56 protein-coding genes and 3 tRNA genes (1 of these 59 cut by a window edge) are annotated in these 55569 nt (G+C 66.8%); 31 read left to right on the forward strand and 28 right to left on the reverse strand.

Annotation, left to right across the window (positions count from 1 at the left end; translation table 11 throughout):
• Nucleotides 1-124 precede the first annotated feature (124 nt).
• The gene (locus ASE16_RS15470) at nucleotides 125-721 is read left to right on the forward strand and encodes a signal peptidase I (protein WP_157480420.1); all 597 of its coding nucleotides are present in this window, start codon (nucleotides 125-127) and stop codon (nucleotides 719-721) included.
• A gap of 402 nt (nucleotides 722-1123) precedes the next feature.
• On the opposite strand, the gene ASE16_RS15475 is transcribed toward ASE16_RS15470, so the two are convergent.
• Nucleotides 1124-1546: a hypothetical protein gene (locus ASE16_RS15475; RefSeq protein WP_055897035.1), complete on the reverse strand. Its 423-nt coding sequence runs from the start codon at nucleotides 1544-1546 to the stop codon at nucleotides 1124-1126.
• A 183-nt stretch (nucleotides 1547-1729) separates the two neighbouring features.
• Between ASE16_RS15475 and ASE16_RS19875 the strand changes: the two genes are divergently transcribed.
• Both ASE16_RS19875 and ASE16_RS15480 read left to right on the forward strand, forming a co-directional pair.
• A complete protein-coding gene (locus tag ASE16_RS19875) occupies nucleotides 1730-1966 on the forward strand; it encodes a ParB family protein (RefSeq protein ID WP_082581508.1) in 237 nt (78 codons plus the stop codon).
• Between the two features lie 273 nt (nucleotides 1967-2239).
• Nucleotides 2240-3688 carry a phytoene desaturase family protein gene (locus ASE16_RS15480; RefSeq protein WP_055897038.1) on the forward strand — a complete coding sequence of 483 codons (1449 nt, stop codon included), beginning with the start codon at nucleotides 2240-2242 and terminating at the stop codon, nucleotides 3686-3688.
• A 33-nt stretch (nucleotides 3689-3721) separates the two neighbouring features.
• Here ASE16_RS15480 and ASE16_RS19490 read toward each other — a convergent pair whose 3' ends face one another.
• Nucleotides 3722-4726, reverse strand: coding sequence for an Ig-like domain-containing protein (locus tag ASE16_RS19490; RefSeq protein ID WP_162255983.1), 1005 nt, complete (start codon nucleotides 4724-4726; stop codon nucleotides 3722-3724).
• A gap of 7 nt (nucleotides 4727-4733) precedes the next feature.
• Nucleotides 4734-6500 carry a sigma-70 family RNA polymerase sigma factor gene (locus tag ASE16_RS19495; protein WP_082581510.1) on the reverse strand — a complete coding sequence of 589 codons (1767 nt, stop codon included), beginning with the start codon at nucleotides 6498-6500 and terminating at the stop codon, nucleotides 4734-4736.
• Nucleotides 6501-6762: 262 nt separating this feature from the next.
• Here ASE16_RS19495 and ASE16_RS15500 point away from each other — a divergent pair, with 262 nt between their 5' ends.
• Entirely contained in the window at nucleotides 6763-8745 is a 1983-nt protein-coding gene (locus ASE16_RS15500; protein WP_055897046.1) for a collagen binding domain-containing protein, read from the forward strand.
• Nucleotides 8746-8754: 9 nt separating this feature from the next.
• Entirely contained in the window at nucleotides 8755-9192 is a 438-nt protein-coding gene (locus ASE16_RS15505; RefSeq protein WP_055897048.1) for a MarR family winged helix-turn-helix transcriptional regulator, read from the forward strand.
• A 36-nt stretch (nucleotides 9193-9228) separates the two neighbouring features.
• On the opposite strand, the gene ASE16_RS15510 is transcribed toward ASE16_RS15505, so the two are convergent.
• Nucleotides 9229-9438, reverse strand: coding sequence for a hypothetical protein (locus ASE16_RS15510; protein ID WP_055897053.1), 210 nt, complete (start codon nucleotides 9436-9438; stop codon nucleotides 9229-9231).
• A 90-nt stretch (nucleotides 9439-9528) separates the two neighbouring features.
• Between ASE16_RS15510 and ASE16_RS15515 the strand changes: the two genes are divergently transcribed.
• The gene (locus ASE16_RS15515; RefSeq protein ID WP_055897056.1) at nucleotides 9529-9900 is read left to right on the forward strand and encodes a MerR family transcriptional regulator; all 372 of its coding nucleotides are present in this window, start codon (nucleotides 9529-9531) and stop codon (nucleotides 9898-9900) included.
• 42 nt (nucleotides 9901-9942) lie between these two features.
• Here the strand turns inward: ASE16_RS15515 and ASE16_RS15520 are convergent, their stop codons facing one another.
• Together ASE16_RS15520 and ASE16_RS15525 are read right to left on the reverse strand one after the other, a co-directional pair.
• Nucleotides 9943-11763 carry a glycoside hydrolase family 2 protein gene (locus ASE16_RS15520; RefSeq protein ID WP_055897061.1) on the reverse strand — a complete coding sequence of 607 codons (1821 nt, stop codon included), beginning with the start codon at nucleotides 11761-11763 and terminating at the stop codon, nucleotides 9943-9945.
• Nucleotides 11764-11858: 95 nt separating this feature from the next.
• Nucleotides 11859-12869, reverse strand: coding sequence for a LacI family DNA-binding transcriptional regulator (locus ASE16_RS15525; protein WP_157480421.1), 1011 nt, complete (start codon nucleotides 12867-12869; stop codon nucleotides 11859-11861).
• Between the two features lie 157 nt (nucleotides 12870-13026).
• Between ASE16_RS15525 and ASE16_RS15530 the strand changes: the two genes are divergently transcribed.
• The 4 genes from ASE16_RS15530 to ASE16_RS15545 are packed head-to-tail and all read left to right on the forward strand — an operon-like array spanning nucleotide 13027 to nucleotide 17183.
• The gene (locus ASE16_RS15530; protein ID WP_055897066.1) at nucleotides 13027-14337 is read left to right on the forward strand and encodes an ABC transporter substrate-binding protein; all 1311 of its coding nucleotides are present in this window, start codon (nucleotides 13027-13029) and stop codon (nucleotides 14335-14337) included.
• On the forward strand, nucleotides 14327-15307 hold the full coding sequence (locus ASE16_RS15535) for a carbohydrate ABC transporter permease (RefSeq protein WP_055897071.1): 981 nt from the start codon (nucleotides 14327-14329) through the stop codon (nucleotides 15305-15307). The genes ASE16_RS15530 and ASE16_RS15535 overlap by 11 nt, the downstream gene beginning before the upstream one ends.
• On the forward strand, nucleotides 15304-16206 hold the full coding sequence (locus ASE16_RS15540) for a carbohydrate ABC transporter permease (RefSeq protein WP_055897074.1): 903 nt from the start codon (nucleotides 15304-15306) through the stop codon (nucleotides 16204-16206). The genes ASE16_RS15535 and ASE16_RS15540 overlap by 4 nt, the downstream gene beginning before the upstream one ends.
• Entirely contained in the window at nucleotides 16203-17183 is a 981-nt protein-coding gene (locus ASE16_RS15545; protein ID WP_055897078.1) for a glycoside hydrolase family 43 protein, read from the forward strand. Before ASE16_RS15540 ends, ASE16_RS15545 begins: the two co-directional genes overlap by 4 nt.
• A 10-nt stretch (nucleotides 17184-17193) precedes the next feature.
• Here the strand turns inward: ASE16_RS15545 and ASE16_RS15550 are convergent, their stop codons facing one another.
• Entirely contained in the window at nucleotides 17194-18294 is a 1101-nt protein-coding gene (locus tag ASE16_RS15550) for a hypothetical protein (protein ID WP_055897082.1), read from the reverse strand.
• A gap of 147 nt (nucleotides 18295-18441) precedes the next feature.
• Here ASE16_RS15550 and ASE16_RS15555 point away from each other — a divergent pair, with 147 nt between their 5' ends.
• Both ASE16_RS15555 and ASE16_RS15560 read left to right on the forward strand, forming a co-directional pair.
• A complete protein-coding gene (locus ASE16_RS15555; RefSeq protein WP_055897087.1) occupies nucleotides 18442-18684 on the forward strand; it encodes a hypothetical protein in 243 nt (80 codons plus the stop codon).
• Nucleotides 18685-18746: 62 nt separating this feature from the next.
• Nucleotides 18747-19310: a dihydrofolate reductase family protein gene (locus ASE16_RS15560; RefSeq protein ID WP_055897091.1), complete on the forward strand. Its 564-nt coding sequence runs from the start codon at nucleotides 18747-18749 to the stop codon at nucleotides 19308-19310.
• Nucleotides 19311-19325: 15 nt separating this feature from the next.
• On the opposite strand, the gene ASE16_RS20285 is transcribed toward ASE16_RS15560, so the two are convergent.
• Nucleotides 19326-19454 (reverse strand): hypothetical protein, encoded by a 129-nt coding sequence (locus tag ASE16_RS20285; protein ID WP_268765821.1) that lies wholly within the window; start codon nucleotides 19452-19454, stop codon nucleotides 19326-19328.
• Nucleotides 19455-19717: 263 nt separating this feature from the next.
• On the opposite strand from ASE16_RS20285, the gene ASE16_RS15565 reads away from it, so the two are divergent.
• Nucleotides 19718-21652, forward strand: a complete 1935-nt coding sequence (locus ASE16_RS15565) for a PKD domain-containing protein (RefSeq protein WP_055897094.1) — start codon at nucleotides 19718-19720, stop codon at nucleotides 21650-21652.
• Here ASE16_RS15565 and ASE16_RS15570 read toward each other — a convergent pair.
• Nucleotides 21580-22470, reverse strand: coding sequence for a CPBP family intramembrane glutamic endopeptidase (locus ASE16_RS15570; RefSeq protein ID WP_055897097.1), 891 nt, complete (start codon nucleotides 22468-22470; stop codon nucleotides 21580-21582). The genes ASE16_RS15565 and ASE16_RS15570 overlap by 73 nt on opposite strands.
• A gap of 239 nt (nucleotides 22471-22709) precedes the next feature.
• On the opposite strand from ASE16_RS15570, the gene ASE16_RS15575 reads away from it, so the two are divergent.
• The gene (locus ASE16_RS15575) at nucleotides 22710-23009 is read left to right on the forward strand and encodes an ATP-binding protein (RefSeq protein WP_157480422.1); all 300 of its coding nucleotides are present in this window, start codon (nucleotides 22710-22712) and stop codon (nucleotides 23007-23009) included.
• Nucleotides 23006-25276, forward strand: a complete 2271-nt coding sequence (locus tag ASE16_RS15580; RefSeq protein ID WP_055897104.1) for an FUSC family protein — start codon at nucleotides 23006-23008, stop codon at nucleotides 25274-25276. The genes ASE16_RS15575 and ASE16_RS15580 overlap by 4 nt, the downstream gene beginning before the upstream one ends.
• Here the strand turns inward: ASE16_RS15580 and ASE16_RS15585 are convergent.
• Nucleotides 25248-26651, reverse strand: a complete 1404-nt coding sequence (locus ASE16_RS15585; protein WP_055897107.1) for a DUF1254 domain-containing protein — start codon at nucleotides 26649-26651, stop codon at nucleotides 25248-25250. The genes ASE16_RS15580 and ASE16_RS15585 overlap by 29 nt on opposite strands.
• A 216-nt stretch (nucleotides 26652-26867) precedes the next feature.
• Nucleotides 26868-26951: transfer RNA gene (locus tag ASE16_RS15590), tRNA-Leu, on the reverse strand.
• A 115-nt stretch (nucleotides 26952-27066) separates the two neighbouring features.
• Here ASE16_RS15590 and ASE16_RS15595 point away from each other — a divergent pair.
• From ASE16_RS15595 to pknB, 7 genes are all read left to right on the forward strand, one after another.
• Complete coding sequence (locus ASE16_RS15595) at nucleotides 27067-27813, forward strand: FhaA domain-containing protein (RefSeq protein ID WP_055897110.1); 747 nt, start codon at nucleotides 27067-27069, stop codon at nucleotides 27811-27813.
• On the forward strand, nucleotides 27810-28397 hold the full coding sequence (locus tag ASE16_RS15600) for an FHA domain-containing protein (RefSeq protein ID WP_055897113.1): 588 nt from the start codon (nucleotides 27810-27812) through the stop codon (nucleotides 28395-28397). The genes ASE16_RS15595 and ASE16_RS15600 overlap by 4 nt, the downstream gene beginning before the upstream one ends.
• 2 nt (nucleotides 28398-28399) lie before the next feature.
• Entirely contained in the window at nucleotides 28400-29650 is a 1251-nt protein-coding gene (locus ASE16_RS15605) for a PP2C family protein-serine/threonine phosphatase (protein WP_055897116.1), read from the forward strand.
• Entirely contained in the window at nucleotides 29634-31031 is a 1398-nt protein-coding gene (locus ASE16_RS15610) for an FtsW/RodA/SpoVE family cell cycle protein (RefSeq protein WP_055897119.1), read from the forward strand. The genes ASE16_RS15605 and ASE16_RS15610 overlap by 17 nt, the downstream gene beginning before the upstream one ends.
• Nucleotides 31032-32486, forward strand: coding sequence for a peptidoglycan D,D-transpeptidase FtsI family protein (locus ASE16_RS15615; protein WP_055897122.1), 1455 nt, complete (start codon nucleotides 31032-31034; stop codon nucleotides 32484-32486).
• Nucleotides 32483-34225, forward strand: coding sequence for a serine/threonine-protein kinase (locus ASE16_RS15620; RefSeq protein WP_055897125.1), 1743 nt, complete (start codon nucleotides 32483-32485; stop codon nucleotides 34223-34225). The genes ASE16_RS15615 and ASE16_RS15620 overlap by 4 nt, the downstream gene beginning before the upstream one ends.
• Nucleotides 34226-34307: 82 nt before the next feature.
• Nucleotides 34308-35999: a Stk1 family PASTA domain-containing Ser/Thr kinase gene (gene pknB, locus ASE16_RS15625; protein WP_268765822.1), complete on the forward strand. Its 1692-nt coding sequence runs from the start codon at nucleotides 34308-34310 to the stop codon at nucleotides 35997-35999.
• A gap of 14 nt (nucleotides 36000-36013) precedes the next feature.
• On the opposite strand, the gene ASE16_RS15630 is transcribed toward pknB, so the two are convergent.
• The 3 genes from ASE16_RS15630 to ASE16_RS15635 are packed head-to-tail and all read right to left on the reverse strand — an operon-like array spanning nucleotide 36014 to nucleotide 37607.
• Nucleotides 36014-36652, reverse strand: coding sequence for an anthranilate synthase component II (locus ASE16_RS15630; RefSeq protein ID WP_055897131.1), 639 nt, complete (start codon nucleotides 36650-36652; stop codon nucleotides 36014-36016).
• Nucleotides 36649-36807, reverse strand: a complete 159-nt coding sequence (locus tag ASE16_RS20000) for a hypothetical protein (protein ID WP_200949673.1) — start codon at nucleotides 36805-36807, stop codon at nucleotides 36649-36651. The genes ASE16_RS15630 and ASE16_RS20000 overlap by 4 nt, the downstream gene beginning before the upstream one ends.
• A gap of 2 nt (nucleotides 36808-36809) precedes the next feature.
• The gene (locus ASE16_RS15635; protein WP_082581512.1) at nucleotides 36810-37607 is read right to left on the reverse strand and encodes a class E sortase; all 798 of its coding nucleotides are present in this window, start codon (nucleotides 37605-37607) and stop codon (nucleotides 36810-36812) included.
• An 86-nt stretch (nucleotides 37608-37693) separates the two neighbouring features.
• On the opposite strand from ASE16_RS15635, the gene ASE16_RS15640 reads away from it, so the two are divergent.
• A complete protein-coding gene (locus ASE16_RS15640; protein ID WP_055897136.1) occupies nucleotides 37694-37936 on the forward strand; it encodes a cell division protein CrgA in 243 nt (80 codons plus the stop codon).
• A 224-nt stretch (nucleotides 37937-38160) separates the two neighbouring features.
• Here ASE16_RS15640 and ASE16_RS15645 read toward each other — a convergent pair whose 3' ends face one another.
• Nucleotides 38161-38997, reverse strand: coding sequence for a rhomboid family intramembrane serine protease (locus ASE16_RS15645; protein ID WP_055897139.1), 837 nt, complete (start codon nucleotides 38995-38997; stop codon nucleotides 38161-38163).
• Nucleotides 38998-39020: 23 nt separating this feature from the next.
• Nucleotides 39021-39560: a peptidylprolyl isomerase gene (locus ASE16_RS15650; RefSeq protein ID WP_055897143.1), complete on the reverse strand. Its 540-nt coding sequence runs from the start codon at nucleotides 39558-39560 to the stop codon at nucleotides 39021-39023.
• Nucleotides 39561-39661: 101 nt separating this feature from the next.
• Here ASE16_RS15650 and ASE16_RS15655 point away from each other — a divergent pair, with 101 nt between their 5' ends.
• Nucleotides 39662-40204, forward strand: coding sequence for a hypothetical protein (locus ASE16_RS15655; protein WP_055898858.1), 543 nt, complete (start codon nucleotides 39662-39664; stop codon nucleotides 40202-40204).
• Nucleotides 40205-40353: 149 nt separating this feature from the next.
• Nucleotides 40354-40548, forward strand: a complete 195-nt coding sequence (locus ASE16_RS15660; protein WP_055897147.1) for a PspC domain-containing protein — start codon at nucleotides 40354-40356, stop codon at nucleotides 40546-40548.
• On the opposite strand, the gene ASE16_RS15665 is transcribed toward ASE16_RS15660, so the two are convergent.
• The gene (locus tag ASE16_RS15665; RefSeq protein ID WP_055897151.1) at nucleotides 40549-40965 is read right to left on the reverse strand and encodes an NUDIX hydrolase; all 417 of its coding nucleotides are present in this window, start codon (nucleotides 40963-40965) and stop codon (nucleotides 40549-40551) included.
• 47 nt (nucleotides 40966-41012) lie between these two features.
• On the opposite strand from ASE16_RS15665, the gene ASE16_RS15670 reads away from it, so the two are divergent.
• On the forward strand, nucleotides 41013-41876 hold the full coding sequence (locus ASE16_RS15670; RefSeq protein WP_055897155.1) for an Fpg/Nei family DNA glycosylase: 864 nt from the start codon (nucleotides 41013-41015) through the stop codon (nucleotides 41874-41876).
• A 9-nt stretch (nucleotides 41877-41885) separates the two neighbouring features.
• Here ASE16_RS15670 and ASE16_RS15675 read toward each other — a convergent pair whose 3' ends face one another.
• A complete protein-coding gene (locus ASE16_RS15675; RefSeq protein WP_055897158.1) occupies nucleotides 41886-42326 on the reverse strand; it encodes a rhodanese-like domain-containing protein in 441 nt (146 codons plus the stop codon).
• Nucleotides 42327-42418: 92 nt separating this feature from the next.
• Here ASE16_RS15675 and ASE16_RS15680 point away from each other — a divergent pair, with 92 nt between their 5' ends.
• The gene (locus ASE16_RS15680; protein ID WP_055897161.1) at nucleotides 42419-42883 is read left to right on the forward strand and encodes an Lrp/AsnC family transcriptional regulator; all 465 of its coding nucleotides are present in this window, start codon (nucleotides 42419-42421) and stop codon (nucleotides 42881-42883) included.
• Nucleotides 42884-42930: 47 nt separating this feature from the next.
• Here the strand turns inward: ASE16_RS15680 and ASE16_RS15685 are convergent.
• The 10 genes from ASE16_RS15685 to dnaA all read right to left on the reverse strand — a co-directional run bounded on the left by ASE16_RS15685 (nucleotide 42931) and on the right by dnaA (nucleotide 53974).
• Nucleotides 42931-43003: transfer RNA gene (locus ASE16_RS15685), tRNA-Ala, on the reverse strand.
• A 44-nt stretch (nucleotides 43004-43047) separates the two neighbouring features.
• Nucleotides 43048-43124, reverse strand: a tRNA-Ile gene (locus tag ASE16_RS15690).
• Nucleotides 43125-43204: 80 nt separating this feature from the next.
• Nucleotides 43205-43618, reverse strand: coding sequence for a DUF3566 domain-containing protein (locus ASE16_RS15695; protein ID WP_055897164.1), 414 nt, complete (start codon nucleotides 43616-43618; stop codon nucleotides 43205-43207).
• Nucleotides 43608-46145, reverse strand: a complete 2538-nt coding sequence (gene gyrA / locus ASE16_RS15700; protein WP_402853620.1) for a DNA gyrase subunit A — start codon at nucleotides 46143-46145, stop codon at nucleotides 43608-43610. Before gyrA ends, ASE16_RS15695 begins: the two co-directional genes overlap by 11 nt.
• 31 nt (nucleotides 46146-46176) lie before the next feature.
• Nucleotides 46177-48150 carry a DNA topoisomerase (ATP-hydrolyzing) subunit B gene (gene gyrB / locus ASE16_RS15705; protein ID WP_055897169.1) on the reverse strand — a complete coding sequence of 658 codons (1974 nt, stop codon included), beginning with the start codon at nucleotides 48148-48150 and terminating at the stop codon, nucleotides 46177-46179.
• A 124-nt stretch (nucleotides 48151-48274) separates the two neighbouring features.
• A complete protein-coding gene (locus tag ASE16_RS15710) occupies nucleotides 48275-48790 on the reverse strand; it encodes a DUF721 domain-containing protein (RefSeq protein ID WP_055897172.1) in 516 nt (171 codons plus the stop codon).
• Entirely contained in the window at nucleotides 48783-49982 is a 1200-nt protein-coding gene (recF, locus tag ASE16_RS15715; protein WP_055897175.1) for a DNA replication/repair protein RecF, read from the reverse strand. Before recF ends, ASE16_RS15710 begins: the two co-directional genes overlap by 8 nt.
• A 6-nt stretch (nucleotides 49983-49988) precedes the next feature.
• Nucleotides 49989-50876 (reverse strand): phosphogluconate dehydrogenase (NAD(+)-dependent, decarboxylating), encoded by an 888-nt coding sequence (gnd, locus tag ASE16_RS15720; protein WP_055897178.1) that lies wholly within the window; start codon nucleotides 50874-50876, stop codon nucleotides 49989-49991.
• A 35-nt stretch (nucleotides 50877-50911) separates the two neighbouring features.
• Nucleotides 50912-52057: a DNA polymerase III subunit beta gene (gene dnaN / locus ASE16_RS15725; protein ID WP_055897181.1), complete on the reverse strand. Its 1146-nt coding sequence runs from the start codon at nucleotides 52055-52057 to the stop codon at nucleotides 50912-50914.
• Nucleotides 52058-52549: 492 nt separating this feature from the next.
• Nucleotides 52550-53974 carry a chromosomal replication initiator protein DnaA gene (dnaA, locus tag ASE16_RS15730; RefSeq protein WP_055897186.1) on the reverse strand — a complete coding sequence of 475 codons (1425 nt, stop codon included), beginning with the start codon at nucleotides 53972-53974 and terminating at the stop codon, nucleotides 52550-52552.
• Nucleotides 53975-54418: 444 nt separating this feature from the next.
• On the opposite strand from dnaA, the gene rpmH reads away from it, so the two are divergent.
• The 4 genes in view from rpmH to yidC are tightly spaced (at most 9 nt apart) and all read left to right on the forward strand, a layout consistent with a single transcriptional unit that may run on beyond the window.
• On the forward strand, nucleotides 54419-54556 hold the full coding sequence (rpmH, locus tag ASE16_RS15735) for a 50S ribosomal protein L34 (RefSeq protein ID WP_055897189.1): 138 nt from the start codon (nucleotides 54419-54421) through the stop codon (nucleotides 54554-54556).
• A 9-nt stretch (nucleotides 54557-54565) separates the two neighbouring features.
• Entirely contained in the window at nucleotides 54566-54919 is a 354-nt protein-coding gene (gene rnpA / locus ASE16_RS15740) for a ribonuclease P protein component (RefSeq protein WP_055897192.1), read from the forward strand.
• Entirely contained in the window at nucleotides 54916-55227 is a 312-nt protein-coding gene (yidD, locus tag ASE16_RS19500) for a membrane protein insertion efficiency factor YidD (protein WP_082581513.1), read from the forward strand. Before rnpA ends, yidD begins: the two co-directional genes overlap by 4 nt.
• 7 nt (nucleotides 55228-55234) lie before the next feature.
• Nucleotides 55235-55569, forward strand: partial view of a membrane protein insertase YidC gene (gene yidC, locus ASE16_RS15745; RefSeq protein WP_055897196.1) — the 5' portion only. Its footprint extends 628 nt past the window's final position; the window shows 335 of its 963 coding nt (coding positions 1-335); the start codon lies at nucleotides 55235-55237; its stop codon lies off the right edge, out of view.

Below are 55569 nucleotides of genomic sequence, written 5' to 3' on the forward strand. Positions count from 1 at the left end.
GCGACAGGGCTCGCACACGCTGGGACCGTGACCATGGTCGCTGCAGCAGCGCTCGCTCTCGGCAGTGCTCTTGCCCTGTGGAGGCGCCGGCGCCACTCGACGTCCCCGTCTGGTCGTGGTCCGCATGCCTGAGCTCGCCGTCTCCCCCCGGCATCAGGCGACAAAGGCGCGTCTGCGGCCCCGGAAGATCTTCGCGTCGATCGGCGCTTCTGCGGTGTCCGGCCTGCTCGTCGTCGTTCTGGTCATCGGATTCTTCGCCCTGTGCGTTCCGGCGTTCACTGGATCGCTTTCCTACGCCATCCTCACTTCGTCGATGGAGCCCAGCCTTCCCCCCGGAACGTTCGTGGTCGTGCAACCGACACCGGCAGACGCCCTCCGCGTGGGAGACATCGTCACGTACCAGCTCGTCTCCGGCAAGCCTGCGGTCGTGACGCATCGGATCACCGCGGTGTCCGTCGACTCAGCAGGTTCGCGGGCCTTCACCACCCGGGGCGACAACAACGCCGTCGCCGACGCAAAACCTGTGCGAGCGGAGCAGATCAAGGGGAGGGTCTGGTACGCGATCCCCTATCTCGGTTGGGTATCCACCTTCCGGAGCACGATCGTCGGGGGTGCGATCATCTCGATGATCGGATGGCTCTTGCTGGTGTACGGCCTCGTTCACGTTTCGTTCGTCGCCGTTACCAAGCACCGAAGGCGCACGCTGCAGCGCAGTGACTGAGCCTCATTCACCCGTTCGCGCCTACGGACCCAATGCATAGAAAGCGCACCCATCCGGCTGGTCGTCCCCGACGGGCCGGTCGGATGACCACGGCTCCTAGCCGAACGGCATGGTTCCTTTGGCTTCTCCACGCCATCCGGTCAAGCTAGGAGTTCGCGTCAATAAGGTGTTGACTGCGGCCTCAGCACGATGGCAGCGATGAGCGTTCCATCGGCTACACGGCCACGTTGTCAGCCGAACCGGCGCCAAACAAAGGAAGGCCGCCGGCCCGCGGTCGCGAGCGGGCCGGCGGCAGCGCGCCGAGTAAACCCATCGGCACGCTACTGGGCGGGAAACCCGAATAACCCGCCACTCCTTAGACTCCCGACTTCGCACTTTCTAACGCGCACGGAAGGGTCGCTCCTATCTCGGAGTAAAGACGTAGGTAACCTTGCCCGCCGCAACCGAGACGGACACGAAATACTTCTTGCTCGTGGCGCCGAGCGCATCATCAGAGGCTGGAAAGACCTTGAAGCCAGCAGATTCCAATTTCTTCGCGGCCCGTTCGAGCAGTCCGGAAGAATCCGACTTCACGATCACACGGCGCCCTTTCGAGTCGCCCGTCGTGCCCTCGTCCGTCACGCTGCCGTCGATGATGGGAAGACCCAGCGCGCTGGCGCTGGCGGCCGTCGTAGACGGCGACTTCTCAGGAGCAGGGGTGCACCCCGCGAGCAGCAGCAGCGCGACCGCGCCCGCTACGATCTGCCCGGCAATCCGCCGCTGCCGTTTCGTCGCCTGGGCGCCTTCGCGGTGAAGCTCAATTCTTCCTCCATCGTTCAATTCCATACATGGAGAGACCCGCTCTTCGCCGTTTGATCACGCGGTGGATCAGGGCTGGTTGCGACGAGGTCCAGGGGAAACAGCGGTCACCCCGTTATGAGCGGCACTCGATGCGCTCTGAAACAGGTGAGATGCCACACGATTCGAGCGTGCGCGGACCTATCCGTCGGCGCGGAGTAGCGGGAGCACATGGAGAGCAGCACGAAGCGCATCACTCTGGCCTTCTACGTGTCCGCGGAGTTGAGAGCACGCGCTCGCGCCGCGTACCGAGCCACAGGTGGTCTGGAAGGCGACCCCAGCTGGTCCGGGATGTTGCAGAAGGCACTCCTGGCGGAGGTGGAGCGACGTGAGGGAGCCCACAACCGCGGTGACCCGTATGACCCGGTAGACGATGCACCACTCCCGCCTGGCCGACCGAAAAGATAGCGCGAGATCACACGCGCGGGATGTCGGAAGTCTGCTCGCCTCGACTCGCCTCTGTCGCGTTATCTGCCGCCCGCCCGCGTGTCTGATTACCTGAGCTCGCATGGTCGTGCGGGCCTCGATCCGGGCCGACTGCAGCTCGGGAGCCGGAAGGAAGTACAGGGTGACGGCTCGTCTCCAATCTCCAGCGAAGCGCCACGCCAAGCCACGCTGCGAGTCCGGTCAGAGTGCATCGTCCCGGCAGAACGCAGTTCGGTCGACCAGTCAGGCGGGCTCATGAGTGCGGCTCCCGACGTCGTGATCGTGGGGAGCGGACCGAACGGACTCGCCGCCGCAGTGACGATGGCCAGAGCGGGACTGAGCGTCACGGTATACGAACGGGCCTCTGAAGCTGGTGGTGGCGCTCGCACGGAGGAGCTCACGATCCCCGGCTACCTGCACGACGTGTGCTCCGCTGTGCACCCGATGGCCTTGGCTTCACCGTTCTTCGAACGATTCGAGCTCGCGAAGCGGGTCGAGTTCCTCACGCCCGACCTTTCCTATGCACATCTTGCTCCCACGTTCGTGGGACTGTCCTACCGGGATCTCGATCGCACGGCCGACGGTCTCGGCGCAGACGGTCGAGCATGGAAGTCCGTGATGGGTCCCCTCACCAGGCAGATCAGCGGCCTGGTGGACCTGTCCTCTGGCGCACCCCTTCGGTTTCCTTCCTCGCTTTCCGCAGCCGTGCGACTCGTCGCATCCGTCGTCGAACACGGTTCACCGCTGGGAACATTGCGGTTCCGTGAGGACATCGCCCCGGCACTTCTCGCTGGACTCGGCGCACACACGGTGCAGCCGATGCCGACATTCGGAGCTGCAGCCGTCGGGCTCGTCCTCGGCGCACACGCGCACGCGAGGGGCTGGCCCATCCCGGTGGGTGGGAGCAAGTCGATCGTCAACGCCCTCATCGACGACCTTATGCGCCACGGCGGGGAACTTGTGCTCGACCATCAGGTGGACACCCTTGAAGCCCTGCCACCCGCACGATGCGTCATGCTGGATGTGAGCGCCCGCGGCTTCCTGAACATGGCACACAACCGCTTGCCATCCGGCTATCAACGCCGACTATCGAACTTTCACTACGGTCCAGGCGTCGCAAAGGTCGACTTCGCGCTTGCCGGTCCTGTTCCCTGGTCCAACGCGGAACTGTCGGATGCAGGAACGATACACGTCGGCGGCACGGCGACTCACGTGGGACGTACGGAGCGGGAGATCGCGCGCGGGCGTCACGCCGACGATCCGTACCTCCTCCTTTCGCAGCCGACGCGCTTCGACCCTTCCCGAGCCCCCAGCGGAGGGCACGTGCTGTATGCGTACGCGCACGTGCCAGCAGGATCGACGCGTGACCAGCTGGACACCGTCACCCGCTCGGTCGAGCGCTACGCCCCCGGTTTTCGCGATCTCATCATTGGAACGAACAGCGCCACGGCTGCAGACCTTGCCGCTCACAATCCGAACTATGTCGGTGGTGACATCGGCGCCGGTGCCGTCACCATGTGGCAGATCGCCGGCCGGCCGAGGCTCGTGGGCTCGCCGTGGACCACGCCGATCGACGGCGTCTACTTGTGCTCCTCCTCCACATCGCCCGGCCCGGGGGTCCACGGCTTGTGTGGGTGGAACGCGGCTAAAGTTGCGCTGAGGAAGACATTCGGGTTGCGGGAGCCTGACTTACGATTCGAATGAGATTTCGTGACGCACGTGATTTTCTGGAGTGACTTACATGTCATGAGGGTCGACGACCTCAATGGTCACGGACCCGATCGTCGATTCGTCGACAACTGCAGACACGTCATGCGTATGTGACAGTGCGGCAACCGCTGTGGTGGTCGCGCTTCCGTCCGCGTCCGTGATTGCCTGACCAGTCGTCAGGAGGAACCTGGGGCTGGGTGTGAAGTGAACGTGCGCTCCGGCGACCGGATTGCCGTTCGCGTCAGTGACCTTCGCCTGTACCAGATAGAAACCCTGCTCTTCATATCGAAGCACGTCCGGAGAGATTGTGAGCGTGGAACGCGAACCGTCTGGCACGCCCGGGCGAAAGCGAGCCACGTCTTCCCAGAGCTCGATGCCCTTCCACGTGACGTGGATGCGGTGCGCACCGGCCTGCACGGACGTGAAGCCCGCGCGGAGGACACCATCGTCTCCCGTCGTTTGTGAGCCGACGAGCCTCACTGCCGGATCTGCTGAGATGTGCACCGTGATCCCTGAAACGGGATTGTCGAAGCGATCGAGCAATTGCATCCGTAACCAGTGCGTATCTGTTCCGTCTGCCACGCGAGCGTCAGATGAGCACTCCACGATCGACCGCTCGAGGCTTGGCACGCCAGCGACGAAGAGGGCCTCGCTTCGCTGCCTGACGTCTGACCCCGATACGGCCGCGACGATGCCGACGATTCCTGCCTTTGTCGTTCGGAGTGGTGCGCTCGCCACTCCCCTGTCGTTCGTCCGTGTGCTCAGCACATCCTGTCGGGCGTTCTCGAACGCGAAGGTGATCGCAACACCCGACAACGGCTCCCCTCGCGCGTTTCTCACTGTGGCCGTTGCCGTGTGAGTGTCGGATCCGTTTGCGATTCTTGCGCCGGTTGTCAGTTCGAGGGCGATCGTGGCGGGGGTTTGTCCCCACGGTGGCACCGTCGGGTGTGCGGCTCCGAAAGTCGTGACTATTGCGAGGAGGCCTCCCCCCATTTTGGCTAATGCGGATCGGCCGATTCTGATGGTCGTCACTGGTTCCTCACTGTGTTCGTAGTCGGGTGCTGACGGAGATCCACGGACCGGATCGGTCGCCTGCGGCATATCGGCCGCTCAGACGGAAGTCGAGAACGTGTGGCGGATAGGTCCCGCTCCACGCGCCGTCGGCGTCAAGCCGTGCTGCAACGAGCGCTGAACCGGCATCTGTCTGAAGTTCGAAGTGGGCTCCTGCTCTGCCATGGACCGCCAGCCTCCAGCCTTGTTCTGAGCGGTCGGCCGTGAGTTGTGGCGACTCGGTCGAGATCTCGACCGCAAGAGAAGTGTCGGGATCGTCTTCGAGCTGAAGGATCAGGTGGTCTGAGAGAACCTCGATCTGCTCAGTTCGCCACGTGCCCTCGGCGCTGGCACGTGCCCTGCCGACTTCCACAGCGTCGTGGTAGATCACGACCTCTCTGTGTGCCGGAGCGATTCCACGCATCACGGGGAAATACACATCATTCGGGCCCCGATCCACAGCGACCGCAAGCTCGCCGAGCGAGGTTCGGATCGCACGGGGGTTGGACAGCGGGTGTGTTCCGGCTCCCGGAGTCTCTGTCGGTCTCGGAGTGCTGCGCTCCGCACGTGGGGGGTCCTCCGGCGGGAGCGTCGGATCTGAAGTGCTTGGGGTGACTGGCGCACCCGACGCAGCCGACGCGCCTGACGCGCCCGCGGACGGGGGGCGGGCCTCACCCATTGGCTGAGTGTTAGGAGGATTGATGATGGAGAGACTCGCGAGGGTCGCGGTGAGTATCGTGCCGGCGGCAGCGCTCGCCAGGAGTGCAAGTGGAGGTCGGACCGGCGGCAGATGAAGTTGAGGCGGCTGGGCTCGGGTGCCGCCGAGTACGGCATCATGTTCCCCAGCCGGACCCTGAACGGAGGCCTGGTGCGAAGAGGGGCCGACATCGGCCACGGTCGGTTCGAATCCCTGAGCCGCCAACCGCGTGGCGCCCTCGTCGACTGCGGCGCGATAGCCGATACTGGCCGCCACTCCCACGGCTAGCGGAATCAGTACGAACGTCAGCCTCGAGCTCGCATTCGATGCCTCTCCGGCGAGTGTTGCGCACTTCGGGCAACCGCGAAGGTGGCCCTCGATCCGACCTCGATCGCGTGCGCGAAGCGCGTTCCTGCTGTAGGCGCCGAGCCGCTCGATCACCCATGCGTGAGTGTCGTCCTCCCCCTCCGATGTGATGTGTGCTTGGATCCAAGCCTGCCTCAGGCCCTCCCGCGCTCGGAACGAGAGCATGGATGCGGCCGCTGGGCTGATCCCGAGAAACTTGCCCACCTCGGCTGGGCTGTGACCTTCGACTTCCGAATACCAGAGCGCCTCCTGCCATCGTGGAGGAAGTGTCGCGAACGCCTCCGCCGTCATGCCGCGATCCAGAGCCCGCAGCGTTTCCTGGTCTGTGCTGGATTCGTCCACAATGTCGTCGGCCCAGTCGATCGGCACCTCCCTGTTGCGAGAGCCGATCCGAGCGGCCAGATTGCGGATGGTGACCAGTAAGTACATCCTGAACCCGCTCGTGGGGCCGCCGCCGCGTTTGATCGTGTGCAAGATCCTCGTGAACGCTTCACTGACGAGCTCGTCTGGATCGATTGACGACGTGATCGCGCGCGCTGCCGCTCTGCCCGCGTTGGCGTGGCGAACCCAGAGTTCGCCGTAGGCGGATGCATCGCCGGCACGCGATCGCGCGACGAGCTCACTGTCGGAAGCGTCAGCGTTCTCGAGAGGTTCTTCGGGTGTCGGATCCGTAGGTTCCGGGTGGTTGGGCATGGTTCCTCGTGAATCGATGGGCGAGACGGGTAGTGACACCAGGAGCGGCCTGCCGCACGGACCTTCCTCGGGAGAAGTGTTCCAATCCGTCCGCAGCGGATGCCGTCTTCGATAAAGCACTCAATGTAATAGGTGCAATCTTTCAACAAATATAACGGATTCTTCACCGGGTTGCATGTGGCGGTGTGGGTCGACGAGGGCTTCTGGCGCCGTCGGGAACCGACCATTCACTTTGAGGCGGTGCGGGGTTAGCCTGGCGGACATGCGCCTCAAGCTCCGCGTTGCCGCCCCGGTCCTCCTCGCAGCGCTTGTCGCGCCGCTCTTCCTCGCCTCATCGGCATCGGCCGCGACCACCTCGCAGTGGGCCGGGTGGGCGCCACTGACCGGCACGAGCAACAACTACACGACCACCGTGACTGTGGCGAACGACCCGCCGCTGATCGCGGACGTGACCAGCGACTCGCGCTCGGGCTCCGTCGGCGTCATCTCCGGCGCATCCACCTGGCTCGCCGCCGCCACACCGGTCGGGGCGAAGTACGGGTCGAGCCAGGGCAAGCCATACCTCAACCTGCGTCCGCGAGCGGACAACGCGACATCGCCGTCGACGACGACGTACACCTTCCGCACGCCGACGCCGACCTCCGGCTGGACGTTCGTGCTCGGCGACATCGACGCGGACAAGGTGCAGATCCGCGCGGTCGGCCCGGACGGCGTGCCGCTGACGACGGCGCAGCTCGGCTACCGCAGCAGCTTCAACTATTGCGTTCCCGGCGTCTGCACGCCGACGCAGACCCCGGCCGACCTACCCGCCTGGGACCCGGCCACCAGGACCCTGAGCGGCGACCCTGTCGTCAACCCGAAGTCCCTCGACACGGCAGGCGCATCGGCGTGGTTCGAGCCGAACGCGCCCATCGCATCCCTGACGTTCGTGTACACCAGAGTCACCGGCTTCCCGGTGTTCCAGACCTGGTTCGCCTCGCTCGCCCGTGACATCTCCGGAACGGTCACCGACGCCAACACCGGCGCCCTCGACGGCGTGCCCGTGACGCTCACGGATGCGAACGGCACCGTGGTGGGGACCGCGACGACCAGCGGAGGCGGCCACTACGCGTTCCCCGGCTTCCTCGCGACCAGTGGATACACGGTGTCGATCACGCCGCCGCTCGGCAAGATCGCGGTGACCGCGTCCACCGCACCCGCCGACCTGACGACAGCGGATGCTGTGGTCGACTTCGCGGTGCGCGACATCATCCCTGTCGCGGTCAGCGGGACGGTGAAGGACACGAACGGCCACCCCATCGCCGGCGCGACGGTCTCCATCGGCGGCGTCTCCGTGACCACGAACCCGGACGGCAGCTACCTCTTCGACACGGTGCCGGTCGGAACGCACCAGGCGCTGCTGACGCAGCCGGACGGCTACACGCAGACCAGCGGACCAGCGCCGTTCACCATCGTGTCCGGCTCGACGACGCCGATCACCGGCCAGGACTTCGTCGTGGCGGCCAACCCGACCATCAGCGGAACGGTGACGGCCTCCGGCAACGGGGTCGGCGGGGTGACGGTGAGCGCCACAGGCCCTGGCGGAACGGTCAGCACGGTCACCGCCGCGGACGGCAGCTACAGCTTCCCGCGCGTTCCGGCGGGGCCGTACACGGTGACCGTCACGCCGCCTGACGGCCTGGTGGTCGACGGTGCGGCGAGCCTCCCCGTCACGGTCGCGGCGGTCGACGTCACAGGCGTGGACTTCGCCCTCGCGAAGACCGGAGACATCGCAGGAACGGTGCTCGACACGACAGGGGCGGGCGTCGCAGGCGCGACGGTCACGATCGACGGGCCGGCGGGCACCGCCACCGTGACCACGGACCAGAGCGGCGCATACGGGGCGACAGGCCTTGTGCCGGGGACATACACGATCGACCTCACGCTGCCGGACGGATACACGACGACGGACCCACTTACGAAGACCGTGACGATCACGGCCGCCGGGGAGACGTTCGGGGCGGAGAACTACACTGTGGTCGCGCCCGTGGTGGTGCCGCCGACCACACCGCCCGTGACGCCACCGGCGACCCCCGACCCTGGGACGGGGCCGGCTGGGTCTGGAGGGTCAGGGTCGGGAACAGGCGGACTGGCAGCGACCGGGTCCGTCGTGGATGCGACGCCAGCGCTGATCGTGGGGGCCGCGCTGCTCGTCGCTGGCGCTGCGATCAGTGTCGGCAGGCTTGCCCGTCGGCGTCGGACGTAGAATCGGGGGGTGCCCGATGACCTGCTCGCCCTGGAGAACCAGGTCTGCTTCGGCCTCGCCGTCGCCGCTCGCAGCGTGATCGCGCTGTATCGCCCCGTGCTGGAGCCGCTGTCGCTGACGCATCCGCAGTATCTGGTGATGCTCGCGCTGTGGGAGCGCGACCCGCGGTCGGTGAAGGAGCTCAGCGAAGCTCTGCAGTTGGAGCCCGCGACGCTGTCCCCCCTGCTGAAGCGCCTCGAAGCGACCGGGTACGTCGAGCGGAAGCGGAGCACGAGTGACGAGCGCACGCTCGAGGTCACGCTCACACAGAGCGGCAGGGAGCTGCGGAGCGAGGCGGAGAAGATCCCCGGCCAGATCGTCGCCAGGCTCGGGCTGCCGGTCAGCGAGCTTGAGCACCTGCGCGAGGGATTGCACGCGATCATCGCGGCCGCGTCGCGAACCCCCTGAGCCGGTTACAGCTCCGTCGAGCCGGTCACAGCTCCGTCACGGGCACACGAGACGGGTGGCGTCGCGCTGGCCTTCCGGCCGGAGCACGGTGTGTTCCGTCATCGGCCGTCCACAGATCGGGCACGGGGATGCGGCGGAGCGGTGGTCCGGGCCTTCCGGGTGGCCTGCGCCGAGCTGGGCGGGACCGGCGACGCTGATCAGCTTCTCGTTCATCCGGGTGTACCAGCGCATGAAGCTTCCGGACATGATCTCCTCAATTCGTTAGTGCACTAACTAGTGTACGCCCGATTGACCTTGACCCGCGGGTCAGGGTTTACGCTGTGGGCGGAGGAAGCCATGCAGATCAGCGAACTCGCCCAACGGGCAGGCGTCACGGTGAAGGCCGTGCGCTACTACGAGAGTCTCGGCCTCGTGCTGCCGGACCGGCTCCCCAACGGCTACCGCGACTACACCGACGAGCAGGTGCGCGCCGTCACCGAGATCCGCGAGCTGGCGAATTCGGGCATCTCCCCCAGCAAGGCCACGCCGTTCATCGAATGCCTCGGCACCGGTCACCGGTTCAGCGACGAGTGCTCCGCATCCCTCGCCGCATACCGCGACAGCATCGCCGACCTCGACCAGACCATCGCCGTGCTCACCCGCCGCCGTGAGACCCTCGCCCGCCGCCTCGACACCGGCGCCTCCCGCGCGACCTCACCGGAGGACTGAGCCGCCGGCTCAACGCTGCAGCGCCCCGCCCCGCCCCGCCCGTCAGGCGTGCGGACCCTGCACCATCTCGCGGATGCGCTCGATCGCGACCTTCGGGCGGCGATCGTCGGTCACCAGGCCGTTGGTCTCCTGCCCCGTGTCCGCGAGCTGGGTGTAGCAGAACCCGGCGAGCACCGGGCTCGCCAGCGTCGCCGCCAGCAGCGCGCCGACGCGGTCGGCGAAGTCCTCCTGGCTCGACGCGGCCGAGTACCCCCATGCGCCGTCGACCTCGTGCGCGCGGTCGACGAACGAGACGCCGCCGAACTCGGTCAGCATCACGGGCGCGTTCCTGTCCCGCTCGCCGCGGACGAGCATCCGGCGACCGGCAGGCCCGAGACCGTCGAAGAGCTGCTCGACCGAGGAAGCCGAGCCGTAGCGCGCGGCGACGACCTCGCCGGACGCCTCGTAGTCGTGGATGGACAGGATGTCCGAGTCGACGTGCTCCCAGCCGTCGTTCGAGATGACGGGACGGGTGGGGTCGAGCGCCTTGGTCAGCGAGACGAGCGCGGCGGCGTAGTCGCGCATCCGGCGGTCGTGGGCGAGGTGCTGCACGCCCCAACTCTCGTTGGTCGGCACCCAGGTGACGATCGAGGGATGCGAGTAGTCGCGGTCGACGATGTCCACCCACTCGCGCGTGGTGCGGGTGACAGCTGTGGGCGTGAACTCGTACGCGGCGGGCGACTCGCCCCAGATCAGCAGGCCGAGGGTGTCTGCGAAGAACAGGAAGCGCGGGTCCTCGTACTTCTGGTGCAGTCGCGCCGCATTGAACCCGAGGTCCTTGATGAGTTGCGCCTCAGCGCGCAGGCCGTCCACCGACGGGGCCGCGAGGTGCGACTGCGGCCAGTAGCCCTGGTTGAGCACGGACCGCACGTAGTACGGGCGGTCGTTGAGCAGGAACCGCCCGCCGGCCACCGCCGCAGAGCGCAGCCCGAGGTAGGAGCGCACACTGTCGGCGCCGACGGACACCACCGCATCGACCAGCCGTGGATGCTCCGGCGACCAGAGCAGCTCCTCGTACGCCTGGCCGTTGCGCTGCTGCGGCAGGGGGACCGTCGCCTCGATCGTCCGTCCGACCGCCGGCACGGTCACCGCCCCGAGCGGACGGCCGTCGAAGGTCAGCGCGATGGTGAGCTGTGCGGCGTCGCCGGCAGGGCGGTTCAACCGGATGCGCGCATCCACTGTGCCCGCCACGAGGTCGGGGGTCCAGTGGATGCGCTCGATCGCCACCTCGGCGACGGCCTCGAGCCACACCGGCTGCCAGATGCCGGTGGTGCGGTGGTACCAGATCGAGTGCGGCTCGCGGTGCCAGTCCTGCTTGCCCCGCGGCTGGGAGAGGTCGGCCGGGTCATCCTCGGCGCGGACCACGACGGAGACGTCTTCCTGGCGGTCGCCTTCCGCGGCGAGCATCGCCGTCACGTCGAAGGAGAACGGCGATCCGCCGCCCTCGTGCTCGCCGACGAACCGGCCGCCGACCCAGACGCTGGCGCGGTAGTCGACCGCGCCGAAGTGCAGGATCACGCGCGGTGCGCCGTCACCGGTCCCGATCGTCCCGAGCTCGGCCGCGCCGATCGTGCGCCGGTACCAGACAACGGGATGGAACCCGGTGTCGCCGATCCCGGACATCGGAGACTCGGGAGGGAAGGGGACCACGATCGTGCGGTCGAAGCGGTCTGCGGCACCGTCGGCGAACCAGGACTGCGCGACACCGTCGTCCGCGTCGTCGTATGCGAACGCCCACTCGCCGCCCAGGTCGCACCACTGCTCACGCACGAGTTGCGGGCGTGGGTATGTTCCGTCGAGTGCGCTTGCAGCGGGGAAAGTCATGGACACTATCGTGCACTAGAAATGCAGCGCTGTAAAACAGCGGATGCTGTCGCGCCGGAATTGCGCAGGGCGGCCGGGCACCCGTGCGAATCCACTCAGACCAGCGGGGCGCTCTCCCGCGTCACCAGCTCGTAGCCGACCAGCTCGTGCCTGCCCATCGTGGCCAGGCCGTCGATCCGCTCGCAGAGCATCGCGACCGCCCTGGTCGCGAGCGCCGTGAGGTCGGGTGCGATGGTCGTGATGCTGGGGAAGGTCACCGAGGTCATGAGCGTGTTGTCCCATCCCGTGATCGCCACATCTTCCGGAACGCGGAGGCCGCGCTCCTGGAGCGCACGCAGCGCGCCGATGGCGGCCAGGTCGTCTCGGCACATGATCGCGTCGAGCTGCAGGCCGCCGTCCAGGGCCGCCCCGATCGCCACGGCTCCCTCCACAGGAGAGATGGCGTTGCTCGGGATGAGCATGGCCGGGTCGGGGATGATGCCCGCGTCTTCGAGCGCCGCCTGATATCCGGCGATGCGGAGCTCCGACGTGCGCGAGAGGCGGTCCGGCTCGTGGCCGGCGAAGGCGATCCTGCGGCGGCCGAGGCGAAGGAGGTGCGTTGTCGCCTCCCGCGCGGCAGCGACGTTGTCGATCATGACGCGGTCGATGCTGAGCGGGGCGGCCCCCTCGCCCAGGATGACCATGGGCAGAGAGCTCCTGGTCTGCGCGAGCTCGGCGGAGCTCATCACGCTCGGCTGGAAGACGATGCCGTCGACCATGCCGGCCTCGATGCCGGAGACCGCAGCGCGCTCCCCGTCCAGGGTGGCGTCCGTCTGCTCGAGCAGCACACGATATCCCTGCGCCTCCGCCACGTCGGACACCCGGCGGGCCAACTCGGCGAAGTACGGGAGGGTCACGTCGGCGAACGCCAGCGCCAACAGCCCCGTGCGTCCGGTCGCCAGCCTGCGGCCGAGGAGATTGGGCCGGTAGCCGAGCTCGTCGATCGCCTTCTGGACCCGTTCGCGCATCCTGTCGCTGACGTGCGGGTATTCGTGGACGACGTTCGAGACGGTCTTCATCGACACCCCGGCGAGCTCCGCCACGTCCTGCAAGCGCACACCCGCCACGCGCGTCTCCTCTCGTCATGAGAACTCTACTTTGCGGGCCGATTACCCCGAGTCACCAATTGTCCACCGCTTGACAGCAAATTTCTAGCGCTGTAATTTCGAGAGCAGCGCGGCTCCGCCCGCGACTCGTGCCTGTCACTCAAGGGAGAGAAATCACATGAAGAAGCGATCTGCCGTGCGGGTCCTGGCCGCCGCGGTGGCCGTGGGCCTCGGCCTCGCACTCACAGCCTGCGGCAGCTCAGGCGGCTCTGGTGGAGAGGTGGCGTCCGGCGACTACTCCGGACCCAAGGTCACCGTCACCTTCTGGAACGGCTGGACGGGCGGCGCAGCACCCGTGCTGGTTCCGAAGCTCGTCGACAAGTTCAACTCGGAGCACAAGAACATCGTCGTCAAGAACGTCCCGATGGAATGGGCGGACCTGGCGAAGAAGATGCCGCTCGCCGTCAAGGCCGGAAAGGGTCCGGACGTCGCGGTCGCGCACGGCGACGATGTCGCCACATACGCCGCGCAGGGCCTGCTGCTCAAGAGCGATTCCATCGTCAAGTCCCTCGGTTACAGCGCCGACGACTTCCCGGAAGGTCTCATGAAGGCGGGCGAGTACAAAGGCGCCCAGTACGGCATCCCGTGGAGCGTCACGCCGCTCGGTCTCTACGTGAACAAGGACGTCCTCAAGCAGGCGGGCATCGACCCGACCACGATCCCCGCCGACAAGGCCTCGTACATGGATGCACTGGCGAAGCTCAAGACGGCGGGCGTCCAGGGCGAATGGGTCGACGGCTACGTGTTCACCGGAACGTTCGAGTTCCAGTCGCTGCTCTGGCAGTTCGGCGGCGACCTGTTCAACGACGACGTCACGAAGGCCACCTTCAACTCGGACGCAGGCGTGCAGGCGCTGACCCACATGGTCGACCTCATCAAGCAGGGATACAGCCCGGCCAACGTCGCTCAGGACGGCAACATCAACGCCCTGATCGCAGGCAAGACGGCATTCAACTGGAACGGCGTGTGGCAGACCACCAACACCGCGTTCGACAAGCTCGACTGGACGGCGGTCGCCGTGCCCCAGATCGGCACCGAGAAGGCGGTCTGGTCCTCATCCACCCACTGGATGTTCATGAACAACAAGGGCCAGGACAAGAACAAGACGGCCGCCGCCGCCACGTTCGTCAAGTGGATGAACGACAACTCGGCGAGCTGGCCCGACACCGGCGAGCTGCCCGCGAGCAACAGCGTGCGCAACGACCCGGCCCTGGTGAAGAAGTACCCGAACCTGAAGCCGTTCCTCGACGAACTCCCGTACGCCCACTACGAGACGTCGGCTCCCGGCATCACCAGCGTCACCGCCACGGTCACCACGGCCGTCAACGAGGCTGTCACCGGCAAGAAGTCGCCGAAGCAGGCCCTCGACGACGCCGTCGAGAAGGCGAACACCCTGCTCACCCAGAACAAGCAGACCTATGGCGAATGAGCTCGCTGTAGAGGCGGCATCCCGGCCTGGCGCCGGGGTGCCGCCTCGGCGCGCCCGGCGCAGCAGCACGCTGGCTGCGCCGCGTCGTACGAAGACGGCCTACCTCTTCCTGGCGCCGTTCCTCGTCCTGTTCCTCGTCTTCGTGGCCGGTCCGGCCGTGTTCGGCCTGTGGATCAGCCTCACCAACTGGAGCCCGTTCCGCGACACCCAGCAGTTCATCGGGCTGAAGAACTACCTCGACCTCTTCACGCCGAACTCGGCCACCTCCGGCGACTTCTGGCAGTCGATGGGCGCCACCGGCATCTTCACCGTCGCCAGCGTGCCGTTCCTTCTCGTCATCCCGCTGCTGATCGCGCAGCTCCTCAACCGCAAGATCCGCGGCGGCACGGTCTTCCGGGCCGTGTTCTTCGCGCCCTACGTCCTCGGCGTCGCGGTGATCGGCGTGATCTGGAAGTACCTGCTCGACACCCAGTCCGGCATCGTCAACCACGTGCTCGGGATGTTCGGCCTCCCCTCCGACATCCCCTGGACCGTCAACGTGCCATGGGTCTGGGTCTCCCTGGTCGGCATCACGGTGTGGTGGACCCTCGGGTTCAACACCGTCATCATCCTCGCCGGCCTCAAAGGCATCAATAACGACCTGTACGAGGCGGCAGCGCTGGACGGCGCAGGTCCCTTCCGGAAGTTCTTCAGCGTCACGCTCCCCGGCCTGCGCCAGGTCATGACGTTCGTCGTGACGGTGACCATCCTCGCCTCCGCCAACATGTTCGGTCAGTCGTACATCGTGACCAAGGGCGGCCCTGGCAACCAGACCAGGACCGCGATCATGTACATCTCCGACCAGGGGCTCTCGCAGAACAACATGGCAGCAGCGTCGGCCATGAGCTACGTGCTGTTCGTGTTCCTCGCGATCATCAGCATCGTCAACTTCCGCCTGCAGCGGGAGCGCACGGAAAGGGCACCCAGATGACGGCCGTCACCTCCCAGCAGCCTGTCGCGAGCGGAGAGGAGCAGCGCCCCGTCCGGCAGGAGCGGCGCAGGTCACCGCGCCGTACGGCCGGTCAGATCGTCCTCTACGTCGTGCTCTGCCTGGTCACCCTGCTGATCGTGCTGCCGCTGCTGTGGATCGTGCTCACGTCGTTCAAGACGGACAGCGACACCATCCAGAACCCGTTCTCGGTCTTCCCGACTCCGTGGTCGGTCGACGCGTACATCACGCTGTCGAGCGGGCAGCAGCCGATCTTCCGCTGGTTCCTCAACAGCCTGCTCGCCGCCACACTGCAGACGGCGATCATCCTGGTGACGGCCTCCGCTGCGGCATACGCCCTCGCCAGGCTGGAGTTCTGGGGCAAGAAGATCGTGTTCGGCGCCATCATCGCCACGCTGCTCGTCCCTCCGGTCATCTTCCTCATCCCGAACTACCTGATCGTGCAGAACCTGGGCTGGCTCGACACCATCTGGGCCATCTCCATCCCCGGCGCCGCGAGCGCGTTCGGCGTGTTCTTCCTCCGCCAGTTCTTCATCGGCCTGCCGGTGGAGATCGAGGAGGCGGCCAGGATCGACGGCGCAGGCGACATCAGGATCTTCTTGCAGATCGTCGTGCCGCTCGCCCGCCCCGCCCTCGCGACGCTCGCCGTGCTGAGCTTCCTCGCCAACTGGAACGACTTCCTCTGGCCGGTGTACGTGCTGCTCAGTCCGGAGAACCTCACGCTGCAGCCCGGTCTCGCCCAGCTCCAGGGCGCGTACTCGACGCACTTCGCGATCGTGATGGCCGGGGCGGTGATCGCCTCGATTCCCGTGCTGATCCTGTTCTCGATCGCTCAGCGCCACATCGTGGACAGCGTCGCCAGCTCCGGCGTGAAAGGATGAGGTCGGCGGCGGCCGGCGTCGCGGCAGCGGCGGCCGTCGCGCTGGCCGCGCTGACCGGCTGCTCGGGCAGCGCACCCGCGCCCACGTCGGGCTCCGCGTCCTCCCCCGCTGCCGGTCCGACGTTCGCGATCGATCAGGACTTCGCCGACCCCGACGTCATCGTCCACGACGAAACGGCGTACGCGTTCGCCACGAACACCCCCGGTTTCCTGGTGCGCTCGGCGACCTCGACCGACCTGCGCCACTGGACGGTGTCGGAGACGGACGCGCTCACCGCGCTGCCCGGCTGGGCGCAGCCCGGCCGCACCTGGGCGCCAGACGTGGCCGAGGTGTCCCCAGGCTCCTTCGTCATGTACCTGACCGCTCAGGATGCCGCTTCCGGCCACCAGTGCATCGGCACGGCGACGTCGACCACGCCAGGCGGCCCGTTCCTCCCCGCCTCTGAGACAGCGCTCGTCTGCCCGGTGGATGCGGGCGGTGCGATCGACGCCGCCACCTTCCGCGACGACGACGGCAGTCTGCACCTGCTCTGGAAGACGGACGGGAACTGCTGCGGCCTCGACACCTGGATCGAGACCGCCCCGCTGGCGCCAGACGGTCTCCGTCTCACGGGTGCGCCCGTCAAGCTCCTCAAGCAGGACAGGGCGTGGGAGGGTGCTCTGGTCGAGGCGCCCGACCTGGTGAAGCGCGACGGCGTCTACGTACTGTTCTTCTCCGCGAACGACTACGGCGGCGACGACTACGCCATCGGCACAGCGACGGGCTCGTCGCTGACTCAGCCGTTCACCTCCCAGGAGAGGCCGTTCCTCACGTCAGCGTCGCACGCTGGAACCTTCCACGGTCCAGGCGGCCAGAACGTCGTCAGCTTCCGCGGGAAGGACTGGCTCGTCTTCCACAGCTGGGACGACTCGTACGCCTATCGCGGGATGCTCGTGCGCCCGCTCACCTGGGACGGCGCGACCCCGCACCTCGGCTGACCGCCGGCGCCTAGCTGCCCTCCGCCGGCGTGCCCGGTCCCCACGTCACCGACTGGAACACCGCCCCCGCGTCTCCGAAGGAGGAGATGGAGCCTTCCACGTCGGCCTCGATCGGAGCCGTCGACGTCACCGTGCCGGAGTCGCCGGTCGCCGGCATCGAGAAGTCGGCCTGGAAGGTCACAGTGCCCGGCGTCGTGGTCTTCACCGGCCAGCAGCCTCCCGCGCTCACCGCAGCCTGGTCCGGCAGGTGGCAGCCGAAATCCCACGGCCCGACGGTGACCGTCGGGCGACTCTGCACCGTCCACGCGGCGTTGGTCCAGATCTCGCCAGGCTCCGCTCCGCTGCTGAGCCCGAACGAGCATCCGGCGGGCTGGGCCTCCGGCGACGCCGCGCACGTGTCGAGCCACGCCTGCGCCGACGCCTGCGCCGAGTCGAGACCCTTTTGGGTGAGGACGGCCGCATCCTGCAGCTGCACGTCGTCTGCGAAGCCGGCCACGGAAGCGGTGGCGCCCGCGAGGGTGAACCAGTCGTTTCCGGTGGACGCCGCCAGCGTGTACGTTCCGGGGAACGCATTGAGGCGCAGGGGCGCTCCCTTCCAGCCGAGCGGCACCCCGGCGAGCGTCGCATCCACCCGGCCAGGCGCACCGATGGTCACGGTGACGGTGCCGAGCGTGACGGGCGCCAGCTTCCAGCTGTCGACGCCGACCAGCGAGGCCGGTGACCACGCTCCCCTGCTGACCGCGAAGTCGCGCGTGCTCTTCGTGCCTCCGCCTGTGACCTCCGCCGTGACCGTCGCATCACGCCCGTGCGGCCGGACGGTCACGATGCGGAACGCGGTCACCCTGTCCGTCGCGTTCTTGTAAGCCTTGTTTGTGAGCAGCACATCCACTGCGCGGTGCGTGCGCCCCTCGAGCTTCGTCGCCGCCTCCACGTCTCCGCGCTTCACGTCGGTGAGGTACGCGGACACCAACGCCTGAGGGGTGGATGCGTCACGCGCCCCGATCACGAGCACCAGCGCCGTGATCCCCACCCCGAGGGCGAGCGCCGTCACGATCGACACCACCACGATCCACAGCGATCCGCGCGACCGCGCCGTCGTCTCCTGGGTCACCGAAACCTCTCCCCCTGGCCGCCGTTCCGGCCGATCGTCCCCGCCCGGGAATCATACCGGCGGATGACCCATCCACGACCCTCGGCTGATGCCGTCTCTCTCGCTCCCCGATTGACTGGATACATCGGCCAACAAGGGGGAACCACGATGACGACACTGAACCACCATCTCCCGTTCACGGGCGCGGTGCCACAGGTCAAGCGGGCTCGAGGGGTGCTCGCTTCGATCGCGGAGAACGCCTATCTGCGTTTGTTCTCCGTGCTCGTCGTCATCGCGGCCGGTGCGGTGGCGCTCGCCTTCGGAATCGCATTCGTGCTCGACCTCGTCGTGCCGGTGTTCTTCGGAGGCGAGCTCCACGCGCTGGGCGCGCTGTTCCCGCAGGTCGGCTGAGAGGCACGAGGCCTGGCGCATCCACCTCCGACTGCTTAGAGTCGGTGCGGGAGGTACCACCGATGCCACGTCTCCTCTATTCCGCCATCGCGTCCGTCGACGGCTACACGGCCGATACGTCGGGCAACTTCGACTGGGCCGCTCCGGACGAGGAGGTGCACGCCTTCGTCAACGACCTGGAGCGCAGCACCTCCACGTATCTTTACGGCAGACGCATGTACGAGACCATGCAGGTCTGGCAGACCTTCGGCGACGATCCGGACGAGTCGCCGGTGGTCGTCGACTTCGCCGGCATCTGGCGCGCCGCGGACAAGGTCGTGTACTCGGCCACGCTCGACGCCGTGTCGACCCCGCGCACCAGCCTCGAGCGCACGTTCGATCCGGATGCGGTGCGCGCTCTCGTCGCCGCAGCTCCCGGCGACGTGGGCATCGGCGGCCCGACCATCGCGGCGGCCGCACTGCGGGCCGGGCTCGTGGACGAGGTGCGGCTGATCCTGGTGCCTGTCGCGGTCGGCGGCGGAACCCCGGCGCTGCCGCGCGGGCTGAACCTCGGGCTGGAGCTGCAGGACGAGCGCCGGTTCGCGAATGGGACGGTGTTCCTGAACTACCGGGTCACGCCGAGCTGACGCGCGGCGCGCGGCTCACCCCAGCGCGAGCGTCACGCTCGGCCGCTGCAGCGCCTCTGCCAGCACCTCCAGCGTCACGCCCTGCTCCGCGAGGATCGCCAGCGGGTAGAAGAACGGGTCGTAGCCGTGCTGCGACGGTCTCACTCGCGCCCAGCAGGATCACCCAGCCGCTGACCGGCGCAGTGACCACGAGCAGGCCGGGCCCTTCGCCGAGGCCGGGGTTCTCGGCCCGCCTGGCGCAGCACGAGTCCAGGCGGCGATTCTCGCGAGCATTTCTCAGTTTTCCTTCCGCTCTACCCGTGCGCGGGGCTACCCTGAGTGCCAGGCCCGCACAGGGCCACTGCCTCTACGGGGCACGCGCCTCCGTGGCAGCAGAGCACAGTCGTGAGCTGCGAAGGAGCGCTCCAATGCCTGCTCGACGAACCACCACGGCCGCGATCGTCGGCCTCACTCTCGCCGCACTCGTCCTCGCCGCGCCGGGAGGCGCCGCCGGCATCGCCCCCAACGCGACGAGTGTGCACTTCACCGCGTCCGGCGACTACGGCACCTCGGCCAATGCGACCGCCGTGCTCGCCGGCATCGGCGCGTTGCATCCCGACCTCCACCTCGCCGTGGGCGACCTGTCGTACGGAGCCGTCGGCGATGAGCAGTCGTGGTGCGACAGCGTGACACAGGCCGTCGGTGCCGGCTTCCCGTTCGAGCTCGTCTCCGGCAACCACGAGAGCAGTGGCCAGAACGGCAACATCAACGACTTCGGCGCCTGCCTGCCCAACCAGCTCCCCGGCGCCGTCGGCACCTACGGTCGGCAGTACTACGTGGATGTGCCGCAGGGCGCTCCGCTCGTGCGCTTCCTGATGATCTCCCCCGGCCTGCCGTTCGCGGACGGCACCTGGACATACAACGCGGGCACCTCCCACTATGCCTGGACGGCGGCCGCCATCGACGGCGCGCGCGCCGCGAACATCCCGTGGGTGGTGGTCGGGATGCACAAACCCTGCCTCTCGATGGGCCAGTACGCCTGCGAGGCGGGCGCCGACCTGATGAATCTCCTCGTGGGCAAGCGCGTCGACCTGGTCGTCACCGGCCACGAGCATCTGTACCAGCGCACCAACCAGCTCGCCATCGGAGGGGCGTGCAGCGCCATCGTGCCAGGCGCATACTCCGCGAGCTGCGTCTCCGACTCCGACGCGTCGATGGTCAAGGGAGCCGGCACCGTTTTCGCGACGGTGGGCACAGGGGGCAACGGGCTTTACAACATCAACGCCGCAGACCCGGAAGCCAACTACTTCGGCGCGGAGTCCGGCGCGAACCTCACGCCGACGTACGGCTCGCTCGACGTCACAGCGACGGCGACCCAGCTCAGTGCGTCGTTCGTGAGGGCGGCCGGGGGGAACTTCGCCGACTCGTTCACCATCGCGCCGAGCGGCGGCGGGGGCAACCAGCCGCCGACCGCGAGCTTCACGAACACGTGCACCGATCTGGCGTGCTCGTTCAACGGTGCCGCGTCGAGCGATCCGGACGGCACGATCAGCACGTTCGCCTGGGACTTCGGCGATGGCGCCACCGGCACAGGCGGCACGGCCAGCCACACGTACCCGGCAGCCGGAACGTACACCGCGAGACTCACCGTGACAGACAACGGCGGAGCGAGCGGGACGACGACGAAGACGTTCGCCGTGACAGCTCCTCCGCCTCCAGCGGGCTCGCTCGCGACGGACGGCTTCGACCGTGTCATCGCGAACGGCTGGGGGACGGCTCCGACAGGCGGCCCGTGGACGGTCGCGGGGAGCGCGTCCCTCTACTCCGTCGGATCCAGTGCAGGCTTCATCCAGTTGCCGGCCGGTTCGGGAGGCACGACCAGGCTCGCCGGGGTGAACTCGGCCAACACCGATCTCCGCCTCAATATCTCGGTCGACAAGCTGCCGTCCTCCGGCAACGTCTACATCTCCCTGTCGGGCAGGCGCGTCGTCACCACCGGCTCGTATCAAGCGAAGGTCATCGTGTCCTCGGTCGGGAAGGTGACCATGCAGCTTGTCCGCGTCGACCCGAACGGCGGAGCGGAAGTGGTGCTGCAGTCGTCCGTCGCGCTGACCGGAACCTACGTGGCAGGAACGAAACTGGCGGTGCGCCTGCGCGTGACGGGCACCAGCCCCACCCTCATCCAGGCCAGAGCGTGGCCGGACGGCACGACGGAGCCGACCACCTGGCAGCGCTCGATCACCGATACGATTTCCGGGATGCAGGCGCCAGGCGGGCTGGCGATCACCGGCTACTTGTCCGGCGGCGTCGCAAACGCTCCCGTGGTCATGGCGGTGGACGACCTGGTCGCCGTGACTCCGTAGTCTGCGCGGCCGCGGATGAAGAACAGGGCGACGATCCCCATCAGGATCACGGTCCAGTTGCCCGTCGACGCGATGATGAGGAAGCCGTTCTGCTGCCCGGCCGCCGCGGTGTCGATGCCGCCCGTGGAGAGGAAGAGCGTCGGATCGGTGAGTGCGTGCGCGACGATCGCCCAGACGATGCTGCCTGTCGCGCGCATCACGAGGTACATGCAGATGCCGAAGCAGAAGGTGTACGGGATGGTGATGAGCACGGTGAGGGTGAACCCGGCGCCGATCGCGTTCGCGGTGTGCATGAGCGCGAAGATCGTCGATGACAGCACGGCGACGACCAGCTCACTGTGACCGGCGTTGCGCAGCAGGGTCACGGCGGCGCCGCGGGTCACCAGCTCCTCCGCCACGCCGATGAACACACCGGCGAGCAACGTCAGCGGCACGACACCGGGGGCGAACGACGCGTAGTCGATTCCGATCAGCCTGAGCACGATCGGGTATGCGACGACCGCGACGGCGATCCACATCCACCAGCGGCCGCGCACAGGCTGGGCGGCGAACACGCGGCGCGCCAGCCCGGAGAGCAGGAGGAACACCACGATGATCACGGCCCCGATCCCGATCGGCAGCACCAGGTACAGCAGCACGTTGATCGCACTTCCCAGCGGGCCGCCCTCGGTGATCGCGCCGCCCCACAGCTTTCCGATCAGCCAGCCGACGCCGAGATAGAGAGCCATATAGACGGCGGCGACGAGCACGGCCTTCCACCAGCCGCCGCGTTCCCAGAACGCCCGCCATCTGGATGTGTTCGCCTGCTCGTTCGTCATGTCCCCGCTCTCGACCGCGCGGAGCCACGGCGGCTCCAACCTGACAAAGCTAGCCGATCTAGCGAACCGGAACGAGGGGCCGGGCCGAGGCTGGACCGACGTTCACACCTCCACACTCACCTCGTAGACCTGGGTGGACGCGCGCCATGCAGCGAGTCTCGCCGCCCGCCGCAGCCACGGCATCGGTCATTCTGCCGATCCCGGTCCGCTCCGGTACGGTTCGGGGATACACTGCCGCCATGCGCGGTGGGTCGCCGCCTCCCGGCGGCACGGCCAGAGTCTGTCCGCTGTTCGTCGGGCGGGAAGACGCGATGGCGTTCGCCCTGCGCCGACGCGACGAAGCGGCGAGCGGCACAGGGGGGATGCTGCTGTTCGGTGGCGAGGCGGGGATCGGCAAGTCCCGGCTGCTCGACGAGGTGACGGACGCGGCCGGCGGCAGGATCGTGCGCGCCGAGGTGTTCGCGGACGACAGGGACACCCCGGGGCTTCTGGTCGACCCGGCCAGGCGCCCCGCCCACCACGATCGGATGCACGCGTGACGGCCGGGCAGGGTTCGCTCGCGCGCGTCTCCGCCTGGTTCGCCCGCCACGACCCCGGCTACGCCGCCCTTCGCCGGGCGACGCGCACGGCGATCGTCATGCCGCTGCTGTTCGCGTTCTGCAGCATCGTCCTCCGCGACCCGCAGGTGGCGACGTTCGCCGCGTTCGGGTCGTTCGCCATGCTGATGCTGGTGGACTTCGCCGGGCCGATGCGCGAGCGTCTCCAGGCACAGCTCGGATTGGCGGTCACCGGCGCCGTGTTCGTGTGCCTCGGGACGCTCGCATCCCGCCCGGTGTGGCTGGCCGTGGCTGGGATGGCCGTGGTCGCGTTCGCCGTGCTGTTCGCAGGGACCGTCAGCTCGGTGCTGGCGTCGGCGAGCACGTCCCTGCTGCTGGCGTTCATCCTGCCGGTGACCCTGCCCGGCACGGTCGACTCCATCCCGCCGCGGCTGCTGGGATGGGGCCTGGCGGCCGTTGTCGGGTTCGTCGCCATCGCGGTGTTGTGGCCGGCCCCTGCGCGCGAGCCGCTGCGAGCGCCTGCTGCCGCCGCTGCCCGCGCGCTCGCGACTCGTCTGCGCGCCGATGTCGCCTACCTGCACGGCGACGGCGACCCCGCGTCGGCGACGGCGCGCACGCAGGCGACGGCGGTCGCGGACGCGGCAATCGCCGGACTGCAGTCCGTCTTCCTCGCCTCCCCATACCGCCCGACCGGCTTGAGCACACCGGCACGCACGGTGGTCAGGCTGGTCGACGAGCTCACCTGGCTGAACCTGCAGATCTCCCAGTCGGTGCTTTCCCCTCCAATCGGATCGTCGCGGCCGTCGCCGGTTCGCGAGGCTGCTCTGCAGACGAAGCTCGCCGCTGCCGAAGCACTGGATGCGGGCGCCGAGCTCCTGCGGCAGACCGGCGGAGACCCCGGGCCGCTCGAAGCTGCTCTGCAGCGCCTCGCGCAGGCACGCGCTGCGGTGTACGCGGCGGCGATGTCCGTGCCGACGCTGCCGGGGAGCGCCGACGGAAGCGACCGACTGGTCTCCGCGCTCGACCCGGGTTTCCGCGCGCAGGAGCTCAGCCGCGCCGTCGATCAGGCCGCGAGGAACATCGCCCTGACCGCGAGGGCGGAGCGCCGCACCTGGTGGCAGCGCGTCCTCGGAAGGCAGCCGGGGGATGTTCCGGGCCCGCTCTCGGCCGCCGAGGAGAGGGCGAGCGGCTACTTCACCTGGCATTCGGTGTGGCTGAGGAACAGCATCCGGGGTGCTGCCGCCCTCGGGATCGCGGTGCTGCTGGCGGACGTCACGGGCGTCCAGCACTCGTTCTGGGTGGTGCTCGGCACACTGTCGGTGCTCCGCTCCAACGCCCTCAGCACGGGTCAGACGGCGCTGCGCGGAGTGCTCGGCACGTCGCTCGGCGTGATCGTCGGCGCCCTGTTGCTCTTCGCGATCGGTACGAACACGGTGGCCCTGTGGATCCTTCTGCCGTTCGCGATCCTGCTGGCGGGCATCGCCCCTGCCGCGATCTCGTTCGCCGCCGGCCAGGCGGCGTTCACGATCACGCTGGTGCTTCTGTTCAACATCATCGTGCCAACCGGCTGGACGGTCGGCCTCCTCCGCATCGAGGACATCGCCATCGGCTGCGGCGTCAGCCTGCTCGTCGGCGTGCTCTTCTGGCCACGCGGCGCCTCGGCCGCCCTGCGCCAGGCGCTGGCGGAGGCGTACGCAGACGGCCTGCGCTACCTCACCGCTGCGGTCTCCTACGGCTTGACCAGGTGCGAATCCGCGGCGTCCGAGGTCCCCCGCCCCACCGCGCAGTCCCTCCGCGCCGCCGCCTCCTCCCGGCGCCTCGACGACACCTTCCGCACCTACCTGTCCGAGCGCGGCACCAAGCGCCATCCCCTCGCCCAGGTGACGGCACTGGTCACCGGCGTGGCAGGTGTCCGCCTCGCCGGCGACTCGCTGATCGACGTCTGGCGCGGGCAGCATCCCGCGCATGGCGACCTCGACGGTGCCCGCGAGTCCCTGCAACGACAGGCGGACCGCCTCACCCGCTGGTACGACGACCTCGGCCGCGACCTCCTCACCCGCGCGGACCCACCGGCACCGCTCGACGCTGACCCGGGACTCGACCAGCGCCTGACGGATGCGGTCTCGCGCGACGGCGAGGACGCATCCATCGGGGCGGCCACCGTCGTTCGCCTCGTCTGGACCGCCGACTACCTGGATGTGGTGCGCCGGCTACAGGCGCTCATCGTCTTTCCGCGCGACCCCGCGTGAAGTCCGGGAGCCGCCACGATCCGTCGAACGCCGCGGGTTCCGGGCCGTAGATGCGGAAATAGACGAACCATCCGACGCCTGGCTTGGTCTTGATCCACCTGGTCGCGTCGCTCGGGTCGGTCGGCGCCTCCGGTGCGAAGTGCAGACGCACCGTGTCTCCGGTGAGGTCCTGGAGCTCGTACATGGAGCGGAGAGCGGCGGAGTTCTGGTCGGTGAGGATCTCGCTCCGCGTTTCGGCGTCGTAGACGGTGATCGACCAGAACAGCGTCGCCGGCACGGGGAGGGGAACATCGAGGACGTACGAGTTCTCTCCGTACAGATAGTCCCCGTCGGCGTCCCGGAGCCCGAGCCAGTACAGGGAGCCTGCTCCCGGTGCGCGAGCGAACATCGCCGGCGACTCGACCTGCGCCTGGTAGAACCACTTCTCGCGGGCGTAGAGATCGGTATAGTCCGGCGTGTCGAAGGTCCCGTTGTCCGACCGCAGGACGGCCCATTCCCACTGGGTGCCCGGCCAGACCTGCTTGGCCGGGCTGCGGTCGGCGAACGACTGCGCGAGCAGGTGAGCGTGGCCGATCGCGGCGGCCTTCTCGAGGATCGCGGTCAGCCGTGCATCCGGCTCGAACGGCACGCCGCGCGCGATACCGAGCTGCGCCAGCTCTCCGTATTCATACCGGTATGCGGGGTTGGGCGGCTCCTCCTGCAGGGTGTCGTGCAGTACGCGCCAATAGTCCAGCCCGGTCTCCCAGCGCACGGGGGTGAAGTCGGCGCCGTCCAGTAGGGAGAGATCGACCCAGGTGGTCTCGGGCCAATCGTCTCGCGGCTCCAGCGGGTACACCTTCACCGACTGCATCAGCCGGTCCGCGGCCTCCATGTCTCCACCGATCGGCATCGCGCGGATGAGCCCGAGAACCCGGTTGGTCGTCGACCGCCCGGCATACATCCCGTCCGGGACCTCGCCGGTCCAGCCGGGCGGCAGCACCACGTGCGTGCCTCCCGCCGCCTTCGCGGGTCCGGGGAGGCCGTAGTCCATCACCCAGAGCTGATTGAGGTCGTTGAAGGTTCCCATGATCGGCCCAGGCGGGACTTCGAGGACGATCGGGCCGTCCGACAGGTCGAGGGCGACGGCACCGTACGGGGTGTCCGAGTTCGGCGTGAAGACGAACTGCTTCGGTGTTCCCTTCAAGGCGGGGAAGACCTGATTCGGCACGACGCCGCCATCCAGGTTGCCCCGCCAGGTCGCTTCGAACGAGACGGTCGGATAGAAGAACCGGTACGCGTGCAACGCCCGCACCAGATCGGCCTCGTCGAACGCGAGCGCCGCCGTGTCCCCATTCGGGAAGCCACCCGTGATCACATACGCAGACTCATCGAACATGGCCGATTCCCCTCGCCGGAACCGCCACACCGCAGTGGCGGTCTCTGGCCACAAGCTACCGCGCAGCGCGCGAGCCGCCTAGAGCTAGGGTCCGCTGTGGACAGCAAACGGCAAAACACGAAGGGCCGGATCGACATGTCCGTCGATCCGGCCCTTCTTCGTTCGCTCGGACCGATTCTGAGAAGCCTTCTGCAGGATTCTGAAATCGACCCGTCGTGCGCGAGGGGGGACTTGAACCCCCACGCCCTTTCGAGCACTGGCACCTGAAGCCAGCGCGTCTGCCAATTCCGCCACTCGCGCGAACTAGGAGAGACTAACACGACCGTCGCATTCATTTCGAATCAGCCACCTTCGGTGCCTTCCCACCCGTTCCGACTAACATGCTCATAGTCGGCGAGCCGGGAGCGGGAGACCTGTGGGCATACTGGACAACTTCGAGAGAGGTCTCGAACGTGCTGTCAATGGCGCGTTCGCGAAGACCTTTCGGTCGGGGCTGCAACCGGTCGAGCTCACCAGCGCGCTGAGGCGGGAGCTGGACACCAAAGCGGCCGTCGTCACGCGGGATCGCATCCTGGCGCCCAACCGGTTCGCGCTGCGCATGTCGCCCGCCGACTACAAGCGGATGCGCGGGATGGGCGCCGCCCTCACCGACGAGCTGGTCTCGTTCGTGCAGCAGCACGCCACCACCCAGCACTACCAGTTCGCCGGCGGCATCTCCATCGACCTCGTGGAGGACTCGTCCATCACCGAGGGGATGCTGCAGGTCGACTCCGAGAACGTGAAGGGCGCGGTCGCGTGGACGCCCGTGCTCGACATCGGCGGCAAGCGTTACCCGATCACCCACTCCACCACCGTCATCGGGCGCGGCAGCGACGCCGACATCACCGTCGACGACACCGGCATCTCCCGCAAGCACGTGCAGATCATCTGGGACGGGCAGCGCGCGCAGGTGCAGGATCTCGGCTCCACGAACGGCTCGCAGCTCAACGGCCAGCCCGTTCGGAAGGCGATCCTCGAGCCCGAATCCGTCATCACCATCGGTCGAACCCGTATCGTGTTCCGAGTGCTGCCGCAGGCGGCGCCCGCCCCGTCCGCCGGTCAGGGCTTCGCCGAGGACGTGACGCGGCGCAACGACATCGGAAATTTCTGGAGCGAATCGTGAACCCCAGTGAGCTGACGCTCCTCGTGCTCCGGTTCGGGTTCCTCCTGCTGCTCTGGCTGTTCGTCTTCGGCATCGTCTACGCGTTGCGCACCGACCTGTTCGGTCAGCGCGTGCGCAAACTTCCGGATGCGCAGGCGACGCCGGCCGCCGCATCCCCGTTCGTCGCCGCCCCTGGTGGGGCGGGTCAGGCCGCGACCGGCGCGGCAGCGGGGAGGCCCATGCAGAGCGCTCCCGTCTCCAACCTCCCGTCCGGCGCGAACACCGCAACCGGCCGGCCCAAGGCCACCACCCAGTCCGCCACCCGCCTCGTGATCACCTCCGGCCCCCGCCAGGGCACGGAGCTGCCGCTCGGCCGCGACCCGATCACCATCGGCAGGTCGAGCGAGTCCGGTCTGGTGATCCGCGACGACTACACCTCCACGCATCACGCCAGGCTGCTGCTGTGGAACGACGAGTGGATGGTCCAGGACCTCGACTCCACCAACGGCACCTTCCTCGACGGCCGACGCGTCACCGTCCCGACCCAGATCCCGCTCGACACCCCGATCAAGATCGGCACGACGACGTTCGAGCTGCGACGGTAGACGTGGCACCGAACCGGGCAGCGGCCGTCTCACACGTCGGGAAGATCCGCTCCAACAACCAGGACTCCGGCTATGCGGGCCACGACCTGTTCGTCGTTGCCGACGGGATGGGCGGCCACGCGGGAGGCGACGTCGCCTCCGCCATCGCCGTGAACCGCATCCGCGAGGCCGACAAGGAGTACGCGACGGCCTCCGAGGCCGAGTTCGCCCTGCAGTCTGCGCTGATCGCCGCGAATTCGCTGCTCGCGGAGACGGTGTTCGAGCATCCGGAGCTCACCGGCATGGGCACCACCGTGAGCGCCATCGTGCGCGTCGGCGACCAGCTCGCACTCGCCCACATCGGCGACTCGCGCATCTATCTGTTCCGCGACGGCGAGCTCAAGCAGGTCTCGATCGACCACACCTTCGTGCAGCGCCTCGTCGACAGCGGACGCATCACCGAGGAGGAGGCGATGGTCCACCCCCGCCGCTCCGTGCTGATGCGCGTGCTCGGCGACGTGGATGCGTCCCCCGAGATCGACACCTGGACCCTCGACACCCAGCCCGGCGACCGCTGGCTGATCTGCTCCGACGGCCTCAGCGGCGTCGTCAAGCACGACGACATGGTCGCCGCGCTGTCGTCCAGGGATGCGCCGAAGCAGGTCGCCGAGAAGCTCGTCAGGCAGAGTCTCGACGCCGGAGCCCCCGACAACGTCACGGTCGTCATCCTCGATATCGCGGACACCGCCCGCGGCGAGACGATGAAGGACCCTGTCACGGTCGGTTCGGCCGCTGCACCGCTGTCGTTCGACACCGAGGCCAAGCCGACCACGCGCACCACCCGCCTCCCGTCGCTGCGCCTGCACCCCATCCGGCCGGCGACGGGCCCGACGCACTTCGAGCCGCAGTCGGAGGACTATCTCGACGAGCTCATCGAGGAGGATCAGCGCCGCGTCCGCCGCAGACGCATCACCTGGCTCGTCGGCGTCATCGTCCTCGTGCTGGCGATCGCCCTCGCCGCACTGTTCGGCTATCAGTGGACGCAGTCCCGGTATTTCGTCGGCGCATCCCCGTCCGGCAATGTCGCCATCTTCCAGGGTGTCCAGCAGAACCTGGGGCCCATCACGCTGTCCCACGTGTACGAGGAGTCGAGCGTGAGCGTGGATGAGCTCCCCGCCTACGACAAACAGCTCGTGCAGCAGACCATCAACGCCGACAGCCTGTCTTCGGCGCAAGCGATCGTGGATCAGTTGGCCGATGCCGTCAAACAGTAACGCTGCGACGCTCGACCAGGCCGCGCCGGCCACCGGCAGGGTCAAACGTCTGCGCCTTCCCGCCAAGCTCCGCAACCTGGAGCTGGCGCTCCTCATCGTCGCCTGCGCCATCAATGCCGTCGCCGTCGTGCTCGTGCAGCTCGGCGCGCTCGGTCACGTGGACCTCACCCTGCTGTATCTCGGCGTCGGCCTGTCGGTCCTGGTGTTCGGGATGCACATCGCCCTCCGCTACGTCGCGCCCCAGGCCGACCCGTTCCTTCTGCCGATCGCGACCGTGCTGAACGGCATCGGGATCGCAGAGATCTACCGCATCGACATCCACTTCCAGGACTTCGGCTGGGACAGCGCCGGCGTGCGCCAGATCGTGTGGAGCGCCATCGCGATCATCTGCGCGCTGGCCGTCATCATCGTGCTCCGCAACCACCGCATGCTGCAGCGCTACACGTACATCTTCGGGTTCGCCGCCCTGGTTCTCCTGCTTCTGCCGATGCTGCCGGGCATCGGCAGGGAGATCTCCGGCGCGCGGGTCTGGATCGGCATCGGGCCGTTCAGCTTCCAGCCCGGTGAGATCGCGAAGCTGTGCCTGGCCGTGTTCTTCGCCGGATATCTCGTGCAGCACCGCGACTCGCTCTCGATGGTGGGCAAGAAGTTCCTCGGGATGCGGTTCCCCCGCGCCCGCGACCTCGGCCCCATCCTGATCGTCTGGCTGATGTCGATGGCCGTCATCGTGTTCCAGCGCGACCTCGGCACCGGTCTCCTCATCTTCGGACTCTTCCTGGTGATGCTGTACGTCGCCACCGCCCGCATCAGCTGGGTGCTCCTCGGCCTGCTGCTGATCGTCGGGGGCGCCGTCGTCGCCAGCCAGGTGCTCGTGTACGTGCACGACCGCTTCGAGAACTGGCTGAACCCTTTCGCGCAGAAGGTGTACGACGCGGACGGCGGCAGCTTCCAGCTCGTGCAGGGTCTGTTCGGCCTCGCGCACGGCGGCTTGATCGGCACCGGCCTCGGCCAGGGGCAGCCGTGGGTCACCCCCGTGTCGCAGAGCGACTACATCATCGCGAGCATCGGCGAAGAGCTCGGCCTTGCCGGCCTGTTCGCGATCTTCGCCCTGTACCTGCTGTTCGTCGCTCGCGGCCTCCGCATCGGCTTCGCCGGTCAGGACGATTTCGGCAAGCTGCTCGCTGTCGGCCTGTCGTTCACGGTTGCGTTGCAGTGCTTCATCGTGATCGGCGGCGTCACCAGGGTCATCCCGCTGACCGGCCTGACGACGCCGTTCCTCGCGGCGGGCGGTTCGTCGCTCGTCGCCAACTGGATCATCGTCGCTCTGCTGCTGCGATTGTCGGATACCGTCCGCAACCAACCCCGTCTGGTGGTGAGCTGAGTGAATCGCGAGATCAAGCGGATCAGCACGATCGTGCTGCTGATGTTCGTGGCGCTGCTGGTGTCCACCTCGATCCTCACGGTGTTCCAGGCGGATGCGCTGACGGCGGATGCGCGCAACAGCCGTGCCAGGAACGACAGCTACTCGCAGCAGCGCGGCGCGATCCTGGTCGCCGGTCAGCCGATCGCCCAGTCCGTGCCGTCGAACGACGTCTACAAGTTCCAGCGGGTGTACAGCAACGGCCCGCTCTACTCGTCCGTCACCGGGTTCTTCCCCGTCAACGGGGAGCCGACCGGCCTCGAGGGTGCGCTCGACGACAAGCTCAGCGGCTCGTCGAATTCGCAGTTCTTCGACCGCGTCAACGCGATCCTCACCGGTAAGAACCCGCAGGGGGCCTCGGTCGAGACCACGATCGACCCCGTCGCGCAGCAGGCAGCGTACGACGCGCTCGGCAGCTACCAGGGCGCCGTCGTCCTGATGGAGCCGAAGACCGGCCGCATCCTGGCGATGGTCTCGAAGCCGGACTTCGACCCGAACACGCTCGCCGGTCACGACGGCAAAACGGTCAACGCCAACTACCAGGCCCTCCTGGATGCACAGGGCAGCCCTCTGACGAACCGCACCATCGGGGGCAACCTCAACCCGCCAGGCTCCACCTTCAAGCCGGTGATGAGCGCTGCGGCGTTCGGCTCAGGCAAGTACACGAAGGACAGCCAGCTCCCCAACGTCGCGTCCCTCCCGCTGCCCGGCTCGCCCACCGTGGTCAAGAACGACAGCCTCACCACCTGCGGCCCTGGCGCCACCGTGTCGATCGCGACCGCGCAGATCCTGAGCTGCAACATCCCGTTCGCCGAGCTCGGGATGCAGCTGGACCCGCAGACGATCCACTCGCAGGCCGAGAAGTTCGGGTTCAACCAGTCGCTCAGCATCCCGATCCCGGTGGAGAAGAGCGTGTACCCGCTCTACACCGACGACGCGGAGCGCGCGCTTGGCTCGTTCGGCCAGTACAACGACAAGGCGACCCCGTTGCAGATGGCGATGGTCTCGGCCGCGATCGCGAACGGCGGCAAGCTGATGTACCCGAACCTGGTCGACTCGATCCGCTCGGCGGACCTTCAGACGCTCGAAAGCTTCCAGGCGAAAGAGTTCAGCCAGGCGCTCAGCCAGGAGAACGCCGACACGATCAAGCAGATGATGGTCGACGGCGTCGATCACGGCGTGGCGAGCAATGCAAGAATAGACGGGGTCGAGGTCGGCGGTAAGACCGGAACGGCGCAGAACGGGGACAACGACCCCTACACGCTCTGGTTCACGGGTTTCGCGCCGGCGAACGATCCTCAGTTCGCTGTGGCGGTTGTTGTTGAAAATGGCGGTGGACAAGGTCAGAACGGCACGGGTAACTCCATCGCCGCTCCGATCGCGAAGAAAGTACTAGAGGCGGTGCTGAATAAATGAGACCCACAGCAGGGCTCACCTTCGGGGGACGTTACGAGCTGCAGTCGCGGATCGCGATCGGCGGCATGGGCGAGGTCTGGCAAGCGACAGACCTCGTGATCGGACGCACCGTCGCCATCAAGATCCTCAAGGACGAATACCTCGGCGACCCCGGTTTCCTCGAGCGCTTCCGCGCCGAGGCCCGCCACGCCGCCCTGGTGAACCACGAGGGCATCGCGAACGTCTTCGACTACGGCGAGGAGGAGGGCAGCGCCTTCCTCGTGATGGAGCTCGTCCCAGGCGAGGCCCTGTCGACCATCCTCGAGCGCGAGCACGTGCTCAGCACGGACAAGACCCTCGACATCGTCGCGCAGACCGCCGCCGCGCTGCACGCCGCCCACGCAGCAGGTCTCGTGCACCGTGACATCAAGCCGGGCAACCTGCTCATCACGCCGGACGGCCGCGTCAAGATCACCGACTTCGGCATCGCGCGCATCGCCGACCAGGTTCCGCTGACCGCCACCGGTCAGGTCATGGGCACCGTCCAGTACCTGTCGCCTGAGCAGGCCTCCGGCCACCCCGCGTCGCCGACCACCGACATCTACTCGCTCGGCATCGTCGCGTACGAGTGCCTCGCCGGCCGCCGCCCGTTCACGGGCGAGTCGCAGGTCGCCATCGCGATGGCGCAGATCAACGAGGCGCCGCCAGAGCTCCCCGCGACCGTCGCAGAGCCGGTGCGCAACCTGGTCTTCGCCTGCATCGCCAAGAACCCGGCCGACCGTCCGGCATCCGCCGCGCATCTCGCGCGTGCCGCCCAGGCGCTGCGCCGCGGGGATGTGCAGGCCGCCGCGGCGTCCGTGCCCGCCGTTCTCGGCGGAGCGGGGCTCGGCGGAGCGACCACGATGCTGATGCCGTCCGCCAACGCGGGCGCCACCGAGGCGACCACGATCCTGCCCTCTGCGTCCGCGCAGACGACGCAGACCGAGCTGCAGGACGCCGAGCCGTCCACCACGACCAAGAAGCGCAGCCCGTGGACCTGGCCGCTGATCGCTCTGATCGCCCTGCTGGCCCTGGTGCTGATCGGCACGATCATCGCGCTCGTCGCGCAGCCGAACACGCCGCCGCCCACGACGCCGAGCACCACCGCGAGCCAGACGCCGACGACCAAGCCGTCGACACCCAGCCCGACGCCCACGAGCAACACCGTGCAGATCACCGAGGCCGACTTCGACGGACTGACCGCCGACGCCGCCCGCGCCAAGCTGCAGGGGCTCGGGATGGTCGCCGACGTCCAGACCGGGAACGCCGCCACCGCGCAGGCCCAGGTGAACACCGTCTACTCGGTGAACCCCACCGGCCCCGTGCAGAAGGGCGCGACGATCACGGTCAAGGTCTTCGGACCGGTGACGCCCATCCCGACGCCGACGGACACGGTCACGGCCAACCCGAGCGAGGTCGACAACTTCGACCCGAACAACATGCCCAAGATCACGGTCACGTTCGGCTCGGCCACCTGCCCGGCCGGACAGGACCTGAAGGGCCGCGCACTGTACGTGAACGGGACGCAGCAGACACCGGTGAACGCCACCACGACGACCTGGTCGCCGAACGCGGTCGGCACATACCAGCTGTCTTACACGATCTTCTGTGGGGAGTCGATCGAGTCGGCACAGTCGCCCGCTGTCCCGTATGTGGTGAAGAGCAGCACGACCACGGGGGGGAACAACAATGGAGGAACGGGAACAGGGACGAACGGCTGATGTTCTGGCCCCCGCTTCAGGGGGAGTTACCCAGACAGAGACCGCTACACTAGCCGGAGCCACCACCCGGAAGGAGTCCGCATTGAGCCCAGATAGCCGCCTGCTCGCAGGCCGATATCAGGTGGGCGAACTCATCGGACGTGGTGGCATGTCGGACGTTCACCGCGGCAAGGACACGCGTCTCGGCCGCACCGTGGCGATCAAGCTGCTCAAGCCGTCGCTCGCGACCGATCCCGCCTTCCGCACGCGTTTCCGTCAGGAGGCGCAGGCGGCGGCCCGCATGGCGCATCCCACCATCGTTCGCGTGTTCGACGCCGGCGAGGAGACCGTCCGCGAGCCGAGCGGCCACGAGGCGCAGCTCCCCTTCATCGTCATGGAGTACGTCGACGGCGTGCTCCTCAAAGACCTCATCAAGAAGGGGCCGCTCGAGGTCACGGAGGCCGTGCGCATCACCGAGGGGATCCTCACCGCGCTCGAATACTCGCACCGCGCCGGCGTCGTCCACCGCGACATCAAGCCCGGCAACGTGATGATCACCAAGTCCGGCCAGGTCAAGGTCATGGACTTCGGCATCGCCAGGGCGATCAGCGACTCCTCGGCCACCGTGGCGCAGACCACGGCGATCCTGGGCACGGCGAGCTACTTCTCGCCGGAGCAGGCCAAGGGCGAGTCGGTGGATGCGCGCACCGACCTGTACTCCACCGGTGTCGTGCTCTTCGAGATGCTCACCGGTCGTCCTCCGTTCCGCGGAGACACACCGGTCGCCGTCGCGTATCAGCACGTCAGCGAAGCGCCGGTCAAACCGAGTTCCATCAACCACAAGATCTCCCCGGCGATGGACATCGTCGTCGCGCGGGCGCTCACCAAGGATCGTTTCGAGCGCTACCAGACGGTCACCGAGTTCCGTGACGACCTCGAGCTGGCCGCCTCTGGCAAGGTCCCCATCCACAAGGCACCGGATGCGGTGGGCGAGACGCTCTTCGGAGCCCCGCCCAGCGTCGTGTCCGGCCCGGAGGCCGCGTTCCGCCAGCTCGCGGAGGACCAGACGATGGTCCGCACGCAGCGGCGCCCACCCGTCATCTGGATCTGGGCGGGTGTCGCGATCATGGCTGTGGTCATCGTCGCCGTGCTCGCGTGGGTGCTCCGCCTCGCACCGAGCACCACGCTGCCGGAGACCTCGCGCGAGGTGCCGAACCTGTCGGGACAGACGCTCGACAAGGCAACGGCCGAGTTGCAGGACATGAAGCTCAAGTGGACCCAGGTGTCCGAGGCGAGCTCCACGTATCCGGAGGGCCAGGTGACCCGCACCGACCCCGGCGCGGGAATCGTGGTCGCCACCGGCGACACGATCACGGTCTACGTGTCGACGGGCAAGAAGACGGTCAGCGTCCCCGACGTGCACAACATGACGACGGACGCGGCGAAAGCGGCCCTGGCCGCTGCCGGCCTCTCCGTCGGCCCCGTGACGACGACGAACTCATCGACGGTTCCTGCCAATGTGGTGATCACCACCGATCCAGCGCCGAACGCCAACGCCCACGAGGGCGACGCCATCGCGCTCACCGTCTCCAGCGGCAAGGTCACGGTCACCGACCTGACCGGCCAGTCGCTGCAGGCGGCCACCGGCATCCTCTCCGACCTCGGCCTCGTCGTGAACCCCAAACCGGATGCGACCTGCCCGCAGGACAAGGGCGCGCCGCTGGTGCACACGCAGTCGCAGGTGGGCGACGTCCCGCAGGGCTCGGCAGTCGACCTGACGTACTGCTCGGGCTAGCGCCGGCGAGCAGCTCAGACCAGCTTGACCAGCGGGTTCAGCTCGCGCGCTGCCGCGGCGGCGCCGTGCAGTCCCGCCACTTCGAGCCAGTTGCCGAGCATCCGGTATCCGCCCTCGGTGAGCACGGACTCCGGGTGGAACTGCACGCCGTAGATCGGCGCATCCCTGTGGCGCAGCGCCATGATGACGCCGCCTGGCGTGCGAGCCGTGATCACGAGGTCGTCCGGCACCGTGCCGTCGACGACGGCGAGCGAGTGGTAGCGGGTGGCCGTGAACGGCTGACCGACTCCGTCGAAGAACGGGCTGTCGTCGTGGGTGACCTCGGACGTCTTGCCGTGCATCAGCTCTTCGGCGTTGGTGACGACGCCACCGAACGCCTCGGCGATGGCCTGGTGTCCCAGGCAGACGCCGAGCAACGGCATCCCTGTCTGCAGCGCCAGCTTCACCGTGGGGATCGACACCCCGGCATCGGCCGGCTTGCCCGGCCCTGGCGACACCAGCACGGCGTCGTACTCCGCGAGGCGCGCAGCCAGGTCGGCCTCGGCGATGTCGTCGTTGCGCACGACCTCGGTCTCCGCACCCAGTTCCTGGAGGTAGCCGTTCAGGGTGTAGACGAAGCTGTCGTAGTTGTCGATGACGAGTACGCGGGTCACGGCCCCACGGTACCTTCCTGCGGCCCCAAGAGCGAATCCACCCACGGGAAGACCCAGGTCACCAGGGCGGCGAGCACCGCCACCACGAGGACGATCAGGATCAGGACGCGCACCCACCACGGTCCGGGCAGGATGCGCCACAGTGCGCCGTACATCGTCACCCTCCGTTGGCCGCTACGGCGGCCGCGATCTCGCTCGGCACCTCGCTGGTCGGTGCGTAGCTCTGGAACACGTTGTATGCGATCAGCCGCTCTCCCGCGTGGAACGGCGGGTTGCAGGTGGTGATCGTCATGAGTTTGTCGATCGGCGTCGCGTCCGGCTGCCGCGGAACAGGGAGGATCACCCCGACGGCGCTCGGCTGGACGTACTCGAAGTTGCGGAACGTGTACGTGTACCAGCCGTCTTTGGTCTGAACGTAGATGCGGTCGCCGATGTGCAGCTTGGACAGGTCGATGAAGGTGTTCCCCCATCCGCTGTCGTGGCCCGCCACGGCGAAGTTGCCGACTTGGCCCGGCATCGCCGTGCCCTTGTAGTGGCCGACGCCGGCGTCGTAGCTGTTCAGCACCCGCTCGGTGTCGACCGTCTCGCGGATCGTCCGCTTCCAGTCTGCGCCGAGCCGCGGGATGTAGATGACCGCGAACGGCTGATAGTCGGCTGGCTCGGAGAGCACGGGAGGAGGCGCGGGCTGCGTCGGGTCCGCATCCGGTGCCGGCGTCGGAGACGGCGACTTGGTCGCTTCGTCCAGCCACTTCTGGCTCTGCTCCTGCGCCGCGCTGGTCTGCGAGCCGGCGAGGACCAGACTGTTCCACCAGATCTGCCAGCCGAGGAACAGCAGGACGAGCACGCCCGCGGTGATCAGGAGCTCCCCGAGAAGCCCGAAGAAGGTGACCCGGTGGCGTCGACGGACCCGGCCGGTGGGCGCAGCGGGCTGCTGCGGGTCGATCGGGGCTGTCATATGTGTGATTCTAGGAGATGTTGGCTGAGTAATGGCCCCGGGCATCCCTCGGACTCGCACAGCCTGTCCCGCTACACTATGGAGCTATGGCACGCACCAAGTCGAAGACCAAGCCCGAGCGCACCGTCGCCCAGTCGGGCGAGGACGCCCCCAACCCTGTCTGGTTCAAGCCGGTGATGTTCGGCTTCATGCTTCTCGGGCTGGTGTGGATCATCGTCTTCTACGTGAGCCAGAACATGTACCCGATCCCTGCACTCGGCGCCTGGAACATCCTCGTCGGCTTCGGCATCGCCTTCATCGGCTTCCTCATGACCACCCGCTGGCGCTAGCCGGCTTCATATACTCCACCCGGGATCGGCTACGGCCGGTCCCGGGTTTTTTCATGCCCGTCCGGTCATGCCCGCAGAGTTATTCACAGGTGTCCTCCACAGTGAGGACAATCACACGGATGTGGTTCTCCCCAGTGTTAATAAGCCTGTGGAGAGTTACACCGGTGTAATTATCCCCACTGTTAATAAGCCTGTGGATAACTTATCCACGAACTGGGGAGGAATTACAGGAAGCGGATGAGGCTCAGGGCGATGAGCAGCACAGAGAGCAGGATCAACAGCGGAAGCTGCCAGCGCCGACGCGAGAGGCTGCGCGTCTCGACGTAGACCAGCCCGACGAGCGCTCCGCCGACGAGCCCGCCGACGTGGGCCTGCCAGGCGATCCCGAAGCCGGGGATGAAGCCGATCACGAGGTTGATCGCCACGAGGACGAGCAACTGGGTCGCGTTGCCGCCCAGCCGTCGCTGGATGATGAAGAACGCCCCGAGCATCCCGAAGATGGCACCGGATGCGCCCACCACCGGCTGAAGCGGATTGGCGATCAGCAGCACGCCCACCGACCCGGCGAACCCGCTGATCAGGAAGAGTGCTGCGAACCTGGCACGGCCGAGCATCGGCTCCAGCATCATGCCGAAGATCCACAGCGTGTACATGTTGAGCGCGATATGCAGGATGCTCGCGTGCGCGAACACGGTCGTCAGCATCCGCCACGGCTCGAACGCCACCGGGGTCGAGTACACCCCGGCGTACTGGATGGCCTGGGTGACCGCGAGGCCGATCCCAGGGAGCTGCTGCAGCACGAAGACGAACACGCACAGCGCGATGATCGCATAGGTCACCACGGGCGAGCCGCGGCCCGTCGCCCTGGTTACCCAGGCCGGCTTGGTGCGGGGAGCCTCTGCGCGCTGCTGCGCCATGCACTCCGGGCAGATCACGCCGACGGCGGCCGGGGTCTGGCATTCAGGGCAGATCGTGCGCCCGCACCGCTGGCAGAGCACGTAGCTCTGCCTGTCCGGGTGACGGTAGCAATAGGTCGCCCTCGCGTCGACGGGCTGAGACATCGTTCGACCCGCCCCCGCCGCTGCTAGACCTGCTCGACGGTGACCGACTCGATGACCACGTCGTCGAGCGGCCGGTCGCGCGCATCCGTCGGCAGCTCGGCGAGCTTGTCGACGACCTTGCGGGACGCCTCGTCTTCGACAGCGCCGAAGATGGAGTGCTTGCCCTGCAGCCACGTGGTGGGCGCGACCGTGATGAAGAACTGCGAACCGTTGGTGCCGTGACCGCCCTGGATGCCGGCGTTGGCCATCGCGAGGATGTACGGCTCGGTGAAGTCGAGCTCCGGGTTGATCTCGTCGTCGAACTGGTAGCCCGGTCCGCCGATGCCCTGACCGAGCGGGTCTCCGCCCTGGATCATGAAGCCGGGGATGATGCGGTGGAAGACCACGCCGTCGTACAGCGGGTCGGTGCTCTTGGCGCCCGTCGAGGGGTGCGTCCACTCGATCTCACCGGTCGCCAGGCCGACGAAGTTCCTGACCGTCTTCGGTGCGTGATTGCCGAAGAGGTTGACCTTGATGTCCCCGTAGTTAGTGTGGAGGGTGGCGACAGCGGTGTGCTTAGACATGGCACCAATTCTTGCACAGGGGTTCTGGGCTCTCGGGCCATCCACAGGCCTTTAGGTGGCAAGATGGAGTGAGTTCGCTACACGACGCAATGGAGGTCCAGATGAACCTGACACGGAAGCGGAAGAAGGAACTCAAGCGCCTGCGCAGTAGCGCCGAAGAGCTTTGGGGTCAGCAGCAGGATGTGCTGGCGAATGCCAACGCCATCGCGGCGGAGGCTCGCAAGCAGGCTGCCTACTACACGCGCGAAGAGATCGCTCCGAAAGTGCGCGACGGGTACGAGCACTACGTGCGCCCCGCCACGCAGACCGCTGGCCGTGTGGCCGGTGCGGCGCGCGAGCGGCTGGTGAGCGATGTCATCCCCGCGGTCGGCACCGCCGTCGGCACGGCGATGTCCGTCGTCGACCACGCTCGGGATGCGCGTGCGCGCGCCTTCATCGGCGAGGTCAAGAAGGCGGGCAAGGACGTGTCGAAGAAGGCCAAGGCCGCAACGGACTCGTCCGGCCCCGGTGCGGGAACGGTGATCGCGGTCGTGCTCGGAGCCATCGCGGCCGTCGGACTGCTCTACGCGGTCTGGCAGACCTTCCGCGCAGACGACGAGCTCTGGGTGGCAGACGAGGAGCCGACGGCTCCCGCCGCCGAGTAGCAGCGACTTCGAAAGGGGTGGTGCCGGAGGGCACCACCCCTTTTGCGTGCCCAGGTGCCCCGCTCGCCCGCACCCCTGGTGCCTGCCTCAGGGTCGATTGGGGGGATTCCCCGATACCGGGCGCACGACCACACGACCAGACTCGAAGCATGAACACTCTCTACCGTCCCACCTCCGGCCGCGTGCTCGGCGGAGTCTGCGCGGGTCTCGCCCAGCGGTTCGGCTGGAGCGCGACGACCGTGCGGGTCCTGTTCCTGCTGTCCTGCCTGCTGCCAGGCCCTCAGTTCATCGCGTACGTCGCGATGTGGATCATCGTTCCGTCCGAGGAGCCGCGGCGCGCCTGATTACGCCAGCCCGGCCATCCCGAGCGCCACGTTGACCAGCTCGACCCTGCGCGACGGGATGCTGTGCAGCGGGAACCAGCGCGCCTCGTCCGTCGTTCCGTCGAGCTCGTTCGTGAGCGTGCCGCCCACCACGGATGCGCGGTATACGATCCGGAGCGCGTGCAGCGGCCCGGCGTCCTCGACGAAGCGCGCCTCGGCCGGCACGATGTGCGAGTCGATGCCGAGCAGGTCTCCGGCGACCGCCTCGTAGCCGGTCTCCTCCGCGATCTCGCGGACCACCGCATCCACAGGATCTTCGCCTGGGTCGATGCCGCCGCCTGGCAGCGTCCATCCGGAGCGGCCGCCCTCGTTCCAGTGCGCGAGCAGTATCCGGTCATTGTCGACGATGACCCCGTAGGCGGCGACCCGAATGTCCATGCCGCCACCATACTGCGGTTGTCGGTCGCACGCGGCAGACTGGAGGGGTGCCTGAACTTCCGGAAGTCACGGCTCTTGCGGCCGACCTCGACGCGCGCCTGCGCGGCCGGGTCATCGACACGCTCAGCATCGTCGCCTTCGCCGCGCTCAAGACCTTCGATCCCCCGGTGTCCGCGGTCACCGGCACGACCATCGCCGGGGTGACGCGGCACGGCAAATTCCTCGACATCGCAGCAGGCGACCTGCACATCGTCATCCACCTGGCGCGGGCGGGGTGGATCCGCTGGCGCGACGCTCCTCCCCCTCCGCCGACAGGACGGCCTGGCAAGGGGCCCCTCGCCGCGCGCCTCGTCCTCGACGACGGCTCCGGGCTCGACATCACGGAGGCAGGGACGAAGAAGAGCCTGTCCATCTCCGTGGTGCACGCCGCATCGGATGTCCCCGGCGTCGCCAGACTCGGGCCGGACCCTCTCTCCCCCGCTTTCACCGAGGAGGCGTTCGCGCGCATCCTCGGTGACGCGGGCCGCGCGCAGATCAAGGGCGTGCTGCGCAACCAGTCGATCATCGCCGGCATCGGCAACGCGTACTCGGACGAGATCCTGCACACGGCCAAGATGTCTCCGTTCAAGCCGGCGTCGATGACGCCGGAGGAGGTCGCCAGACTCTACGCGGCCATGCAATCGACGCTCCGGGACGCGCTCGCCCGCGCCGACGGACTGGCCGCCTCCGAGCTCAAGGGCGAAAAGAAGCTCGGGATGCAGGTGCACGGCCGCACGGGGCAGCCGTGCCCGGTCTGCGGCGACACCGTGCGTCAGGTGATCTTCGCCGACTCGACGCTGCAGTACTGCCCCACCTGCCAGACCGGAGGCAAGCCGCTCGCCGACCGCGTGCTGTCTCGGCTGCTCAAGTAGCACGGGCGGTCAGCAGTCGCAGGTGATCGCATCCACGTGCACGGGCGCGGTCAGCTCGTCCGTGCCGCGTTCGACAGGCCCGTTGTCGTTCTCGATGCCGAGGCCCTCGCGTGCCCAGTACTCGAAGCCGCCGATCATCTCTTTGACCGGGTAACCGAGCAGGCTGAACTGCAACGCCGCCCGCGTGGAGCCGTTGCAGCCGGGACCCCAGCAGTAGACGACCACGGGCATCCCCTCCGGGATGAGCGCTGCGACCCGCTCTCCGATCTGCGCGGTGGGCAGGTGGATGGCACCGGGGATACGCGCCTGAGCCCAGGCCGCATCTCCGCGCGAGTCCACCAGAACGAACGGCTCCCCCGCCTCCCGAGCCGCCCGGACGTCGGAAGGGTCGGTCTCGAACTCGAGCTTGCTGGCGAAGTGGCGGGCTGCTTCTGCGGCTGTGATGGTCATGACCACAGATTAGGGATGCGCGCGGTCGGTTTGAAGAGACGTTCACCGGCATTCGACACCAAACGCCGTCGATCCGATGGCAGAATCGGCGCATGACCGCGAATCCGCCATACATGACCGATTCGGTCGACGACGCCCTGCTCGCCGAGCTGCAGCGGGACGGCCGCCAGTCGATCGCCGAACTCGCCAGACGCGTCCACATGTCGAACTCCGCGGTCGCCGAGCGCGTGCGCCGTCTGGAAGAGGCGGGCGTGATCGGCGGCTACCGGGCCGTGGTGGACCCTGAGCGCCTCGGCTACGGGATCCTCGCGTTCCTGCGCCTGCGCTACCCGAGCAGTGTCTACACGCCGCTTCACGAGCTGCTGGCGGAGACGCCGGAGGTGGTGGAGGCGCACCACGTCACCGGAGACGACTGCTTCATCCTGAAGGTGGTGGCAACGTCGATGCGACACCTGGAGCAGATCAGCGGCACGATCGGAACCCTGGGCAGCGTCACGACGAGCGTCTCGTATTCGAGCCCGTTCCCGACGAGGGCGATCGTGCCGCCGGAGAGGTAGCCGCGTGAGAGGTGCCGGCTCGAAGAATGCCGACGTGAGAAGAACTGTGGAGCCTAGGAGATTCGAACTCCTGACATCCTGCTTGCAAAGCAGGCGCTCTACCAACTGAGCTAAGGCCCCGGAGGGGCTGTGATCCGAGAAGAAACCTGACTCTCAAAACACAGTGGTGGGGATACGAGGACTTGAACCTCGGACCTCTTCGTTATCAGCGAAGCGCTCTAACCGCCTGAGCTATATCCCCGATTGGGCAGATTAGAGACTACCTGATCTGCCCGTCCAATGCGAAATCGGCGGGGTGCCGAACCGCACGGGATGGTCGTTCTAGTTGTTGGTGAAGCCGACGAGCAGGCCGCCGGTGATCTTCACGGAAAGGTTGTACAGGAGGGCGAAGACGGCGCCGAGCGCCGTGATCACGATGATGTCGAGGATGCCGACGACGAGCGAGAAGCCCATCACCTGACCGAGGCCGAGAATCGACTTGAGGTCGCTTCCCCCCGCGCCGGAGATGTCCTTGAACAGGCTGTTGACCTGGTCGAAGATGCCCGTGCGGTCCAGCACGGTCCACACCAGGAACGTTCCGACGATCGCGATGATCGCCAGGCAGATCCCGGCGAGGAACGACAGCTTCACGGTCGACCAGAAGTCGATGTACACCAGTTTGAGACGTACCTGCTTGGCGGATCCAGGTCTCCGGGACGATTTCTTGGCGAGCTTTTCGGCGACACTACTGCTCATCTACGGTTTCTTCCTTCCCGACGTCCCCAGATTCTTCGTCATCTTCCTGAGAATCAAGGTTGCGTTCGGTGTTCTTGGCCAGAGCGATGATCTTGTCGGACTCGGCGAAACGTGCAAAGACGACACCCATGGTGTCTCGGCCCTTGGCGGGTACCTCGGCCACGGAGGAGCGTACCACCTTGCCGCTGGCAAGAACCACAAGGACCTCGTCGTCGTCGTCCACGATCAGCGCGCCCACCAGGTCGCCCCGGTCGTCGCTCAGTTTCGCCACCTTGATGCCCAGGCCACCGCGGTTCTGCAGGCGATACTGGTCGGCAGCGGTGCGCTTGGCGTACCCGCCCTCTGTCACGACGAACACGTAACCGTCGTCAGAGACCACGGATGCGTCGAGCAGCTTGTCGTCGTCGCGGAAGTGCATCCCGATCACGCCGGAGGTGGAGCGGCCCATCGGGCGCAGCGCCTCGTCGGACGCGGTGAACCTGATCGACATGCCCTTGCGGGAGACGAGCAGCAGGTCCGAGTCCTCTTCCACCAGCAGCGCCGAGACGAGTTCGTCCTCCTCGCGCAGCTTGATCGCGATGATGCCGCCAGAGCGGTTCGTGTCGTACTCGCTCAGCGCCGTCTTCTTGATCAGGCCGTCGCGCGTAGCGAGCACGAGGTACTTGGCCGCCTCGTAGTCGGGGATGTCGAGGATCTCCGCGATCTCCTCATCCGGCTGCATGGCGAGCAGGTTGGCCACGTGCTGACCCTTCGCATCCCGGCCTGCTTCCTGCAGCTCGTACGCCTTGGCGCGGTAGACGCGACCTTTGGTCGAGAAAAACAGCAGCCAGTGGTGCGTAGTGGTGACGAAGAAGTGGTCGACCACGTCCTCCCCGCGGAGCTGGGCACCCTTGACGCCCTTGCCGCCGCGGTGCTGGCTGCGGTAGTTGTCGCTGCGGGTGCGCTTGATGTAACCGCCGCGCGTGACGGTGACCACCATCTCCTCTTCGGGGATGAGGTCTTCCATGCTCATATCGCCGTCGAAGCCGAACATGATTTCGGTGCGGCGATCGTCGCCGAAGCGGTCGACGATCTCGGTGAGCTCATCGCTGACGATCGTGCGCTGACGCACAGGGTCGGCGAGGATCGCCTGGAAGTCCGCGATCTCGCGCTCGATCTCGTCGTGCTCGTCGATGATCTTCTGACGCTCGAGTGCGGCCAGGCGGCGCAGCTGCATCGCGAGGATCGCATCCGCCTGGATGTCGTCGACGTCGAGCAGGTCCTTCAGGCCGGTGCGTGCGTCGTCCACGGTCGGGGACCGGCGGATGAGCGCGATGACGTCGTCCAGCGCATCCAGTGCCTTGAGGTAGCCGCGCAGGATGTGCGCCCGTTCCTCCGCCTTGCGCAGACGGTAGCGCGTGCGCCGGACGATGACCTCGATCTGGTGGTCTACCCACGCAGTGATGAACCCGTCGAGCGCGAGGGTGCGCGGCACGTTGTCCACGATCGCGAGCATGTTCGCGCCGAAGTTCTCCTGGAGCTGGGTGTGCTTGTACAGGTTGTTCAGCACGACCTTGGCGACCGCATCCCGCTTCAGCACGATCACGAGGCGCTGGCCGGTGCGGCCGGAGGTCTCGTCGCGGATGTCGGCGATGCCGCCGATCTTGCCGTCCTTGACCAGGTCGGCGATCTTGATCGCGAGGTTGTCCGGGTTGACCTGGTACGGCAGCTCGGTGACGACCAGGCAGATCCGGCCCTGGATCTCCTCGATGGACACGACGGCGCGCATCGTGATCGAGCCGCGGCCGGTGCGGTAGGTGTCCTGGATGCCCTTGATGCCGAGGATCTGCGCACCGGTCGGGAAGTCAGGTCCCTTGATGCGCTTCATCAGCTCTTCGAGGAGCTCCTCGCGCGGCGCTTCCGGGTTGGCCAGGTACCACAGCGCGCCGTCCGCGACCTCGCGGAGGTTGTGCGGCGGGATGTTCGTGGCCATGCCGACGGCGATGCCGACCGAGCCGTTGACCAGCAGGTTCGGGAAGCGGCTCGGCAGGACGGCCGGCTCCTGAGTGCGACCGTCGTAGTTGTCCTGGAAATCGACGGTCTCCTCGTCGATGTCGCGGACCATCTCCATCGCGAGCGGAGCCATCTTGGTCTCCGTGTATCGCGGGGCGGCCGCGCCGTCGTTGCCCGGCGAACCGAAGTTCCCCTGGCCGAGAGCGAGCGGGTAGCGGAGGCTCCACGGCTGCACGAGACGGACGAGGGCGTCGTAGATGGCGGAGTCACCGTGCGGGTGGAACTGACCCATCACGTCGCCGACGACGCGGGCGCACTTCGAGAACGCCTTGTCCGGCCGGTATCCACCGTCGAACATCGCGTAGATCACGCGACGGTGGACGGGCTTGAGGCCGTCGCGCACCTCGGGCAGCGCGCGCCCGATGATGACGCTCATCGCGTAGTCGAGGTAGGAGCGCTGCATCTCCGACTGCAGGTCGACCTGGTCGATCCTGCCGTGGACGCCGAATCCGGCTCCTGCGGTGTCGTCGGTCACGATGTCGTCTCCCTGGGGGCCTTCGATGTTGTCAGATGTCAAGGAAACGCACGTCCTTCGCGTTCTTCTGGATGAAATTGCGGCGCGACTCGACGTCCTCGCCCATCAGGGTGGCGAAGATCTCGTCGGCCGCGGCGGCGTCGTCGAGAGTGACCTGCAGCAGTGTGCGGGTCTCCGGGCTCATCGTGGTCTCCCACAGCTCCTTGTAGTCCATCTCGCCGAGACCCTTGTAGCGCTGCACGCCGTTGTCCTTCGGGATGCGCTTGCCCGCCGCGATCCCGTCGGCCAGGAACGCGTCGCGCTCCCGGTCGGAGTACACGTATTCGTGCTCCGCGTTGGTCCACTTGAGGCGGTAGAGCGGCGGCTGTGCGAGGTAGACGTAGCCGAGCTCGATGAGGGGACGCATGTAGCGGAAGAGGAGGGTGAGCAGCAGCGTGGTGATGTGCTGGCCGTCGACGTCGGCATCGGCCATCAGCACGATCTTGTGGTAGCGCGCCTTCTCCGGGTTGAAGTCCTCGCCGATGCCGGCGCCGAACGCGGTGATCATCGCCTGCACCTCGTTGTTCGCGAGAGCGCGGTCGAGCCGTGCCTTCTCGACGTTGAGGATCTTGCCGCGCAGCGGAAGGATCGCCTGCGTCTCCGGGTTGCGGCCCTGGACGGCCGAGCCGCCTGCCGAGTCGCCCTCCACGATGAAGATCTCGGAGATGGACGGGTCCTTGGACTGGCAGTCCTTGAGCTTGCCCGGCATCCCGCCGCCCTCGAGGAGGCCCTTGCGACGTGCGGTCTCGCGGGCCTTGCGGGCGGCGAGTCGTGCGGTCGCGGCCTGGAGCGCCTTGCGGATGATCTCCTTGGCCTGGTTGGGGTTGCGGTCGAACCAGTCGCCGAGCTGGTCGCCGACGACCTTCTGGACGAACGCCTTCGCCTCTGTGTTGCCGAGCTTGGTCTTCGTCTGGCCCTCGAACTGCGGCTCGGACAGCTTCACCGAGATGACGGCGGTGAGACCCTCGCGCACGTCGTCGCCGGAGAGGTTGTCGTCCTTCTCCTTCAGGATGTTCTTCTCACGCGCATACCGGTTGACCAGCGTGGTCAGTGCGGCGCGGAAGCCTTCCTCGTGCGTTCCACCCTCGTGGGTGTTGATGGTGTTGGCGTAGGTGAAGACGCTCTCGTTGTAGCTCGTGGTCCATTGCATCGCGACCTCGAGCGCGATCTTGCGCTCCGTGTCCTCCGACTCGAACGCGATGATCTCGTCGTGGACGACCTCGGCCTTCTTGGCGGAGTTGAGGTAGTGCACGTAGTCGATGAGGCCCTGCTCGTAGAGGAAGACCTCGGAGCGCGGCTCCTCCTGTCCCTCTTCGAGGCGCTCGTCGGTCAGCGCGATGCGGAGCCCCTTGTTGAGGAACGCCATCTGCTGGAAGCGGGTGCGCAGGGTGTCGTAGTCGAACTCGACGCTCTCGAAGGTGTCTGGGCTCGGCCAGAACGTGATCGTCGTTCCCGTCGCATCCGTCTCTTCGCCCATTTCGAGCGGAGCCTCCGGAACGCCGTTTCGATAGCTCTGGCGATAGACGTTGCCCTGGCGGCTGACCTCGACGTCGAGGCGCGAGGACAGCGCGTTCACCACGGAGCTGCCGACGCCGTGCAGACCGCCGGAGACCGCGTATCCGCCTCCGCCGAACTTGCCGCCGGCGTGCAGGATGGTCAGAACCACCTCGACGGTCGACTTCCCCTCCACGGGGTGGATGTCGACCGGGATGCCGCGACCGTTGTCGATCACCCTGACACCGCCGTCGGCGAGGATGGTCACGTCGATGTTGTCCGCGTGACCGGCGAGCGCCTCGTCGACGGAATTGTCGACGATCTCCTGCACGAGGTGGTGGAGCCCGCGGGGGCCGGTCGAACCGATGTACATTCCGGGTCGCTTGCGTACGGCTTCGAGACCCTCGAGGACCTGGATCTCATTCGCGCCGTAGTCGTGTTCCGACTCAGCCTTGCTCGGTTCCATCGTCATATGAAATTAGGCTCCTGACCGCACTCAGTAGTGACCTATTCATTCTACCAAGCGCAGGAAGCCTCGCGGGGCGAAAACGCCCGTCTGACGCGTTGTTTTCCCTCGATTGACCTCTTTTGTGCACTCAACCGTAAGTATCGCGCGGGCCACGCCCTGGAATCGACCTGGGGCCTCTTTTCCAGGAGGGGGCGTCTGGGCCTTGAAAACGGATCGACTGGATGTCCGCATCGGGGAATCGCTCCGCGATCCTGGCGAGGAGGTCGGAGCGCATGATCCTGAGCTGTGTCGCCCAGGCCGTCGACTCGCACCGGACGGTGAGCACGCCATCGGTGATGCCCTCCGGAATCGCGTGCTTCGCCGTCTCCTCCCCTGCCAGTTCGAGCCATCCGGCGAGCAGGTCGGACTGGGCGAGGGATGACGTCCAGCCGAGCTGGACCGCGAGAGCGTCGACCACGTCGCCGAGCCCGCGCGGGTCGCGTCCCTTGCCGAACGGCTGGCTCGCCGATGGATCCGCGTCCTTCTTCTTGATCCTGCGGCTGCGGCTGGTCGGCGCTCCGCCGAAGAGTTCGCGCATCCGGAGGTAGGTGGCGGAGGCATCACTGAGCGGCGCTGCGTCGATGGATGCTTTCTGATCAGCCATCCACCGCTCCCTTCTCTGTCCCGTTCTCCGCGCTCTCGTCGACCACGGCTCCCGCTTCGATCCGCACAGTGTGCGCTGTCAGCTCGCCTGGCACGTCGTCGAATACGGCCGCCGTGATGAGCACCTGCTCGTAACCCCCTACGGCGGTTGCGAGCATCCTACGCCTGGCCTGATCCAGCTCGGCGAACACGTCGTCGAGGATCAGAACGGGGTCACCGGTGTTCGACTCGCGGCGCAGCAGCTCGGCGGAGGCGAGCTTCAGCGCGAGCGCGAACGACCAGGACTCCCCATGGCTGGCGTACCCCTTGGCGGGGAGCCCGTTCAGTTCGAAGAGCACATCGTCACGGTGCGGCCCGATCAGGGTCAGTCCGCGATCGAGCTCTTTGCGGCGCACGGAGGCGAGGGCCTGCCGGAACGCATCGGTCGTGGCGACACCGGATGAGTCGGTTACGGAATCGGCCGACCCGGCATCGTCCGTGTCCTCGACCTCAGCTCCACGAATGGTCAGCAGCGGGATGAGCCGGGGATGATGATCGTCGCCGGCCACGGAGCGGTAGGCGTTGGTGAGCGGATCGGTGAGGCGCGCGATCAGGTCGAGCCGCGCATCCACCAGTTCGGCACCCAGCGCGACCAGGCGCTCGTCCCAGATGTCGAGTGTTCCGAGCTGTCCGTCCTTGACTCCGGATGCGCGGGCCGACTTGAGCAGGGTGTTGCGCTGCTTGAGCACACGCTCGTAGTCGGCGAGCACTCCGGCGAACCGCGGATTCCGCTGCACGAGCAGTTGATCCACGAACCGGCGGCGGATGCTCGGCTCTCCGCGCACGAGGGCGAGGTCCTCCGGCGCGAACAGCACGCTCGAGAAGTAGCGGGGAAGCTCGCGGGTCTTGATCGCCGACCTGTTCACCTGCGCCCGGTTGGCGGACCCGCGGTTGAGCTGCAACTCCACCAGCAGTTCGCGGCCGTCGTGCTGGATGCGGGTGCGCACGACGGCGGACTCCGCATCCTTGCGAATCATGGCCTGGTCGCTCGACACCCGATGCGACCCGAGGGTGCTCAGATAGCCGAGCGACTCGACCAGGTTCGTCTTGCCCTGGCCGTTGCGGCCGACGAAGAGGTTCGCGCCGGCCGCAAGCGGAACTTCCGCCGTGCGGTAGTTGCGGAAGTCGGTCAGGGAAAGATGTGTAACTCTCAAAGAGGGTTAGTCCACGGCCTTCACGGCGTGGCCGCCGAACTGGTTGCGCAGCGCAGCTACGGCCTTCATCGCCGGCGAGTCCTCCTGGCGCGAAACGAAGCGCGCGAAGATCGAGGCGCTGATCGTGGGGACGGGCACGGCGTTCGCCAGAGCCTCCTCGACGGTCCAGCGACCCTCGCCGGAATCCTGCACGTAGCCTTCGATGTGCTCGAACTCCGGGTCCTGCTCCAGCGCGCGCACCAGCAGGTCGAGCAGCCAGGAGCGGACGACCGTTCCGCGCTGCCACGCCTTGAACGTGCCGGTGACATCCTTGACGATGTCTTTGCGAGTGTCGAGGAGCTCATAGCCCTCGGCGTACGCCTGCATGAGCGCGTACTCGATGCCGTTGTGCACCATCTTGGCGTAGTGGCCTGCGCCGACCTCGCCGACGTGGACGAAGCCCTCGTCGTGTGGGCCCTCCGGGCGCAGCGCGTCGAAGACCGGCATCACACGCTCGACCTGGGCGGCGCTGCCGCCGACCATCAAGCCGTAGCCGTTGTCGAGACCCCAGACGCCGCCGGAGACACCCGCATCCATGAAGTCGATGCCCTTGGGGGCGAGCTGCTCCGAGTGCTTGAAGTCTTCCGTGAAGCGGGAGTTTCCTCCGTCGATCACCAGGTCGCCCTTTTCGAGCAGCGGCTCGAGGTCGGTGATCACGGCATCGGTGATCGCGCCGGCGGGGACCATGACCCACACGGTGCGCGGAGCGGGCAGCGCGGCGACGAGATCGGCGAGGGTGGCGACATCCGAAACCTCGGGGTTCGTGTCGTAGCCGGTCACCTCGATGCCGTTCTTCTCGAGGCGGGCACGCATGTTGTTGCCCATTTTTCCGAGACCGACGAGGCCGATGTGCATGATTGTCCTTCTTCTCTGTTCGAGCGGACGGCGGGTTACCTGAGCAGCAGGTTGGGCTGCAGGAGGTACTTGTAGTTGTCCGCGCCTGCCTGGTCCTTCGATGTCTGGCTCGTGATCAGAACAGGACCCGGCTTGTTGGGGTTTTCGGTCTTGGTGAAGGAAATGCGCACGAATTCCGAGTGCACGGCACCGAGACCATCGAGCAGGAACTGCGGCTTCAACGAAACCACCGTTTCCTGGCCAGTGAGGAGAGCGTCGATGCTCTCGGATGCTTGAGCCTGCTCCGAGCCGATGGCCTCCAGGGTGAGGCCGTCTGCTGAGAAGGTGTAACGGAGGGCGGCCTCACGCTCGAGCACGAGGGCGACGCGCCTGGTCGCTTCGATGAGCTCGGCGGTGTTCACGACCGCATAGTTGTCGACCTGCTCGGGGAAGAGCCGGCGCACGGGTGGGAAGTTGCCCTTGATGAGCAGTGAGGTCACGGTCTTCTTGTCCGCGGTGAACGCGATGAGCTCGCGGTCGTCGCGGTTCGTGATCGAGACGGCGATCGTTCCGCTGTGACCGAGCGTCTTGCCGATCTCGGTGAGGGTGCGCGCAGGCACGAGCGCGGTGACGGGCTCCCCGGAGGTGGTGCCGTTGTCCCAGTTGATCTCCCTGACAGCCACCCGGTAGCGGTCGGTGGCCACCAGGCCGAGGGTGTTGTCTCCGACTTCGAGCTGGACGCCGGTGATGACGGGCGTGACATCGTCTCTGGATGCGGCGACACCCACCTGGGCGACGGCCTCCGCGAATTCTTCAGCAGGAACGAGGCCGGCCTGGCCGCTCACCTGCGGAATGCTCGGATATTCCTCGACGGGCATGGAGAGCAGCGTGAAGTTCGCGGATCCGGCGCGAACGACGATCTTGGACTCTTCGGTGGAGAACTGCACCGGTGCGTTGGGAAGTTTCGCCGCGATCTCGGCGAGCAGGCGACCGGAGACCAGCACGCGACCTGGTTCCTCGACCTCGGCGGCGATCTCCGTCTGCGCAGAGACCTCGTAGTCGAACGACGAGAGCTGCAGTCCTGTGTCGGTCGTCTCGATCAGCACACCACTCAGGATGGGGAGAGTCGTCCTCTGGGGAAGGAGCTTCACGGCGAAGGAGACGGCTTCACTGAATACATCCCGGTTGGCTTGGAACTTCACGAAGTCACCTCTGTCGTCGGCGGGAAATGGATCGTGACAAATCCTAGCGCTTGCCTCTGCCGCGAATAATTGTGATTCGAGCGATCGGGGTTCAGGTTGTCGGCCTCCCCATTCAGAAGACTTAATGATTAATGGTGTTAACCGCTGTGGAAACTGTGGATAACTCTGTCGAGACCAGTCGATCACTGGGAACTACACGTTTGTGACTTGTTGATGACCTGGGGATTCCTGTTGTTTGCAGGGGAAGTGGTCTGTGCCGAGGTTGGCCTCCATTCACAGGCATCCATGATTCGTCCCCATTAACGGGTCGGCTTTCCTACACTTCTCCACAAGTTATCCACAGGTGTTAATAATCCGCTGTCCCCACTCTGGGGACAGATATGTGGATAACTCGACGCGATGGATGCGCATCCCTAGGCCGCCTCGAGCGTGTCGCGGGCGCCTGGAACGGCCGCTCCTCGCATCCGGAGTGTGCGAGGGAGCAGAGAACGGCTACTTGCTGTAGCGGTGGTTCTGCTTGATGCGGCTGGTGAGCTCTGTGACCTGGTTGTAGATCGAGCGGCGTTCTTTCATGAGCTCGCTGATCTTCTTGTTGGCGTACATCACGGTTGTGTGGTCGCGATTGCCGAACAGCTGCCCGATCTTCGGCAGGGAGAGGTTGGTGAGCTCGCGGCAGAGGTACATAGCGATCTGACGCGCGGTGGCGACCGCCTGCGAGCGGCTCGAACCGTAGAGGTCGTCGACGGTGAGTTTGAAGTAGTCGGCGGTGTTGGTGATGATGTCGGTCGGCGCGATCACGTTGTCGTCGTCGAGCGTGATGAGGTCTTTGAGCACGGTCTGCACGAGCGGCATGTCGACCGGTGTGCGGTTGAGGCTCGCGAACGCGGTGACCCGGATGAGGGTGCCTTCGAGCTCACGGATGTTGCTCGACACCTTGGTCGCCATGAACTCGAGGATGTCGTCCGGCACCTGGATCTTCTCGCTCTGTGCCTTCTTGCGGAGGATCGCGATGCGGGTCTCGAGGTCGGGCACCTGCACATCGGTGATGAGGCCCCACTCGAAGCGGGATCGCATCCTGTCTTCGAAGCCGGTGAGGAGCTTGGGCGGCAAGTCGCTCGTGATCACGACCTGCTTGTTGTGGTCGTGCAGCGTGTTGAAGGTGTGGAAGAACGCCTCCTGCGTCTCGACCGCTCTCTGCAGGAACTGGATGTCGTCGATCAGGAGGATATCGATGTTGCGGTACCTCGCCTGGAAGGACGATCCGCGGTTGTTGGCGATCGAGTTGATGAAGTCGTTCGTGAACTCCTCACTACTGACGTAGCGCACCCGGATGCCCGGGTACAGGCTCATCGCGTAGTGGCCGATGGCGTGCAGGAGGTGCGTCTTGCCGAGGCCGGAGTCGCCGTAGATGAAGAGCGGGTTGTACGCCTTGGCCGGAGCTTCGGCGACCGCGACCGCTGCGGCGTGTGCGAAGCGGTTCGACTGGCCGATAACGAAGTTGTCGAAGCTGTACTTGGGGTTGAGGCGGGTGTCGTTGTTGCGCGGGGGCGCCGTGATCTCGACCGGAGGGGCGACCATCGGCGCCGGCGACTCGATGTATGCGGCGTTGGCCGGCTCGGTGGGGCCCGCCATCGTCTCCTGCTGGATCTCCGGGTTGACCACGATCGCGAAGGTGTTGACCGCGAGCGACTCATCGAGGCCGCCGATCGCATTGAGCAGGGGGACGCGGCTGCGCTGTTCGATCATCCCCCGGGTGAACTCGTTCGGGACCTCCAGGTAGAAGGTTCCGGCCATGATGCCTTTGGGCTCGACCAGACTGAGGAATCCGTGCAGCTGCGGGGTGATGCGGTCGTCGGTCTCCAAGGAATCGAGCACCGTTTGCCATGCCGCAGAAATGGACTCTTCGCCGCCTGCCATCGTTCCCCGTATTCGTCTCGTGTGGATGCGGTCAACCGATGGAGCGCAGTCGACTCCGTCGTCGTCGTGTCCATCGGGTCGGCCGCGCGTGCGCTGCCGGAAGGTATTCACAGGGTTATCCACCGCCGTGTGTCCAATACCGTAGCGATCTCCGGCCGATTTTGGGATGGGCTGGGGATAACTTTGGTCCTCACGGTAACTTGTCCACAGGTTGTGGATCAAATTCATTTGCGGGCATACGGCGGCGCGTCGCTCCTCAGGTTCCTCCCATTCCTGTGCATAATCATTGGATTTGTCTCGGCTGGTTTGACCTCATCCCCCTGAGGTCGTAGTTTTAATCAGTTGACTTCAGCCGTTTTGGCTGCCCAAAAACTTTTCACGGCCTCCCCGTGCTGGATCTTGCATCAGCACCGGCCTGTTAAGAGACCACACGGAGATAGAGATATGAGCAAGAGAACCTTCCAGCCGAACAACCGCAAGCGTGCGAAGACCCACGGCTTCCGTCTGCGTATGCGCACCCGTGCGGGTCGCGCGATCCTCGCTGCTCGCCGCAGCAAGGGCCGCACGAAGCTCTCGGCTTAGCCTTCACCGGTGCTCGCCAAAGCCAATCGCATCACGCGGGGGGCGGACTACAAGGCGACTGTGCGTCGCGGGACTCGCTTCACCGGAGCGAATACCGTGACGTACATCCGTCGCAGTCCGGACCCGGATGTGGTGCGATTCGGCTTTATCGTGGGCAAGACCGTCGGGATCGCCGTGAGGCGCAATCTCGTGCGCCGGAGGTTGAAGGCCGTGGCGCACGAGGTACTCCCCCGGCTCACGCCGGGGACCGACATCGTGGTCAGGGCTTTGCCAGCGTCCACTCAAGCGGAGTGGGCTACCCTGCACGAAGAGATCTCCGCAGCAATCAGCCGATTCACCAGTAGAGGCAACGTCCGTCGATGAACACCGCATTCACTGCAGTGCTCCTTCTTCCGCGGAACTGTGCCGTTTTACTGCTTCGGGCGTATCGCGCGGTCATCTCACCTCTCTACGGAGACGTCTGCCGGTATTACCCGTCCTGTTCCGCGTACGCGTTGCAGGCCATCCAGGAGCACGGACTCGCGATCGGGACCGTGCTCGGTGTTCGCCGAATCGCCCGCTGCCACCCGTGGGCCGCGGGCGGGGTCGATGATGTCCCCCTCAAGAAGAAGCGTCGCTATCGGGTGACACCGTTCGGATTCGTCGTCGCCACAAGCCAGGGAAAGGCCTAGCAACAACATGGACATCATCGGCACGATTCTGTGGCCCATCAAGTGGGTCGTGGAGCTCATCCTCGTTGCCTTCCACTGGCTTTTCACGCAGATCGGCCTGGACCCGGCCGCCGGGATCACCTGGGTGCTGTCGATCGTCGGCTTGACGGTCGTGGTGCGCGCTGCGCTCATCCCGATCTTCGTTCGCCAGATCAAGAACCAGCGACGGATGCTCGAGATCGCGCCGCAGCTGAAGAAGATCCAGGAGAAGTACAAGGGCAAGAAGGACCAGTTCTCGCGTGAGGCCATGTCCCGCGAGACGATGGAGCTCTATAAGAAGACCGGCACCAACCCGCTGAGTTC

Source organism: Leifsonia sp. Root227 (genome assembly GCF_001428745.1).
Lineage (GTDB): Bacteria > Actinomycetota > Actinomycetes > Actinomycetales > Microbacteriaceae > Leifsonia.

Bases quoted from the DNA above. Each gene is read 5' to 3' on its own strand.
- ASE16_RS15560 (WP_055897091.1), top strand. From the start codon at position 18,747: ATGCCACGTCTCCTCTATTCCGCCATCGCGTCCGTCGACGGCTACACG.
- ASE16_RS15500 (WP_055897046.1), top strand. From the start codon at position 6,763: ATGCGCCTCAAGCTCCGCGTTGCCGCCCCGGTCCTCCTCGCAGCGCTT.
- ASE16_RS15515 (WP_055897056.1), top strand. From the start codon at position 9,529: ATGCAGATCAGCGAACTCGCCCAACGGGCAGGCGTCACGGTGAAGGCC.
- ASE16_RS15665 (WP_055897151.1), bottom strand. From the start codon at position 40,965: ATGGACATTCGGGTCGCCGCCTACGGGGTCATCGTCGACAATGACCGG.
- yidD (WP_082581513.1), top strand. From the start codon at position 54,916: ATGAACACCGCATTCACTGCAGTGCTCCTTCTTCCGCGGAACTGTGCC.
- ASE16_RS15480 (WP_055897038.1), top strand. From the start codon at position 2,240: ATGAGTGCGGCTCCCGACGTCGTGATCGTGGGGAGCGGACCGAACGGA.
- ASE16_RS15620 (WP_055897125.1), top strand. From the start codon at position 32,483: ATGAGACCCACAGCAGGGCTCACCTTCGGGGGACGTTACGAGCTGCAG.
- rpmH (WP_055897189.1), top strand. From the start codon at position 54,419: ATGAGCAAGAGAACCTTCCAGCCGAACAACCGCAAGCGTGCGAAGACC.
- ASE16_RS20000 (WP_200949673.1), bottom strand. From the start codon at position 36,807: ATGTACGGCGCACTGTGGCGCATCCTGCCCGGACCGTGGTGGGTGCGC.
- ASE16_RS15585 (WP_055897107.1), bottom strand. From the start codon at position 26,651: ATGTTCGATGAGTCTGCGTATGTGATCACGGGTGGCTTCCCGAATGGG.
- ASE16_RS15570 (WP_055897097.1), bottom strand. From the start codon at position 22,470: ATGACGAACGAGCAGGCGAACACATCCAGATGGCGGGCGTTCTGGGAA.
- gyrB (WP_055897169.1), bottom strand. From the start codon at position 48,150: ATGACGATGGAACCGAGCAAGGCTGAGTCGGAACACGACTACGGCGCG.
- ASE16_RS15610 (WP_055897119.1), top strand. From the start codon at position 29,634: ATGCCGTCAAACAGTAACGCTGCGACGCTCGACCAGGCCGCGCCGGCC.
- ASE16_RS15575 (WP_157480422.1), top strand. From the start codon at position 22,710: ATGCGCGGTGGGTCGCCGCCTCCCGGCGGCACGGCCAGAGTCTGTCCG.
- ASE16_RS15555 (WP_055897087.1), top strand. From the start codon at position 18,442: ATGACGACACTGAACCACCATCTCCCGTTCACGGGCGCGGTGCCACAG.
- ASE16_RS15710 (WP_055897172.1), bottom strand. From the start codon at position 48,790: ATGGCTGATCAGAAAGCATCCATCGACGCAGCGCCGCTCAGTGATGCC.
- ASE16_RS15530 (WP_055897066.1), top strand. From the start codon at position 13,027: ATGAAGAAGCGATCTGCCGTGCGGGTCCTGGCCGCCGCGGTGGCCGTG.
- ASE16_RS15635 (WP_082581512.1), bottom strand. From the start codon at position 37,607: ATGACAGCCCCGATCGACCCGCAGCAGCCCGCTGCGCCCACCGGCCGG.
- ASE16_RS15475 (WP_055897035.1), bottom strand. From the start codon at position 1,546: ATGGAATTGAACGATGGAGGAAGAATTGAGCTTCACCGCGAAGGCGCC.
- ASE16_RS15540 (WP_055897074.1), top strand. From the start codon at position 15,304: ATGACGGCCGTCACCTCCCAGCAGCCTGTCGCGAGCGGAGAGGAGCAG.
- dnaA (WP_055897186.1), bottom strand. From the start codon at position 53,974: ATGGCAGGCGGCGAAGAGTCCATTTCTGCGGCATGGCAAACGGTGCTC.
- ASE16_RS15660 (WP_055897147.1), top strand. From the start codon at position 40,354: ATGAACACTCTCTACCGTCCCACCTCCGGCCGCGTGCTCGGCGGAGTC.
- ASE16_RS15655 (WP_055898858.1), top strand. From the start codon at position 39,662: ATGAACCTGACACGGAAGCGGAAGAAGGAACTCAAGCGCCTGCGCAGT.
- ASE16_RS15535 (WP_055897071.1), top strand. From the start codon at position 14,327: ATGGCGAATGAGCTCGCTGTAGAGGCGGCATCCCGGCCTGGCGCCGGG.
- ASE16_RS15510 (WP_055897053.1), bottom strand. From the start codon at position 9,438: ATGTCCGGAAGCTTCATGCGCTGGTACACCCGGATGAACGAGAAGCTG.
- ASE16_RS15675 (WP_055897158.1), bottom strand. From the start codon at position 42,326: ATGACCATCACAGCCGCAGAAGCAGCCCGCCACTTCGCCAGCAAGCTC.
- ASE16_RS19495 (WP_082581510.1), bottom strand. From the start codon at position 6,500: ATGCCCAACCACCCGGAACCTACGGATCCGACACCCGAAGAACCTCTC.
- ASE16_RS15650 (WP_055897143.1), bottom strand. From the start codon at position 39,560: ATGTCTAAGCACACCGCTGTCGCCACCCTCCACACTAACTACGGGGAC.
- ASE16_RS15695 (WP_055897164.1), bottom strand. From the start codon at position 43,618: ATGAGCAGTAGTGTCGCCGAAAAGCTCGCCAAGAAATCGTCCCGGAGA.
- gnd (WP_055897178.1), bottom strand. From the start codon at position 50,876: ATGCACATCGGCCTCGTCGGTCTCGGAAAAATGGGCAACAACATGCGT.
- ASE16_RS15470 (WP_157480420.1), top strand. From the start codon at position 125: ATGCCTGAGCTCGCCGTCTCCCCCCGGCATCAGGCGACAAAGGCGCGT.
- ASE16_RS15645 (WP_055897139.1), bottom strand. From the start codon at position 38,997: ATGTCTCAGCCCGTCGACGCGAGGGCGACCTATTGCTACCGTCACCCG.
- ASE16_RS15680 (WP_055897161.1), top strand. From the start codon at position 42,419: ATGACCGCGAATCCGCCATACATGACCGATTCGGTCGACGACGCCCTG.
- ASE16_RS15640 (WP_055897136.1), top strand. From the start codon at position 37,694: ATGGCACGCACCAAGTCGAAGACCAAGCCCGAGCGCACCGTCGCCCAG.
- ASE16_RS19875 (WP_082581508.1), top strand. From the start codon at position 1,730: ATGGAGAGCAGCACGAAGCGCATCACTCTGGCCTTCTACGTGTCCGCG.
- ASE16_RS15545 (WP_055897078.1), top strand. From the start codon at position 16,203: ATGAGGTCGGCGGCGGCCGGCGTCGCGGCAGCGGCGGCCGTCGCGCTG.
- ASE16_RS15520 (WP_055897061.1), bottom strand. From the start codon at position 11,763: ATGACTTTCCCCGCTGCAAGCGCACTCGACGGAACATACCCACGCCCG.
- ASE16_RS15565 (WP_055897094.1), top strand. From the start codon at position 19,718: ATGCCTGCTCGACGAACCACCACGGCCGCGATCGTCGGCCTCACTCTC.